A 57,671-nucleotide genomic window follows, 5' to 3' on the forward strand; every position below is an offset into this window, starting at 1 on the left:
CAACGGCGCGCCAATGCCGGGCGATGACTACTGGTTCACCGTTACCTACCGCGAAGGCGGCGTGACAAAAGAGTTCAGGGCCCACTTCGCACTGAAGCGATAAAAAAACCTGCAGATCTCAAGATCTGCAGGTTTTTTTAGAATGACCAACTTCCATTGTTGCACTTCCCAAAGACCTTTTCAATAAAAGGTGCATAAATTATGCAATGAATTACAATTTTAAAATGTTAGCTTGTGTCGCGCGACAAATTTTAACGCATGATTAACGGCGTCACAATTCTATGCCCAAACTTTAACGGCCCGATGTAAGTAGTTGGTATAATGATGTAAAATGCTTGTTCCAAGTATGCTTAATTTTATGTTTATAAATCATAAACTAAAAAAATAAGCTATGTCAATTATTCAAAACGACCACTCAGAAGGGCCTGTTGCAAAGGCTATTGAAAACCAGACTTCAAAATTACCGTCCGACCTTTTTCTATGGGCCGCTATCGGCTCAATGGCAGCATCTGCAACACTAAAGATCCTTGGCAGGGATAAGTCCGCACTATTTGTAGGGCAATGGGCAGCACCATTTTTACTGTTCGGCGTTTACAATAAAATAGTAAAGGTAGAAGGCAGCGACAAAAACAGCAGTCCAAATGAAACACGCCCTGCGCCACCGGAGCAGCATCCTATAAGTAATTATGCCGAACCCGAAGGAAATATTTAAACCAAACTTAAATATACAACCTATGGAAACCAAACATGCACTGATCACCGGAGCCACAAGCGGAATTGGCTATGAGCTGGCAAAACTATTCGCGCAGGATGGCTATAGCCTTGTACTTGTGGCACGAAGCAAAGACAACCTAGAGGTGACCGCAAAAGAAATGGAACAGCTAAACAGCAGTATCCACACACATATTATACCTGCAGACCTTTTTGAGGCCGATGCGGCGCAAAAGGTGTATGACAAAACCACTGAACTCGGCATAACGGTGAATATCCTGGTAAATGACGCCGGGCAGGGCGAGTGGGGCAGGTTCATTAAGACCGACCTGAAGCGGGAACTCGACCTTATACAACTTAATATTTCATCGCTTGTAAGCCTTACGAAATTCTACCTGAAGGAAATGACAGCGCGAAATGAAGGAAGGATCTTGCAGTTGGCATCATCGGTATCGAAAGCGCCATCGCCGTATCTCTCGGTATACGCAGCAACTAAAGCATTCGTGTTATCATTCACCGAGGCGCTTATTGAAGAACTGGAAGATACCGATGTAACGGTCACAGCCCTTCAGCCGGACGCTACCGATACGGATTTCTTCCACAAAGCTAAGGCGGAGAACAGTGTTACCTACAGGGAAAAAGATCTTTATACCGCCGAAGAGGTAGCTAAAGCAGGTTATGAAGGATTAATGCAGGGCAGCAGGACGGTAGTTCCAGGATTTGTGAACAAGGCCCAGGCAGTTTTGAACATAGTTATGCCTGACAGTGCCATTGCCGCCAACATGCACAAGCAAATGGAGTCGAGCATGAAAGAAGATGGTCGTTTGGCCAGCTCTCACCCGGCATCACAGCGGGAAAGGAGCAGCATCAATGAAAAGAAAGATGGTATAAACGGTGATTATTAAAAAAATGGATCATGAATGGCAATGACCCTATAGATGACAAGGTAACAAGCGGCAGCCACCATTCGTATTGGAATGATTCGGTAGAGCCGCTCAAATTCAGTACACTGGACTCGGATAAATTTGCCGATGTGCTTGTAATAGGTGGAGGCATATCAGGACTGACCACTGCTTACTGCCTTGCCAGATCAGGCAGGAAAGTGATGCTGCTTGAGGATGGGAATTTAGGGAGTGGAGAGACAGGTCGTACAACGGCGCACATTACATATGCCCTGGATGACCGCTATTATGATATTGAGAAATTCTTTGGAGAAGAAAAAGCGAAATTAACCGCACAAAGCCACAGGCAGGCGTTGGAATGGATAAACAGCGTAGTGACACTTGAGGATATCGATTGCGATTTCAGGAGGGTGGACGGGCATCTTTTCAGCGATCCGACCGATAAGGAAGAGAACCTTGATAAAGAGCTCGAAGCCACGCAAAAGGCTGGGCTTCCCACCGAAATGATTGACACAATACCCGGATTCCCGCCCGGTAAGGATCAACGGGCCATAAGGTATCCGTCGCAGGGGCAGTTCCATGTACTTAAATACCTGAAAGGCCTGGCAGGTGCGGTCATCCGGATGGGCGGTGAGATCTACACCGGCACCCGCGCCGAAGACATTACCAAAAAGGGTGCAAAGGCTAACGGCTTTACCGTAAGGGCTAACCATATTGTAGTAGCTACAAACACACCTGTAAATGATCTGTTTACCATGCACACCAAGCAGTGGCCCTACCGCACGTATGTTATAGCGGCTAAAGTACCTAAGGGCGTGCTGCCTTACAGCATGTGGTGGGATACCGGCAACCAGGATTCGAAATGGGTCGCCAAGCCTTACCACTATGTACGGTTGGAGCCTTTCGATGATAATTTTGACCTGCTTATCTCGGGCGGGGAAGATCATAAGACAGGGCAGGCCGACGAGGAAAATATTACTGAGGCGCAGCGTTATGGCAGGCTCACCGCATGGACCCGCGCACATTTCCCTTACCTGACAGAGATCGCTTACCGATGGTCAGGCCAGGTAATGGAACCTGTAGATTCATTGGGTTACATTGGTAAAAATCCCGGTGACGATAATATATACATCATCACTGGCGATTCCGGCAATGGTATGACACACGGTACATTGGGAGGCCTTATTATAAACGACCTCATTACAGGGCAGGAAAATCCGTATGCAGGGATCTATGACCCGTCAAGGATCACGCTCCGTACAGGTTTTGACTATCTGAAGGAGGTTGGCAATATGGCCTACAGGATGATAAAAGACTGGATATCGTCTGGTGATATAAAGGAACTCGATGAGCTTTCTCCGGGCAAAGGTGCTATACTCTCCAAAGGCCTGGACAAGATAGCGGTGTACAGGGATGATGATGGCACGCTGCACAGCTGTTCGGCCATCTGCCCGCACATGGGTGGTGTGCTGCAATGGAATGATGACGAAAGATCCTTTGACTGCCCCCTTCATGGTTCCAGGTTCACTGCCTATGGCGAAGTGGTTAACGGGCCTGCTGTGTGCGGGTTAAAAAAAGTTGAATAAACGTAAATACATACATTATGAAAAAACAAGGAATCAAACTGGCGGGCATGGCATTGCTTATGCTTGCTTCTTTATGCTGGTCCTGCAAACAGAACGATAAGCCTGATGAAGGATCATATGGCGAAAGTGAAACTGAACGGAGGGAAACACCAACAAGCGCTGACGATGCTACTAACGATCCGGACAGCGTTACGCACGAAACAGGGCCTGGTTCGGCGACAGTAGGCGATACATTGCACAAAACACCTCAGCGTCCATAATAACTAAAAAGAATTAACATGAAAGCAGCAGTAATACACGGTCCTGGGAATATTTCCTGCGACAATATCGATGACCCGAAACTCCAAAACCCGGATGACATAATCCTAAAGGTAACCTCTACAGCTATTTGTGGTTCCGATCTTCATATTTATTCGGGTGGGTTCCCGCAGCCAAGACCAATGGTTTTGGGGCATGAGTTCATGGGGATCATTGAAGAAGTAGGAAAAGGAGTGACCCACTTGAGGCCCGGCGACAGGGTGGTAGTACCGTTCCCTATAGCGTGCGGTTCATGCTTTTTTTGCAACCATGAGCTGCCCGGCCATTGCGAGCACAGTAATCCTGATAATTATGGCCCGGAGGGCGGGCTGGTCACGGAAAAAGGCGGTGCGCTTTTTGGCTATACCGATCTTTATGGCGGTTATGACGGCGGGCAGGCGCAATATGTACGTGTACCTTACGCGAACTTCGGGCCGCGCGTGGTGCCGGATAACCTGACTGATGAGCAGGTATTGTTCCTTACCGATATTTTCCCGACAGGCTACACCGGTATCGACTGGGGCGAAGTGAAGGGTGGCGAAACAGTTGCCATTTTCGGCTCAGGCCCCGTGGGGATCATGGCAGCCAAAAGCGCCTGGCTTCGCGGTGCCGGAAGGGTAGTTATCGTAGATACGCAGCAATACCGCCTGGATAAGGCGAAGCAAACCGCTAATTGCGAGACCATACTGTGGGAAGACGGCCCGAAAGATGTAGTCGCCAAAATACGTGAAATGACCCAGGGACGTGGTGCCGATGTTTGTGTGGAAGCCGTTGGCTTTGAGCCGGACAGGAGCTTTATGGACAGGGCAAAGGCTGTAGTCAACTTTGAAAAGGGTTCCGTAAAAGTGCTTGAGGCCTGTATGAGCGCCGTGCGCCGTGGTGGAATAGTATCAGTATTGGGCGTATATCCTGTAAACTATGACAACTTCCCGATAGGTCAATTCTTCGATAAGGGCATTATCATGAAAGGTGGCCAGGCACCCGCACACAAGCACATCGATAAATTATTGGGTTATGTAAAAGAGGGCAAGGTAACTTTAGACGACATCATTACCCACAGGCTGCCCCTGACTGAAATTGCGCATGGCTATGATATTTTCAAGAAAAAAGAAGATGGCTGTGTAAAGGTGGTTCTCGACCCCTGGGCCTAAATAAACGAACAGATAATGCTATGGAAAAATTGAAACATCACCTGCCGCAGAGCCTAACCGGTAAAAAGATAGTAGTGACAGGAGGGACCACCGGTATAGGAAGGGCATCGGCATTGTTGCTTTCTGAGTTGGGGGCCCACGTATTGATCGTGGGCCTCAACGAGCAACATTTAAAGGACACATTGCAGGACATGTATGCTGTGGCTGAAGGCGAAGTATATGATGTGATCGCAGACCTTAGTACGAAAGAAGGGATAGCGAAGGTATTTAGTGCCGTAGATGATAATTTTGGAACACCGGATATACTGATCAATAACGCCGCACTAGCATTCGGAAATGTAGAAGAAGGCAGCTATGACGACTGGCAACGGGTTATAAATACCAACCTTTTAGCTTATGTAGCCTGCTGTGCCGAGGCTGTCAAACGAATGAAGGACGGTGGCCACATCGTGAATGTAGGCTCCATGAGCGCTGATGTGCGCGAGGCGACCGGCTCTGTATACGTAGCTACGAAGTCGGGCATACAGGGCTTCTCTGAAGCTTTGCGAAAAGAGGTGAATGAAAAGGGCATAAAGGTAACGCTCATAGAGCCTGGCGCGGTGGATACCGATATGCAGCCGCAGTCGACAGAAGAAAAAAAGCAGGAAGTGAAAAATTTAAAAATGCTTGCGGCAGACGATATCGCGGTAAGCATACTGTATTGCCTTTCACAGCCTAAACGTTGTGATGTTGTGGACCTTAAGATCAGGCCGCACCTGCAAATAATATAATGTTTAAGTAAATACTATTCTATGAAGCCAGTTTCTGCATGGATAGCTGCCGCGCAGGTAAATTTGGATAGCGGTACACTTATTTTACAAAGGGATCTGGATAAATATTCCTTAGAAGTCATTTTTGACAGGAACAGCCTCTGGTTCGTTGCGCTTTGGGAAAATGGAGGTAGGGTGGCCTTCAGGGCGGCACATGCGGCGGGGGCGGAGCTGGCCCTGAAGAACATTCATGAAGAGCCTGACAAAGTGCTTTTCGACCTGGAAAGCTATACGATGCGTATAGCCGTAGTACTCTCATTTCCGGAAGTTGGCAAGTCTATATTCCGGTATACCACTACCATAACGCCCGCATTTGATATGGTGATGCCCTATTGGCCAAGGGATATCATGCCGCTATTCGCGGCGAACGGAAAAACCCAAAACACTTCAGGGACGATACATGCCGGGCAGGTAGGGACACGCTCAGGGCAGCTGTTCTTTAGCCTTGAAAGGCCGGAAACCGGGTCGGTCTTTTATTTCCAGAACCTTACCGCGCTGAACCCGTTTTTCGAGGCAACAAAAACATCGGGCGCAGACCTCGTTGGCGGCGTATGGCCTGAGATAGGGTTGAAGTTGCCGGCTTTGGAAGACCAGCCTTTGAAAAAGGGAGAGCCATATGTTATTTCTGATGCGTTCATAAAGTTGAGCGATGAGGTTATAAAAGATAATTACCAAATGTCGCAGGCTTTCTTAAACCACCTGGCAGACATTTACCTGCTTATTCCCAAACCGGGCACAAAATACCAGGATTGGCACGGAATGCTAAAAAAAGGGCTTACGGACCTAAAAGAGCATCATGGGTGCTGGAAATTCGCAGAGGGCCGCAGCTACCTGAATGCTTATGTGAGCGATTACAAAACGCCTCCGGAGAGCATGGTGCAGCTGGCAGTGCTTCTCCCGCTGATGGATTATGACAGCTGGAGCGGTGAGGATCATAGTGACCTTATTGATACGATACATGAAGGCCTCGAAAATTTTTATGATAAGGAACTGGGAACAGTGGTGCGCTGGCTGCCGTCACTCGAAAAGAACCTCGATTGGAGCGAAGAGCAAAAGCAGCCCGAAGTCATGGACGCCTGGTACCTGCACCACCCGCTACTCAATTTATCGCGGCTTGCGCTTAATGGCGATAAGCTGGCGACAAAGCTTGTACTGGATTCCATTGATTACGTTATTAAAGTAGCCCATCATTTCAATTACGAATGGCCTGTATTTTACAAGATGGCAACCCTGGAGGTCTTAAAGAAAGAGACTGCCGAGGGCATGGGTGGCGAAAAGGATGTGCCGGGTGCTTATGCCCACCTGATGATACAGGTATGGCAGCTTACCGGCGATAAGAAATACTTTGATGAAGCCTGCAAAGCAGCCCGTAAAATGGACGGCCTTGGTTTTGATATTTTTTACCAGGCGAACAACACTTCATTTTCGGCAGGTGCATTATTGAGGCTTTATAAGGAGACGAAAGATAAAGTATACCTTGACCTTAGTTACCTGTGCATCGCGTCTATACTTAAAAATGTACAGCTTTGGGAATGTGATTATGGCAATGGCAAGCATTTTCCGAGCTTCTTTTCGGTATTTCCGCTAAAGGATGCCCCTTATACCGCTGCCTACGAAGAGCAGGAGGTTTTTGCGGGGGTGCATACTTTTTTAAAAGAGGCCGAAGGCGTGGATGAGGTGCTTCCGTCTGTCAAGCTGCTGCTGGCGGAGTTCGTAAAATATGTCATCAATAAAGTGGCTTACTATTATCCTCCGCTGCTCCCTAAGGAGATCATCGCAGATAAAAAAGATGTACGCACAGGTGAAATTGACCCTGACCTTTGGATCGCTCTCGAAGACCTCCAGGATGGTTGGGAGAGGTGTGGGCAGGTAGGACAGGAAGTATATGGTGCGGGTATCGCTTTTGGTATTGTCCCCAGGCAATATTTTAAAGTGGAAAAAGGCGGTTTCATGGTATTCAATGAATATCCTGCCACCGATTTTAAGGTGAAGGGCAATATGCTCAGCTTTTATACCAGGGGCGACGCAAGGCTGGACTTCCGTATGGTGATCGTTCCTATGAGTGGTAAAAAAATGCCGGGGATCAGGGTGTGGTATGACAAAAAAGCTAATTCCAATGAGATACAACCCGAAGGCATGCCTGCTAAAACGATGTTAGCTTTCAGGGTTAAAGGGGACAGCAGGATAAAGATAGAATTCATTTCGAAAAACTGATCCGGCAACAATGGACAGCAAGCCTGGACCAAAGAGATACCTTGTTCCAGGCTTGTTGTTTTATAATTCACAGATATACCTCACCGCCCATCATATCTTTACAAATAAGTGTTAAAGTTGTAAGAATATTTGTTTGCGATATAACATCGTGCGCTTTCGATTTGGTTATATTTGTTAGGATTTTTATGGCTAATATACAAACACAAATATGGAGAATAATACGATCGCCGTCCTAAGAGACAACAAAAAGCAGGTTTTGGATTTATGGGTTGACATGCAAACCAGTGAAGACAGCTATTTTAATGCTGAAGACCAAAATGCAGATTCTCAGGAGCTAGTCGAAGCTTTTGTAAATGCGTTAGATGCTGATACGCTTGAAAATAAAGATGCGATAGGATTTGATAAGGCAAAAGAAGTATTGATGGGTATATCGGTCTCTAGGGCGAAACAAGGATTTTCCCCCCGGGAAACAGGAATATACCTCTTCAGTTTTAAAGAGGCTATATTAAAGACATTGTACGATAATGTAAGCGATCCTGTAGCATTGCATGCTGACAGCCTCAAAATTAGCAGAATATTGGACAATATGGCGATCCTGACCTTTGAGGGCTTTATAAAGGGACGGGAGGAACTCATTTCCAGGCAAACAGATGAGATCACTGAAATTTCCACACCTGTAATACGTGTTTGGGACGGTATCGTAGCATTGCCTATCATTGGCACGCTTGACAGTTCCAGGACACAGGTAGTTATGGAAAGCCTTTTGCAGCAAATAGTAGAAACAGGCAGTACAATTGCAATTCTTGACATTTCGGGAGTGCCTGCTGTTGATACCCTTGTGGCGCAACACCTTATAAAGACCGTTAGCGCGACACGCCTGCTAGGCGCTGAATGTATCATTAGCGGCATACGTCCGGAAATCGCACAGATCGTTGTACACCTGGGCATCGACCTTTCTAACATCATTACGAAATCGACACTTGCAAGCGCGCTTCAAACCGCATTTGCAATGCTTCAGATACAAGTCAGCAACAAAAGACAATAATCCACTTACTGATACATTATGGATAGGATACCTATTTTAAAAATGGGCGATTTTCTGCTGGTAACCATACAAGTGGATCTATACGACCAACTGGCTGAAAACCTGGAGACAGACCTGGTCAACTCAGTGAAAAAATTTGATTCGAAAGGCGTACTGATCGATATTTCATCAGTTGCGATAATCGATTCCTTTATGGGAAGGATATTAGGGAATATCGGCGTTATGTCAAAGATAATGGGTGCTGAAGCAGTTATCGTAGGCATGCAGCCAGCAGTGGCGATTACTTTGGTTGAACTGGGACTCACCCTTACCGGCATTACAACAGCATTGAATGTTGAAAAAGGGATGGAACTTTTGCGTTCTAAAATGGGATTAGGTTACGGCCAAAATAATTATCATGACAACAATACTGAATAGGGAAGATCTTGTTGTCGCCAGGGAGCAGGATGTTGTGCCTTTGCGCAATAAAGTAAGAGATGCTGCGGTAAAGGTTGGGATGAGCATATTAAACCAAACCAAACTGATAACTGCGGCAAGCGAATTGGTAAGGAACCTGCTAAAGTATGGAGGGGGTGGCAGTGTTGCCATTGAGACGGTGAACAATGGGCGCGATAACGGTATCCGGTTGGTATTTGCCGACAAGGGCCCGGGCATTGCTGATATAGAGATGGCAATGAAAGACGGTTACAGCACCGGAAAAAGCCTGGGGCTAGGGCTTCCGGGGACAAAAAGGCTGGTAAATGTTTTTGATATAAGATCGACGGTGGGCGAAGGCACTACCGTTACAATTATAAAATGGAAGAATGGATAATGCCGCCTTTACAAGCTATAAGATCGAGGACAAAAGTTATGTTTCATTTATAAAGCGGGAGATCCATAACCTTGCGACAGCTAAGGGATATAGTTCACAAAAAACGGGTGAGATCGATATTATCATATCTGAACTCACCTCGAACCTGACAAAATTCGTTGGGGAGGGGGAACTTTTATACCGCGCTGCAAGCGACAGGAATGGTGATTTTTTTGAGATGTACTGCCTTGATGACGGGCAGGGCATTACGAACCTCAACAGGATGCTGCAGGATGGTGAATCCTCAGCAAAAACGCTGGGGCAGGGACTTGGAGCGGTACATCGGCTAAGTTCGGAATCTTCTGTATATACACTTAAAGGATGGGGGACGGTAGTATATTCAAAAATTTACAAAGAAGGACCCAAAATCTCAAAAAATAAGTCTCCTGTTGAAGTTACAGGTATAAAGGTCAACATGCCGGGAGAACTGGTTTGTGGGGACGGATTTTTAGTAAAGGAAATTTACGGGGGCTATATGTTTTTTTTGTGTGACGGATTAGGCCACGGGGAATATGCCAGCGAAGCAGCAAATGAAGCCATTGATGCATTCAGGATATGCAGGGAAAAAAGCCCTGCGGAGTTATTGAAGTTCATACACCTACAGGTAAAAAAAACCAGAGGGCTCGTAGGCACGGTCGCGTTTCTTGACCTGAATGAAAAAAAGTGGAGGATATGCGGGATAGGTAATATCTCGACATCAGTCATTACAGGCCTTGAAGGGAAAAATTACACGCCTTATAACGGTATCATAGGGATGAATATCCCACGTACCTTAAATGATTCTGTAGTAGACCTTCAAAAGTACCAAACCCTGATCATGCATAGCGACGGGCTTAAGAACAGGTGGAATATTAACAGCCTGCCGGGACTTATGAAGCATCCCCCGGGTATTATCGCTTCATGCCTGTTTAAGGATAACGCCAGGCGCACAGACGATATGTCTGTTCTTGCGGCTAAAATAAATATATGAGTATGAAGGAGATCTTACGCATTCGCCTTGACAATGAGATGGACCTCATACTGGCACACAAACGGACAATGAAGTTGGCGGAACTTTGCGGATTGTTTTCTTCAGCGCAGACGCGATTTGCAACCGCGGTTTCTGAGATCACGCGATGTTCTATTGCTAATGGGCTTGAGTCAAGCCTGACACTGGGCATACGCACAGTTCCCGGCGGAAAGAAGGAGATCTCTGCAATTATTTATGACAGGATCGATCTGGCAAAGTGCAATCCTGAAGCTATCGCCTACGCCGAGCGACTTTCAAAAGGCATTTTAATGGACTTTGAGAGTGATGTCTATTCCATCACATTAAACGCAAAAGTACCCTATTCCGGCATCTTATCAGAAGGCAGGGCAGAATCATTCATCGATTTTTTTAAGAGGGAAGCGCCGCTGTCCCCCTATGATGAGATCCGCAGAAAGAACATACAGCTTATTGAACTTGCAGATAAGTTAAGTGAGAGTGAAGGCAGCTACAGGCAGCTTACCGATACGCTGCCGCTAATTGTATTCTCTGTCTCTAAATCAGATAAAATTAGTCTGGTCAACAAGAGCGCAGAAACTATTCTCGGACCAAGTTACAGGGATCTCTCGCCTGCGGTAATTTCACTCATTATATATAAAGATGATATTGAATATGTGGCAAGGGCCTGGAGTACCGCAAAGAAAAAATATTCGCTGCAATTATTGCAGGCAAGGGTAGTTATGGATGGCAAGGCTATTTGGCATCAAATATCTTTTGTCCCTAATGCGGACGACAAAAATGATATAACCGGCTGGATCGTAACGATGGTTAACATTCATGCGCAAAAACTCGTTGAAGAAACCCTTAAAGATAACAAGGAACTCAAAGAGGCGCAGGATAAGCTAAGATTATACAATGACGAACTTCAAAAAAAGAATAAAGAACTGGAGCAATTCGCTTATGTGGCAAGCCACGATCTGCAGGAACCATTAAGAAAGATCAGGAATTTTATTTCACTGGCCCAAAGGAGCAGGTCGGATAACGAGAAGCAAGACCTTTATTACAGCAAGATCAATTCTTCGGCCGAAAGGATGTCGCATCTTATCACGGATGTATTGGGGTATTCCAAACTTTCTGTCACCTCAGACGAATTTGCTATGGTTGACCTCAATAGTGTGATAGCTGATGTGATCGGTGATTTTGAGTTTTTGATCAATGAAAAAAATGCAGAGATATCAGTCGGGGAAATGCCTCAATTATCAGGCAGCCCCGTGCAGCTCAGCCAACTATTTTACAACCTTTTAGGCAATTCCCTGAAATTTGCAGATGCAGTTCCCAAGATCAGTATATACAATGAAGTCGTTAGTGCTGAAGGCGGCCAATTCAATAAGATCACGTTATCGGATAACGGTATCGGCATTTCGTCCCAATACATCGAAAAGATCTTTACAATGTTCAAGCGCCTTCATTCCCAAAATGAGTATCCCGGTACCGGAATAGGTTTGGCCATCTGTAAGAAAATAGCAGAAAACCACTCCGGCAGGATCGAGATGGAAAGTACGCCGGGCGCTGGGACAACAGTTCATGTGTACCTTCCGGTCTAACAGGTTTAAATTTCCCCTTTAAAATGGCGCTTTAAATAAAGTGCTGTCCGGCTTTCCGGACTTTTTGCTATTTGCGCAGGGATTCCTTGTGCAACGATCTTCCCACCCTTATTGCCAGCGCCGGGCCCAATATCGATAACCCAGTCACTTTGTACGATCACATCCATGTCGTGTTCTACCACGATCACAGTATTGCCGGCATCGACCAGTCCCTTTAGCTGTACCATGAGCTTTTCTACGTCAGACGGGTGCAGCCCTGTTGTGGGCTCGTCCATTATGTACAAGGCATTACCCTGTTGCGCCCGCTGAAGTTCGGTTGCCAGTTTTATGCGCTGCGCTTCGCCACCGGAGAGTTCTGTAGCGGGCTGGCCCAGCCGCAGGTATCCCAAACCTACCTGCCGAACGACATCGAGGGCATGTGCGACAGGTCTCTCGTTATGAAAGAAGTCATACGCCTCATTTACGGTCATCCCCAATACTTGGGCTATGTTCCTGCCTTCATATTCCACCTCAAGGGTCTGCGCATTGTATCGTGTACCATGGCAGGTAGGGCAGGGCGAGTAGACACTGGGCAGGAAGAGCAGCTCGACCATCACGAAGCCTTCTCCCTGGCAATGGGGGCAACGGCCTTTTGCGACATTGAATGAAAATCTCCCGGCATCGTATTTCCTTGATCGTGCCAGTTTTGTCGCTGCGAATAATTTCCGGATATTGTCAAAAAGGCCAGTATAGGTGGCAAGGTTCGATCTGGGTGTCCTGCCGATCGGTTTTTGGTCGACCACCACAAGCCGTTTTATATCTTCAAGGCCTTCTGTAATAGTCCCTCCAAGAGTTTCGATATTTGCCTGCTCTAAAGGGTTTTCATCGGTTTCGGCAGTAGTATCTATCGATGCGCCAAGGTGGTTTGCGACCAGTTCGACAAGCACCTGGCTTACCAGTGTGCTTTTCCCGGAACCCGATACCCCTGTAACGCTTGTGAACACGCCCAAAGGAAGATCTACCGACAAGTCGCTTAGATTATTTTTGGTTACGCCCGTTAATTTAAGCCATCCCTTTGGAACCCTTGTAGCCTTGCCCGCCACTTTCCTGTCACCGAAAATATAGTGGCGCGTTATCGATCCCTCCACTTTTTTAAGGCCGTCGGGCGGACCGCTATACAGCACCTGCCCTCCCGATTCCCCGGCCGCAGGGCCAACGTCGACTATCCAGTCGGCATGCCGGATCACATCGATCTCATGCTCAACGACAAACAATGAATTGCCGGATGCCTTAAGCCTGTCCAGCGACCGTAATAATGCCTCGGTATCCGCGGGGTGCAGCCCCGCGGATGGCTCGTCCAGGACATACACCACACCGAACAGGTTCGAACGTACCTGGGTAGCAAGCCGGAGCCGCTGCAATTCGCCCGGCGAAAGGGTAGGGGTGCTGCGTTCGAGGGTAAGATAGCCAAGGCCAAGGTCCAGGATCACGTTCAGCCTGGCCAGCAGGTCTTCGGCAATGCGATAGGCTACCAGTGTTTTTTCGGGGTGATCCTTATCGGCTTTTGCCAATTGTTCGGACAGGGGTTTTGCGAATGCTGCGAATATTCCTGCCATATCCTCTAAAGGCACCCGGCTCATTTCGGCAATATCTAATCCCGCAAAGGTCACCGACAACGATCCTTTACGCAGCCGCTTTCCATTGCATAGCGGACATTCGCTGCTTATCATGTATTGGGATACCCGTTTCTTCATAAGCGCGCTCTGCGTATTGGAGAACGTATGCATTACATAGCGCCTTACCCCCGTGAACGTGCCCATATAATCAGGCGGCATTTTTTTCTTTACTGCCTCCCTTGTCTGTTCCGGGCTGAGTCCCGGGTACACAGGCACTACCGGCTGCTCGTCGGTAAATAGTATCCAGTCACGGGTCTCTTTGGGCAGATCTTTCCACGGAATATCGACATCGTGGCCCAGGGTTACCAGTATATCCCGCTGGTTTTGCCCCTGCCAGGCCAGCGGCCATGCAGCAACAGCGCGTTCCCTTATTGTAAGCGAGTCATCGGGTACCATAGATCTCTCGGTCACTTCGTATACTTTGCCCAGGCCATGGCACTGCGGACAGGCACCTTCGGGCGTGTTGGAAGAGAAGGCTTCAGCATATATTATCGATTGGCCGGGGGGATAATCGCCGGCCCGGGAGTATAGCATCCTGAGCAGGTTGGACAACGTGGTAACACTGCCTACAGAAGACCGTGTACTCACAGCGCCGCGTTGCTGCTGCAGGGCTACCGCCGGGGGCAGCCCCTCGATCGAGTCGACCTCAGGTATGGCCATTTGGTTGAACAGCCTCCGGGCGTATGGCGATACCGAATCCAGGTACCTGCGTTGCGCTTCGGCATATAACGTACCAAAGGCAAGGGAGGATTTTCCGGAACCGGAAACTCCAGTAAATACCACAAGCGCGTCGCGTGGTATGTCCACATTGATATCCTTGAGGTTATGCTCGCGTGCGCCATTTACTGTTACAAACCCTGTGAATTCTTTCTTGTTCTTTTCCTTTGTCATTGGATAATTTTAGTAATGAGGGGCATTTTTAAACGTACTGTTCCTCCAATGCTTGCACTGCCACCGGCGGTACTGATATGAATTTGGGCAACCCGGTCACAAAACGATATAAGCGTAGCCGGTAAGCGATCTGGGGCTGTGGAACCTACTATGCCGGAATCATACTATCGGCAGGAACAGATTAAACGCGGCCCCTTTGCCGGGTACTCCTTCCGCGGTTATAAAGCCATTATGCTTGAAGGCGATCTTGCTGCAGATAGCCAGTCCGATCCCCGTCCCTTCGAATTTATCCTTACCGTGCAGGCGCTGGAAAGGCTCAAAAATACGTTGTGACTGATCCTGTGCGAAACCTATACCGTTATCTGTAATACTGATCTTATGATAGCGGGTTTCCGGATCTCCCTCAATATTGCCCTTTTCTGCAATGGCTGCAGTGATCTTTATAATGGGTGCCTTTTCCGGCGACCGGTATTTTAGTGCATTGCTGACAAGGTTTACAAGCAGCTGTCGCATCAGTAGTGGGTGTGCCGAGATCATGGGCAGCTTTGCAACTGTAACCGTGGCTTCTGTTGATCGTATCGATTCTGAAAGTTCCTCTGTAACCTCATTAACAAGCGACTCCAGATCAGTATTCTCAAAATCTTTTACATCAAGGTTATTCAGGTGCGAATAATTAAGCAGGTCGTCCGTAAGCTGTTGCATCCTGCGTACCGAAACCATGATCCTCTCCAGGTAGGTAGCAGCTTCTTCAGAGATCGTAGAGCTGCTGTCCTTTAGTATCATCTTCCCGAAGGTATGTATCTTGCGCAGTGGTTCCTGCAGGTCATGGCTGGCGATATAATTAAACGTGGTCAATTCCCTGTTGCTCTCGATCAGCTCGCGGTTGTTGTGCTGCAGGGTGATATTTGCAGCCCTTATCTCAGTAATATCCTCTATCGCCAAAAGCAGCAAAGGTTCGCCAAGTACATCGCTGAGTATCGGCCTTATGTTAAGCAGCATGACCCTTTCCTCTTTGTTGGAAAGGCGCATCTTAAGTTCCAGCCCCTCTATGGTTACCTTATCCTGCAGTGCCCTCGCAAGCTCTCCTTTTAGATCACCGATATGCCATTGCACATTTTTAAGGTCAAAGATCATCTTGCCATCGGTGTCCTGCTCATTGGTTTGCAGGTATTTGTAAAAAGCCGCGTTCGCGCTCTTAATGCTGAATTCCTTATTGAGTATCACCAGCGGCTCCCGTATGGTCTGTATGATCGCTTCGGCATACAGCCTTGCCGTAGTTAGCTGTTCCTGCCTGTCAATGAGCTCATCATTTATGGTAGTGAGCTCTTCATTGTTGGAGCGTAATTCTTCTGTTGAAGTCTCAAGTTCCTCATTGAGCGTCTGCAATTCTTCGCTGTTGCTAAGCAGTTCCTCATTGGCGCTTTGCAGTTCTTCGTTGGCCACTTCCTGCTCCTCGCTCACCTTGCGTATGTCGTGGCGCATCTGCTCGATCTCTGCCTCAAGTTGCTTTATCCTTTCTGACTCCGCGTTTTTGCGTTTTAAGATAGCCATACCTTCATCTGCTACTAATGGCAGCTTGTGGAATAATATCAGTATATGGCCTTCTTCATTCGCGTTTTCCAACGGAATGACTTCAAGGCTCACCAGAAAATTCTCTCCTCTTAGAGCCAGTTGCTCCTTCAGTACCGGTTCATTGTCAGTCTTTACCTTTAGCAGGGCAGCACGAAGCTCGAACACGAGGTCCGGCCGTAGCATTTTGAATATATTAAAATTAGGCTTTCCGGGAGGCTGCGACAGGAACTGGCCCGTCTCTCCATGAAAGTGGATGATCTCTCTTGTGTTATTTATAATTACGCCTGCGGGAGTATATTTAGTAAATAGCAGCTCATTAGCCTTTCTTTGGAAATCAGGTTCATAAGGTTTCTTCCGGGGCTCGCTTTGCCTTTCGGTCTGCTCATTTTCAAAACGCTTATAGGGTGCAGGCACAAAGCTTTCCGATGCATTTTTTCGGGCATATATCTTTTGCCCCTTTAATAATGGCTCGAAAAGGTTAGATGACGTGCCCGCTGTTTCCGACTTTCCTAAGAACAATACGCCATTTGGCCTTAGTGAATAATGGAATGTGCTGAAGGTCTTTTTTTGCAGGAACGGGTCAAGATAGATCAGCACGTTCCTGCAGCTGATGATATCCATTTTTGCGAATGGAGGGTCTTTGGTAAAGTTATGTACGGCAAAAATGCACATGTCCCGTATCTCCTTTTTGATATGGTAGGCGCTCTCGATCTTCGTGAAATAGTTAGTAAGCCTTTCTTCTGGGATATTAAGGATCTCCTGCCTGCTGTAAATGCCTGTCCTTGCTTTAGAAATGACATTTTCAGAAATATCGGTGGCAAATATCTGTACTTTATAATCCTGTATGCGCTCGCCCAGGAATTCATGAAGGCTTATCGCCATCGAGTAGGCTTCCTCTCCTGTAGAGCATCCTGCGATCCAGACCCTGATGGTCTCGCCGGCCCTCTTATCTTCGATCACCCGGGGAAAGGCATTTTCGCACAGCATGCTGAATATCTTGCTGTCCCGGAAAAAGTAGCTTACGGGAATAAGGATATCATTAAAAAGCGACAGCTGCTCCTGTTTGTTCGTGCGCAGGTAGTCGAGGTAGGCTTCGGTATCCTCGCGTTTTGTCATCACCATCCTGCGCGCGATCCTCCGGCGTATCGTGGCCTGCTTATAATGTGTAAAATCGTTGCCTGTTTTCAGTTTCAGCAGCCTGAGGATGCTTTTGTAAAATTCATCATCTTTAGACGAGAGTATATCATCATCTGCGTAGGCATTACTGCTTTCATAGGCGGTGTCGAGGTCATGCAGCTTTTGGGGTATCTCTTCAACTTCCAGTATAAAGTCGGCCGCACCTGCCCGTATCGCGCTAAGCGGCATGCCGTCGTGGGCGGCCGATTCAGGGTTTTGCACAAAAGTAGAGCCCCCCATTTCTTTAATGGTCTTCAGTCCGAGGGTGCCGTCATATCCGGTGCCTGAAAGTATCACGCCGCGTGCGAATCCCTGGTGTACTTCAGCAAGTGAGTTAAAGAACTGGTCGATCACAAGGTTCAGCTTTTTTCCTGTATCGCGTGGATCAAGCTTAAGCTTTCCGTCGTATACGGTAAGCATCTTATTCTCCGGGATAATGTAGATATGGTTGGGCGCGATGTTGATGTCGTCCGTGATCTCATGTACCGGAAGCTCAGTTTCACCAGCCAGTAATTCTGTCAGGATGCTTTCATGTGCCGGGGCCAGGTGCTGTACCAATACGTAGGCCATGCCGGAATTTGGCGGGATGTTGCGCAAAAATTTCCGGAAAGCGTCGAGCCCCCCTGCAGATGCACCGATACCCACCACGGGAAAATTTATAGAATGATGTTCGGGTAATGCTTTTGTTGAACCCATAAGGAATTATAGTGATGTGATATTCTGCAGCGTTAGTCAACTGCCTGCTACTGCGTATTCGGGTGTTTGGCCATGCTCCAATAGTCAAAAATGACCCTGAAGGTATTTTTAACCGTTTCGTAGTCACTGCCTTTCCTGAAAAATCCCTGAACGGTCATTTCGGTAAATGCCTCATTGACATCCTTCTGGTTGGCCATGGTGGAGTAAAATACAAAGGGTATGCTTTTTCTACGAAGCTTTGGGTCGCTGTCTATCAGTTTTTTAAATTCCAGCCCGTTGTTACCCGGCAACTTTACATCTGAAAATATAATATAAATAGACTTTGCGGTGGTGCTAAGGTATTCAAGGCCCTGTTCGGTCGTTTCAAACCATTGTACCGGATTTTTTATCCCGAGCTCATCAAAAATGGAAGTGAGCAAATGCCTGTCGTCGGCATCATCCTCAATGATAATTATTTCCCCTGTTTTAGACATAATATAAAGTATAGGATCGATGAATAACAAATATACCTAATGTATGTCGCATTTCCTTACACAATTTTGCATAAGTGTACTAAATTAAGGGCTTATCACAAATTCGCTGAGCTGTTTTGGAATATGCTGTTCCCAGTCATATGACAATACCTTTGCGATCAGTTTTTCAAGCCCCTCCAGGTCAAAAGGTTTTACCAAGTAGGAACTGGCCCCATATTTAAATGCTTTTTTGATATCCGTTGGATCCTGGCTTGTGGAGTAGACAATTACCGGTACGGTATTGAACTTAGGATCTTTTTTAATATTGTCTAATGTTTCCAGCCCATTCATGACCGGCATGTTAATATCCACAAATATAATATCGGGCTCCGGCTGTCCGTTCTTAAGTTTGGAAACGAGCTCCAGGCCATCATTGGCAACAATAAGGTTGCACTTTAATTTGAGCTTGTTCAGCGCGAACTTAAAGAAGTAGACATCGTCCATATCGTCTTCAGCAAGATAGATATTCCGGATAGCAAGTTTCATAAGTTAATTATTTAGAAACCTAAAAATAGATCTTAAAAGAATTGACTTACAAATAAGTAGTCCTGATAAAAAATAGATTTGGCATCGGTTGGATCTTGTAAAGTTAGGTAGATATAAACCCTGCAGCTATTACTTTAACGTAAAATGTTGGTTTACAGTTAAATATTAAAATTTACTTATCGGATGTCGGGCAAAGTATAGGCGTTTTGAAAATTCCCATATATTGTTCAAAGCTATATAGTAGACGGTCCTGTTATTTGATATGTTTCGTTCTAAAAAATTAGATCAACGATCATGCGTGTAAGATTTTTGTATTAAACAATATTTAATTTTTAACACATTGTGTTATTATTATCATAATTGGGAAGCATAGTAGTGAACAACTGTAATGATCTTTTATATTTACCTGATAAACACACCTATCATGAACCTGCACCTTCGATACAATCTTGACAAGATGTGTCGTGCTGTTTTAACAGAACAGCTTGACAAACTTGGCTTCCGATACTCGCTTACCGACAGTGCATGCGTATATTTTTACGACCATGTACCTGATGAAGACTATGTCAAACTGCATGAGGCTCTACAGCAATATGGCATAGAGATACTCGATAACAAAAAGGCTGTAATGGTGCAAAAGGTGAAAGCCATTATTGGAGGAATGCTGGATAATAGCAATGCGCCGCTCATGAAAGTATCAGCACACCTGTCAAATGAGCTTGGCGAGAATTACCGTACCATTGCCCAGATATTTAGCGAAACCTGCCACATGACCATTGAGAACTTCATCATCATGTGCAAGATCGAGCGCGCAAAGCAGCTGCTGATCGCCGAAGCGCTTTCCCTTACCGAGATCTCTTACAAACTCAACTACAGCAGCGTGGCCCATCTTTCCAACCAGTTCAAGAAGATCACCGGCCTTACGCCCAGTTCTTTCCAAAAGATAGCCGTAAGCAGGAGGCATTTTAAAACGACCATGTTAAACTAAATTACAGGAATATATGTATCTTGATAAACTTCATATTGTACTCGCAGAAGACGATCAGGATGACCGTCTTCTCTTTAATAACGTTTTTAATCATGTAAAGATCAACCACACCCTAAAAATTTGTGAGGATGGTATAGAACTGATGGATCACCTCAGGAATTCCGAAGAGGTTCCTGATATTATTTTCCTGGACCTTACCATGCCGGGCAAGTCCGGTATCGAATGCCTCAAAGAAATTAAAAAAGATCCAAGGCTTCGCGACATAACCATTGCGATATATTCCACAACTTCTGTAAAGGCAACGATCGAGCAGGCTTTCATACTCGGGGCCAATGTATTCATCAAAAAGCCTAACGAGTACGATGAGCTTAAAAAAGTATTGACAGAAGTTATCTACATCAACTGGCAGTACATCACCGAAGGGTTCAATAAAGAACATTTCATGATCAGCTACTAAGCAAAATGCAAAATGACCACAACATAAAAGAGAGACCTACATACGGCTCTCTTTTTTTGCTCATACTACTCAGAGGCGGCATTCCCTTGCGACTGCCTTTCCACAGGGTCGTTCGGTATCAGTTTCGCTGTCGGGACCGTATCCAGCCTTCTCTCTCCATGTCTCCCTGGGCGCCGCCACTGCCCATAGCTATTGTTGAAACAGTCGTCATAGATGGATCATGCAAACAAAAGGTAAAATGATATAAAAGATCACGGCTGTGATCTCATAATTTTATAGTAAGTTATCTATGCAAAGGATAGTAGGCTTATATGATTTGTGTTTACTCAGGTTGTTTGGTTATCCCCTGCACACGCGGGGGATATTTTTTTATCCTTCTATGAGATCACGAACTAAAGACCGCCACACTGGCCTAAATGCAGAAAGCTTCTGTAAGGAAGCTTTCTTTGTTATTGGATCTATGTAATTGTAATTATTCCATTTCCTCCTGCATGCCTTCTGCCGTTCCTTCACCTTCGACAGCATCAAGATTGATCGTATTATATGCGGCATCGGTAAGTATCACATCCGCTTCTTTTTCCTCGGCCAGGGTTTCCTCCAGCAACGAGGCAACCTCTTCTTCACCAAGGATCTTCGCAAAAGCGACAAGCGTACCGTAAGAAGCGATCTCGTAATGCTCGATCTTTTGCGAAGCTGAGATGATGCCTGCATCCCTCACAGGACCCAGCTCGGTATCTTTCATAATGTTTTCGCCTTCTTTTATCAGGCCTTCCATAGCCTCGCATTTTTTACCGCGGCCGTTTTCGCCAAGCATTTCAAATACCTGCTGCAGGCGCTCCACCTGGCGTTCGGTCACGGCTAGGTGCTCGTTGATCGCCTCTTTAAGTTTTGGGTCGGAAGCATTGTTCGCCATCTTCGGCAGTGATCTTACCAGTGCCCGCTCAGCATATACGATATCTTTAAGCTCATCGATAAAAAGTTCCCTCAGGCCTTCTGCCGCCGAGGATCTTGCAGGAACGGTCCTTTGTCCTTTGCCGTAATTGCTTTTGTTTTGTGCTGAATTTGCCATAGTTTTTTTATTTTGAATTAGTTGAATACTTGGATCACCTCTTACAATGTTCATACAGAAGGCCCGCTGCCCTGTCTGTTACCTGAAGGATCATTTCTTCCGGAGCGCCTTTATATACAGTCCTGTCATTTATGGTTCCTGTTGGCGTCACAATAGAAAGGAACATGGTACCCACGGGCTTCTCGGAAGTTTCACTGCCACCGGCTGTCGTAAGCCCTGTAACGGCAACAGTGACCTTCGAATTAAATAACCGTGCCGCCTGCTTTGCCAACGCTGCCGTTACCTCGGCAGACTCGGGTGTATGGTCTTCTATAAGCTTGTGAGGCACATTTAGTATCTGCTCTTTTACAAACACCTCATAGCACGAGATCCCGCCCCGTAAAATTTTTCCTGATTCCTCCGTTAGTGCAAATTCCGAACACATCCTGCCGGCCGTAGCGCTCTCAACGAAAGCTATGTTCCAACCCTTTGCCGCGATGGCCGCGCTGCATCGCTTTATGATCTCTGATGGCATATATACTGCTGTCTTTTTTGGTTCTACTCAAAGATACCTGTCCGTTAGGCCGTAGGTTTTACATAACCTCCCGAACATATTACACGATTTTTCTGTGAGGCATCTCTTGAATTGGAACCCCAAAAGGGTAGCAGATCTTCTGAAGTATCCAGGACTGTCCGGGATCAGCACAAGCGAAAAATATGAAATGGACTACTGGAAAGAGAAGTTCGGCGTTTCGTCCCCACAGCTTTCCGGTCCGGTGCGTGCCGTGGGCAACAATGCAAAAGATGTCGAGGTTTTACCTGAAGGAAAAGAAGGGTAAGAAGTGATAATGCAAAAAAGTGCATATGTAACGGGCTTTTTTGCATTATTCAGTTAACAGTCCCTGCGCGAGAGGAAGTGCTTTCTTCATATCAATTCCCTTACCAAGGCTGCCGATAAAAATATCGCCTTCCGACCGGATGCGTGCTACAGCGTTCTGTATCGTAAAATCCTTCATCTTTAACCCTTTTTTGACTTCTTCCCAATGCAGCGGCATCGATACCGTGGCACCGGGTTTCGGGCGAAGTGAATAGGGGCAGGCGATCGTTGCACCCGGGCGGTTCTGCAGGAAGTCGAGGTACATTTTTCCTTCCCGGTTCTTTATCTGGCGCTCGGTGCTTGTGAATTCCGGCAATCGTTTATGTACGATGGATACAATGAGCTTCCCGAACAATTGCGATTCATCATAAGAGTATTTCGCACCAAGCGGTATGTAGATATGGATGCCTGTCGACCCCGATGTCTTTACATATCCCGGCACACCAATAGCATCAAGCACCGCCTTAACTTCCTGTGCCGCAATGATGACCTGCTCAAACGTAGTATCCTTGTCAGGATCAAGGTCGATAACGCAATAATCAGGGTCATCAGGATGTTTTATGGTGCTAAACCACGGGTTCATCTCTATGCAGCCTAGCGATGCCATGTAAAGCAGTGTTGCCTCATCTTTGCCAACGAGGAATTCCTTGTCTTCACCATCGCTCGTAGTATAAGGGTATGTGTTCGCCCACTCCGGTGCTTTGCCTTTTACATCTTTCTGGTAAAAGCTTTTGCCGTAGATGCCATTGGGGAACCTGTTGAGCGACATGGGCCTGTCCTTAAGGTAAGGCAATATGTAGTCGGCGACCTGGTAGTAATAGTTGAACATATCCCGCTTGGTATATCCTTCTTCCGGCCAGTACACCTTGCTAAGGTTGCTGAATTTCAGGCTGTGCCCATTGATCTTCTTTACCTGCGATGCTTCTGTGGGGTTCAGCAACGTTTGCCTTCCGGTATCTTTGGGCGCAGTTACCAATGTTGTTTTGTTGCCTTTTTCTTTTCCTTTTGTAAGCTGCTCAGTCGCTGCCGCGGTTTCCAAAACCACATCGATCGCTTTTTTATCGGCGCGCATCCCTTCAAATGAAGGATGGCGGAAGACCCCGTCTGATGTGATCTCTGTAAAGCTCACTTCACATACCAGCTTTGGCTTTAGCCATGTTGCCACGGCTTTTGGTGGGTTAGGACGAAAACGCGAAGGCTTATTGATGTCGGGCTCATATGTAAACGGCATTGCTGAGGTGATCAGCGGAGCGAACTGCTCCATCATTTCCCTTTGCGCTTTTGCGGTAAAGCCGGTACCTACTTTACCCACATATTCTAATTTTCCATTGTTATGGACACCGAGCAGCAAGGAACTGAATAACTTATTTGTACCCTCATTTTTAGTGAATCCCCCAATAACGACTTCCTGCCTTTGGTTCACCTTGATCTTCAGCCAATCCCTGGAGCGGCTGTCGGGAGAGTAAACGCTCGTCAGTTTCTTGGCCATGATCCCTTCCAGCCCCATCTTTTGCGCGGCTTCATAAAAGTCAAGGCCTCCGGCGGTAAATACCTGGCTCATCCGTATGCGGTCATCGGTCGCAGGCAGTATTTCCTTAAGGAGCGCCTGGCGCTCCGACAGTGGCAGGGCCATAACATCTTTCCCGTCATACCACAACAGGTCGAAGGCGTAGTAAACAAGGTCGCCGTCGGCTTCGCTCCGCCAGTTCTGCAATGCCCCAAAATTGGCTTTACCATCTTTATTGACTACCAGGATCTCTCCGTCTAGTACAGCGTTGATGCCAAGTTTAGCCATTGCCGAAACTATGGGATAGTATTTTTCGGTAAAGGGCTTGTTGTTGCGTGATGTAATTTCAACTGCTCCGTCATTGACATACGCCAGCGCCCTGTAACCGTCCCATTTTACTTCATAAGACCAGTTGGAGTCATCGAAAGGCTCATTGACCAGCGTAGCAAGCATAGGCTTGACACCGGCAAGCATTTTAGAGGGTTTGTGGGCCGACTTGGGTTTTCCGGGAGATGTTTCTTTTTTGATCACGGCTTACTATTTGAATTTGAAATACAGGTACATTATTCTTGTTCATCGAAAAACTCACGGGCACGTTTAAGCCCGGTCGCTATAGCGATCCCTTCTTCAACACCTTCTTTCAAAAGGGCATTCGCGATCTCTACTGCCTTTTCCCTTAGGTATTCAGGCTGGTTCTTATAGGCTGGCGGATAGTCGCCGTTGTACCAGGGCATGGCTTAAATATCAGGGTTATTATTGCGTATTTCATCGTGGCTCAGCAGTACGACCTGATAATTGTCCGCCGAACGCAGCAACGTAATAGTTGAAGGCTCTTTCAGGTCAGATGCCAGGTTTGCCCAAACAAGTTCCCTATCTTCGTATACACTGCTTCGCTGGGAGCGGAACAATACATAGATGGAGAACTCATCATCGTTGAAGAACAGGTCCCGGTTTTCGTCCAGTATCAGCCTTGGCCCCTTGTACATGATCTCGGCTTCCTTATCATAAACCAGCTTAGCCAGCCTGTCATATAGTATGGCATTGCCCTCGGCGCCTGTAGGGTCAAATTCAAGTTCGGCCCTGGTACCGCCTATGCGTACCAAAATATCTTCCCATTCCTGTTCATTATTGTAAAGCGTATCGGAATTGATAGATGGCAATGAAGACAATTCTATTAATTGGTGATGTCCGTCCGATTCCCTGATCTCAGGAAGATCAAGCCGTGAAGCCTCTGACTCCAATATCCTCCAAAGTGATCCGTCATCATCTTCATCTGGCGTTATTTCCCTGAACAATACATAGGTTGAAAATCCGTCGTCATGCCTTGGCAGCAGGTGGTGATCATAACGGAAATAATCCCCTTTATACACGAGGTCAGCCATACGAAGTGAGATCGCTTCTTTTAGGCTCCTGTAGAAATTTGCATAATTCTCAGGTTTTCCGATCTTAAGTTGTGGTATGTCGCGGCTCATTAGCCGCAACACGATATCATTTGTTCTCATTGTGACTATACATTTTGAGTTGATATTTTTTCTTCAGTTTCCTGTAGGCGAGCTAAGCCTTCTGTATTACCCTGCTGGGCGGCGAGGTCGGCAGCGGTCATGCCACGTTTGTCCCTGATATGCCTGTCGGCGCCCCAGGCAAGCAGGAGCGCCACAATGTCATTACGCCCGAACATTGCCGCGAACATTAGCGCTGTACCGCCATTACCGTTCTGCAGATCAATGCCGGCGCCATTTTTCAAAAGCAGTTGTGCCACTTCAGGATAGCCTTTGAACGATGCACCCATGAGCGCAGTATTCCCGCTATTATCGGCAATGTCAATATTAGCGCCTGCCTCCAAAAGTGCCTCAACGGCCTCGGGATGGTTATTATAGGCAGCAAGGATCAGCGGCGTAAAGCCTTTTTCATCATGTATGTCTACAGTATCTTTTAGTGCAAAGATCTCCAATAGTACAGGGACATTCCCTTGGCGTGAGGCAGCGAATAACGCCTGTGTGATCTCGTCCATTGTATGTTATTTATGTTTATTATTATAAGTGTAACTCATTTCGGTTTAGTGAAATAAAAGCAACATCCAATTTACGATCTCTATTTTTTAAGTATGGTAAATTTTATTTAAAGTTTTTTACATCCTGCGAACACATTTGATTCTAATAATATAATAAATGTTCGCATATTTTTATGTATACTAATAAAAATCAAATAGTTATGTGTGTTATTGACAGGATGTCGAAAATCGTCAGAAGGTAAAATCATGTAATTTGTTTTAGCACAAACTTGACAGTACTTAGTGTTGAAAATGAGGAACTTCACATTTTTAAAACCGTCAAAAAAGCATCCAATGAAACAAAACAACAAATCCTATCGTATCGACCAGGAAGCAAAGCAGCGGGACCTGTCGACCAACAAGTCTGATGCTACCAACAAGGCCCTTACGACCAACCAGGGCGTAAGGATCAACGACGACAATAATTCACTGAAGGCCGGTGAGCGTGGGCCATCCCTTTTGGAAGATTTCATATTAAGGGAAAAGATCACCCATTTTGACCATGAGCGCATCCCGGAGCGTATTGTCCATGCAAGGGGTTCCGCGGCACATGGCTATTTTGAAGTGACCAACCCGATACCGCAATTCACCAAAGCCGGCTTCCTGCAGGAAGTAGGGCAGAGAACTCCTGTGTTCACGCGTTTCTCGACCGTAGCCGGATCGCGCGGCTCTACCGACCTTGCCCGTGACGTTCGCGGTTTCTCAGTAAAATTCTACACTCAGGAAGGCATATACGACCTTGTAGGCAATAATATACCTGTATTTTTTATTCAGGATGCTACCAAGTTCCCTGACCTTGTTCATGCGGTAAAGCCTGAACCGCACAACGAGATACCGCAGGCAGCATCCGCCCACGATACCTTTTGGGACTTCATTTCCCTGATGCCGGAGTCTGCCCATATGATCATGTGGCTGATGTCCGACAGGGCCATACCACGCAGCTACCGAATGATGGAAGGCTTTGGGGTACATACATTCCGGCTTATCAACGAACAGGGAGAGTCGCACTTTGTAAAGTTCCACTGGAAGCCAAAGCTCGGCACGCACGCTGTTGTGTGGGACGAGGCACAGAAAATATCAGGAAAAGACCCTGATTTCCACAGAAGGGACCTTTGGGAAGCCATTGAGACGGGTAATTTTCCCGAATGGGAACTTGGCGTACAGGTAATACCGGATGCCGATGAGCACAACTTTGAGTTCGACCTTCTGGACCCTACAAAGATCGTCCCCGAAGAAGTGGTGCCTGTCACCATAATAGGTAAGATGGTGCTTAACAGGAATCCCGATAACTTTTTTGCTGAGACCGAGCAGGTGGCATTCCATCCGGGGCATGTGGTGCCGGGGATCGATTTTACGAATGACCCGCTGCTGCAGGGCAGGCTGTTCTCGTATACTGACACGCAGCTGTTGCGGCTTGGCGGGCCCAACTTCCATGAGATACCTATCAACAGGAGCTTAGCGGCAGTGAACAACAACCAGCGTGACGGCTTTATGCGCCAGGAGATCAATATTGGCAGGGTGAGCTATTCACCAAATTCACTGGGCGGGGATTGTCCTTACCAGGCCAGGATCGACCAGGGAGGTTTTACAAGTTTCAATGAGCGTTTGGAAGCCCATAAGGTACGCCAGAGGAGCGAGAGCTTTTCCGACCATTTCGGGCAGGCAAAGCTATTCTTCAATAGCCAGACACAGGTGGAGAAAGACCATATCGTCAGGGCATTCCGTTTTGAGCTTGGCAAGGTAGATACAACGGCTATCCGTGTGCGTATGGTGGGTATATTGGCCCAGATAGATACTGTACTTGCTGAGAAAGTGGCAGCAGGACTGAGGATCGAAGTTCCTGCTACGCCGGAGCAGCCGATGAACCATGGCGTGTCTCCCGAACGGAGAGGGCAGGAGCAGGAGCCAAGAACAGTGCCATCTTCAGTATCCGCCTCGCAGGCGTTAAGCATGATCGATGATCCGACCGTACAGCCGACGATCGCTTCCCGTAAGGTGGCCATCATTTGCGCCGACGGTGTGGATGAAAAGGCGGTGCTTTCCATGAAGACAGCACTGATAAAACAAAGTGCCAAAGGCTGTGTCGTAGCGCCCTACCTTGGTAAGGTGCAAACGGGGCAGGGAGGTGAGATCCCCGTGGACTTCAGTTTCCTGACCAGCTCATCGGTATTGTTCGATGCGGTGTATATTCCCGGAGGCCTCGACCTGAACGAACTGTCACAGAACCCCGATGTTATGGATTTCCTTAGCGATGCTTACAGGCACTGTAAGGTCATTGGCGCGCAGGGGGATGGAATAGAATTGCTCTCGGGCACTTCATTTGCCGCGAAGCTCGATAATGCGGATAAGGGCATCATAATGGACGAAGGTATGCAGGACAGTGAATTTGCGGCAGCGTTCATTGCCGCCATGGCCAACCACCGCGTTTGGGAACGCGAAGCGCAACTATAATATTTAAAAAAATAAAAAATGAAAGATACAAAACAAAATCCGGGAACATCACCGTCAAAAGCCGGCAATATGGTGGTACAACCTGCAGCCGATGCTGCCAACGATATGAGGGCACTGTTCATAGACTCCCTTAAGGATATTTACTGGGCAGAGAACGCACTGGTAAGGGCATTGCCAAAGATGATAGCCAACGCTACAGCACCGCTGTTGGCTTCTGCCATAACAGAGCACCTTGAGATCACCAAGATCCAGGTGGAACGCCTGGATGCCGTTTTCAGCCTGTTGGGTGAGACTGCTGAAGGCAAAAAGTGCGAGGCTATGGCAGGGCTGATCAAAGAAGGTGACAGTATACTGGAGGAGACCATGCCCGGCCCTGTGCGTGACGCGGGCATCATTGCCGCTTCGCAAAAGATAGAGCACTATGAGATCGCTACTTACGGAACGCTTTGTGCCTTTGCGAAAGCCCTGGGCGAGAATGATGCGGTACAGCTGCTTACCCAAACCCTGGCTGAAGAAAAAGAAGCGGATATGATACTCAGCGATGCCGCATGCGGGATGATCAACCTTAAAGCAGCAGACAATACGTTAAGAGAAGCATTATAATAAAAAGAATGCTATGAAAAAGATACAAAGCCTTGTTTTACGATATTCCTGTTGTGTGCTGCTGCTCGCAACAGTATCGTGCCGTGAGCCCTCAGGGCAAAAGAGCGGCAGTGATGACGGAAGGGAAGCCAACGGCGACACCAGGGGAAGCAGTTCACCCGCAGACAATGAGGGCTCGGGCAGCGGACCGGGCGCAACACCATCAAAAGAGAACAATGAGCGGTAATATTGCGAAGCACCAGGGGACGATGTCCCTGCTTCAGGAAGAAAAGGTATTTGGTTTAAAACCTTCATACGATACGGATATGGAACCTTTCAGTACGTGTGTGATCAGGATAGATAGCAAAGGAACTTATGCAGGGAAAGTCAATTATTGTGAGGTACTGTCAGAATTGGACAGGGCTATTGACACGCGAAGCTATGAGATATTATGCCTTGGCGAAGACAGCTCCTTTATGATAGCGGATCCGGATAATGGTTTTTTCACCTATATCCAGTTCAATTTCCCTTCACCTATTTCTGCATTTGAGGATATCGGGGATATGATAAGGTTACTGGCCGGAGGAAATTGCTGCATGGATACCTTGCGTCAAACCGAACACTACAGGCTGCTTTTGGTCGATGAGTGCCAGATCAGCTTTAAATAGATCCTGTTCCTGTTTACTTTATTTCGTACTTATATGCTAAAAGGCTGCCGATCAAGGCAGCCTTTTAGCTTTTTGCCTTGTGTGGCAAGTAGAATAAGTGCTTTCATAGTATCGGTATTTTAACGCTCTAAAGTAGGATCCGCTTTATCTGCCATCTTATAGACAAGAATGGCGGTGATCGTAAAAATGATATGTGCTGTAAAAAGCTGCCTGTAGTAGCCATGGCGATAATTATGGGGAGGATTATCGTGTGCTGCAAAAAATATTTTCCATGCGGCTATTCCAGCCATGCCGCTAAGCGCGCCGATAACGAGCAACCTTGCCACACCCGGATCTTTGAGCGCTTTACGCCACAGCAGCCAGTATGCCGCAACAAATGCTATCCCCGTGAGGTAATGGAGGCCCCATCCGGCAGGATGCAGCTCTTTGTTACGTATTTCGGGCAGGCTGTCGGAATTGTTGATGAGCTTATTTATCATTATGGGCTCAACATACTCTTCGCCTTCCTTTTTTGACTTCCAATAGCTGTACAGGGTCATCAGCGTAGTGCCTGCGATGCCTGCTATGATGATCTTTTCCAGTGGTTTCATACAATGTATATTTATAGTTACAGTTAACAGGAATTAAATTACGTAAAGTACAGCTCCCATCTTTACACCATTTATCATATCCCTTGCAAGATTGTCCCTGTCCGTTGGCGATACAATTATGTAAGGCACACAAAAAATCATGTAACGTTAGCCCTTTATGAGATACATAACTTTATCCTGCTTGATAAGTTAGCCGGTCATAAGGCATTAAAGTCAAATAATATGAAGTTTTTCAGAAACAATTCCTTGTCCATATCCTTCTTTTTGCTTTTCCTCCTATCCCTTGGTGGGCAGGTGTTTTTCGGGTTGAAAGAATATAACAAAGAGCTTGTGCAAGAGGGAGGAGAACATGTAGGTCTCACCGGTTATCTAACCTCCGGCCATTTCCTGCAGTCAACATTTGAGAACTGGGAAAGTGAATTTTTGCAGATGGCGCTTTTGGTGGTATTCACCATTTTCCTGATGCAGAAAGGCTCATCGGAAAGCAAAGACCCCGACTCGGAGGAAGAAGTGGACCGTGAACCCGATCCTCGCCGAAAGAATGCGCCGTGGCCGGTACGTACCGGCGGATGGGTTTTGGCAATATACAAGCATTCGCTTACCCTTGTGCTGCTGGTATTATTCGCTATCAGCTTTATACTCCACTTTCATGGCAGCCTAAAAGACGAGAATGTACACCTGGCCCTGCAAGGACATCCACCCGAAACAGCGTCTGAGTACTTCTTCGATTCGCGGTTCTGGTTCGAATCCCTGCAAAATTGGCAGAGCGAATTCCTCTCGGTCTTCGCGATAGTCGTCCTGTCTGTTTACCTGAGACAAAAGGGTTCCCCACAATCCAAACCGGTAGATGCCCCTAATGCCGAAACGGGGGAATAATACAGATTTGGAAATTGTGATCATCCGGTATTTTTAAGGGGTTGTGTCAAAATACTTCAGAGTGGGTCATTCAGAGGGAGTTATAATATTGACGAGAACATCGGTATGCTGATCGATACCGATAAATACATTATCGTATGCTTGAAGGAAAGTGAGAATTGCTCCTTTAAACAATAGTTCCCATACACTAACTGTACAACTTTTACACAAAATCATGTAAGTAACACCAGCCATTGTATTCGCACATTTGTTATTGTCCATAACGGGCATATGATAACGATTAACTAATTAATTTATGCAAAGCACTTCAACAGAAAAAGAGAAGGTTTACGGTCGGTCGGTGGTGGAACGGAATTCGTACGATATGGTCGTATTTTGTCATTTGAGATGGGATTTTGTATACCAACGTCCGCAACATGTCATTAAAAGGATGGCCCAACAATACAGGGTACTATTTGTTGAAGAGCCCTGGTTCCGCCCGGAGGAACAGGGAAGCAGGCTTACAGAGGTCTCGGCGACGCTTCACGTACTTCAGCCCAATACGCAGGATATATCCGATATAGGTGCTATACTTAATGACTATATAGATAGCGACGCAGCGTTGATCGGATGGTTTTATTCACCATCGTTCGTACCATTGATGGAGCAATTTAATTTCCAGACCGTCATTTATGACTGTATGGACGAGCTATCCCTGTTTAAAGGGGCGCCCGCTAAATTGATAGATCAGGAACGCCAACTTATCGCCAATGCCGACATTGTATTCACAGGCGGTAAATCGCTCTATGAATCCAAAGCCCTGCTGCATGATAATGTTCATTGCTTTCCCAGCTCGGTCGACCGTGCCCATTTTGCAAAAGCGCTTAATGGTATCGCCATACCGCCGGATATTGCCGCGATACAGTCTCCGATAGCAGGCTATTTTGGAGTTATTGATGAACGCATAGACCTAACCCTGCTGGATGAGACAGCCGCCCAAATGCCGGATATCTCCTTTGTAATGATAGGTCCATTGGCTAAGATAGGGCAGGAGGATCTGCCAAAAAGAGAGAACATCCACTATCTGGGCATGAAAGAATATTCTGAACTTCCGGGTTACATAAAGGCTTTCGACATTGCAATGATGCCTTTTGCGCTCAACGATGCTACCCGCTACATAAGCCCAACTAAAACACTGGAATACATGGCGGCACAAAAGCCTATTGCCTCTACGGCCATTACCGATGTTGTTCGCGACTATGCACATTGTGTAAGTATAATAGAAAATGCCGGAGACCTGAGGGAGGCCATCGTTAAAACGCTTAACGAAGCCCCAGATCCCCGTTTAACCGTGGACTACGATGCTATTCTGGAAACAACTTCCTGGGATAATACGGTTTCAGCCATGAAGTCCCACATTAAAGCCATAGCAGAATGAGAAATGCTGACATTGTGATCATCGGGGCCGGAATTTCCGGCGCAGTGCTTGCAGAGCGCTATGCCAATGCAGGAAAGAAAGTGCTCGTTATCGAAAAACGCAGCCATATAGCAGGCAATTGCTATGACCACATTGACGATAACGGGATATTGGTATCAAAATACGGTGCGCACCTGTTCCATACCAACTACGAAGATGTATGGGAATATGTGAACCGGTTTTCGGACTGGTATCCCTGGGAGCATAAGGTGCTTGCAAAAGTAGACGGACAGCTGGTGCCTATACCTGTAAATATCACAACGGTAAATACCCTTTTCGGTAGCGATATAAATACAGAAGACGAGATGGACGAATGGCTGGCAGAAAATACCCTCCCTATCGAAAACCCTTCAAATGGCGAAGAAGCTGCCCTGTCAAAAGTTGGCCCGGTTTTGTATGAGAAGATGTTTAAACACTATACAAAAAAGCAATGGGACAAATACCCGGAAGAACTGGATGCCTCGGTACTGAACCGGATCCCCGTCCGGACTAACCACGATGACAGGTATTTTTCAGATATTCATCAGGCGTTGCCAAAGAAGGGGTATACCGAACTCTTCAGGAATATACTTGATCACCCTAATATCGAGATCGTGCTCAATATCGATTACTTTGATATTTGCGACCAGATAGAAGGTTACGAAAAATTATTCTACACCGGCCCGGTCGACAGGTTCTTTGATTTTAAGCACAGCCTTAAGGACAAGCTGGAATACCGATCGATAAATTTTGTCTCCGAGACGATAGAGCAGCCCTTTTTTCAGGAAAATTCGGTCGTGAATTATCCGGGAGAGGATGTCGCGTTCACCCGCATCATCGAATACAAGCATTTCGGTAACCAGCAGTCAGAAAATACCACTGTAGTGCGGGAGTATACCACTGATGAGGGGGAGCCTTATTATCCGGTGCCCAATCCAAAGAACCAGCAGATCTACGAACGGTACAAAACGGAGGCCGACAAGCTTGTGGATGTCCATTTTGTAGGTCGCCTGGCTAATTATAAATATTTTAATATGGATCAGGCGTTTAAGAACGCCCTGGACCTTTTTGCTACCCTTGAAGGCCAACAGGCCTCCGTAGATACCGCCGCCTATGAAAATATTTAATTCATTTTTTATGGGTGGTTTTGAATGTGCGGACCACATAAACAGGTCAGGGACACGCGTGAACCTGCTCCGTGTGACCGAGCATGATATTCGTGCGCTGGAGGATTACCGCGACCTTGCCAAATTAGGCATTTATACCGTAAGGGAGGGTATCTGCTGGAGCGCGGTAGAAAAGGCTCCTTATGTTTTTGATTTCTCTGAGGTAGAAAACCGGATCAGGGCGGCGGAGAGAACAGGTATACAGGTCCTTTGGGACCTGTGCCATTTTGGTTATCCGGACGGCATTTATCCGACCCATCCCCATTTTTGTGATCGTTTTGAAGCGCTTTGTACCGCCTTTGCCAAATTTTATAAAAACGTTTCGAAACAGCCTCTTCTAGTGGTGCCAATAAATGAGATCAGCTTTCTGTCCTGGCACTCCGGTGATGTTCGCGGAACAGTACCGTTCGCGGTCAACTGCGGTTTTGATATAAAATACCACTTGTGCAAGGCCGCGATCTTAGGTATAAGGCGGCTCCGTGAAGTCGACCCCGGCTGCAGGATCATCCTTGTGGAACCCTTGATCAGTATCCATGGTAATGAAGAGTCGGACTGGAACCATATCAACACAATAAACGACCACCAGTTCCAGGCTATGGACATCATAGCAGGAAGGATGTGCCCGGAACTTGGGGGTAGTGAGAACAACCTTGACATCCTGGGATTTAATTATTATTGGAACAGCCAGTGGGAGGACGGCGCGGGGCCTTTGCCATGGCCTGAGACCATACCGAGGCGTACGCGGGTATCTGCCATGCTAAGGGATGCCTACCGGCGTTACGGGCGGCCATTATTCCTCTCAGAAACAGGCCATTTCGGAGAAGGCCGTGCGGCATGGATAGCAGAGATAGCACTGGAATCCTGTGCCGCGATCGAAGCGGGGGTACCTTTAGAGGGTGTCTGTATCTATCCCGTTACGGACCGGCCCGACTGGGACGACCTATGGTCCTATAGCGACTGCGGGATCTTCGACCTGGACGAGCATAATGACAGGCTGCCGCATTATGAGAGCATTAATGCGATCAGGGCGGCTCAAATGGTTATCAGCCAGAGCATTTCAGAGGCGCTGGCCCGCTTTACAACGGTGATGCCATCGCCGGAAGCCCACCCATCCGCCCCGCCGGTCAATAACATAGGATCCTTATGAACCGGTATACCGCCTAAGTGGAAAACTGGTACCGGCTTACAAAAAAAGCAGTGCCTGACATGCAGGCACTGCTTAACAACCAAATAGAATAACCTAACTATTATCTATTTCAGTGACCGGGCTTTTTCCTGTAGCTGTAGTAAAATACCTGCGGAAGTACAGTAAGCGACAGTATCATACAGAATAGCAGTCCGCCAACGATCATGATAGCCAATGGCTTTTGTATCTCTGACCCCATTCCTGTAGATATGGCAGCCGGCAAAAGTCCTAATGATCCCATGAGCGCTATCATGACGATCGGCCTTATGCGGGTATACACACCCTCGGACACAGCGTCGTTTATGTGCATCTTACTCTGCAGATTTTCTTTCATCACGGCAATTAATATGATACTATTGATGGTATTGACACCGAACAGGATGATGAAGCCTATCCCTGCTGATATGCCGAACACCGTACCCGTGAGCCAAAGTGAAAGGAACCCGCCTACAAAGGCATAAGGTATAGTACTTACCGCGATCAGCGTATCTTTCATATTCCCGAAATTAAAGTACAGCAGGAATAAGATGAAAACCAGTACTACAGGTACTATTATCGCTAATTGCTTCGATGCCCTTTCCTTACTTTCGAACTCACCTGCCCACTTCATGGTATTTTCCTTTGGCAGCTTTATTTCCGCGGCAACTTTTTTCTGTGCTTCGGCAATGGTGCTGCCAAGGTCCCTGCCTTCAATGCTAAAGCCCACGGCTATGTACCTGCTGTTGCCTTCACGGTATATAAATGTGGGGCCTGTCTGGTAGGTTACGGTCGCGATCTCTTTTAGCGGCACTTTCTTTCCGTCCATCGTTGGTATCAGGATATCTTCGATCTTTTCTTTACTGTCACGGTACTGCTTATCAAAACGTATGCGGATGTCGAACATGCGCTCATCTTCATAAAAGGTCGATGCAGCCTGCCCGCCAATGGCCATTGCTATTACTGCCTGGGCATCGACGGTGGTAACGGCATAGCGCGCCATTTTAGCATCATGCAGCTGTATGCGCAGTTCGGGCAGCCCTATGTTCTTATAGATGTTGATGTCTTCAATGCCTTCGACATCTTTGATAGAGCCCGCGACCTGTGCCGCCATGTCTTCGAGCTGGAAAAGGTCATTACCGAAGATCTTTATGACCAACGGGCTTTTTACCCCAGCCACATATTCTTCAACATTATCCTGTATGGGCTGGCTAAATCCGAACCCTATACCGGGATATATCTCAAGTTCTTTTTTAATGTCGGCTATAAGCCCGTCCTTTCCAATATCGCGCTTCCATTCCGATCCCGGCTTTAGCTCGATATGGAACTCAATGTTGAAGAAACCTGTGGGATCGGTACCGTCATTTGGCCTGCCGGTCTGGGAAAGCACGAATTTCACTTCGTCAAATTTGCGTATACGGGCTTTCATTTCCTGGGTAAGCCTTACAGATTCGTCCAGGTTCACACTGTTCGGCAATGTAGCCCTGATGTATATGGCACCCTCATTCAGCTTAGGTATGAACTCAGAGCCGTAGAACATAAACCTTACAAAGCATATTGCCATGAGCGCAACAAAACCATATATGGTGATCTTTTTATACTTGCTGCTCCATTTGTAAAGCTTATACAGGTTCTCCCTGAAAAACCGGGAGATCATGTTCTCTTTTTCAACAATGTCTTTTTTAAGGAGGACCTTACACATTGCGGGTACATAGGTAAGGCTTAATATGAGTGAACCTACAAGCGCGTAACCCAGCGTAAAGGCCAGCGGCGAGAACATTTTGCCTTCAACCTTTTGGAAGGAGAATATCGGCAGCAATGCCACAATGAGTATGATCAGCGCAAAGAATATGTAAGTAGCCACGCTGCCAACGCTCTTTTTGATAATACCCATTTTAGACATGTTGTTGAAGCGTTCCATGCCCACTTTATGCGCCTTTTTTTCGAGGGAGACGAACACCTGCTCCACAATGACGAGCGTTCCCTCAAGGAGCAGCCCAAAATCCAGCGCTCCCATAGATATAAGGTTCGCGGGCACCCCCTGTATGCGCAACATTATTATGGCAAATAGGAAGGATAGCGGTATTACTGAGGCAACAATAAACGTTGTACGCCAGTTGTACATAAAAATGAAAACTATGAGCGATACCAGGACTACGCCCTCAAGTAGGTTTTTCGTAACCGTCTTTACCGTATTGTCAACAAGTTCGGTGCGGTCTATGAAAGGTACGATCTTTACGTTCGGGGGCAGTATCCTTTCATTAAGCTCCTCGATGCGTTCGCGCAGGCGGTCGATCACATCGCTTGGGTTCTCACCACGCAGCATGATCACGATACCTTCAACAAGATCATCATCGCCGTCCAGGCCTACCTGTCCCAACCTTGGCTTGGCCGATATCGATATTTCGGCAACGTGTTTTACCAATATAGGAGTTGAGCCTTTTGTCTCTATAAGTATGTTGCCAATATCCTCCACTTTATCTATGAGGCCCACACCACGCACAACATACGCCTGGTCGCCACGCTGTATGACGTCGCCGCCCACATTAATGTTGCTTTTTGATACTGCCTCATACACATCAAGAGGGGAGAGGCCATAGTTTAAAAGCTGTGTAGGGTTTATCTTTATTTCAAATATCTTTTCCTCCCCGCCAAAGCTGGCTACGTTCGCCACGCCGGGAACCGATACCAGCTCCCGCTCAATGACCCAGTCGTGCAGGGCCGTGATCTCTTTTATAGGCAGGTCGCTTTTTATCACATACCTGAAAATCTCGCCCGTGGCGCCATAGGGCGGGTCAATGGTCACATCGCTGCCCTCGGGCAGTTCAAGGCCGTTCAGGCGGTTCGAAGCATACTGCTGCGCGTAAAAGTCATCCACATCCTCGTTGAAAAGCACAGTAACTACCGAGAGCCCGAAGAGCGATATTGAGCGCACTTCGGATTTTTTCGGTATGGTGTTCATCTGCTTTGATATGGGCAGGGTTATGAATTTTTCAACTTCTTCGGCACTCCTTCCCGGCCATTGGGTTATTATCCTTGCCCGTGTGTTGGTAACGTCAGGAAAAGCTTCAATGGGCGTGTGTATGTAGGCTATTATCCCCCCAATAAGCAGCAGGATGGTCATGAAAAAGACGATCAGCGAGTTTTTTAGGGAAAAGGCGACAATGTTCTTTACTAATTTTTGCATAATGGCAGATTCAAATTTATTCTTAGCCTTTCAGCTTTTCAAGTATAAGCAGCTGGTTTTTGGTGATTATTTTTTCACCTTCTTTCACTTCATTTTCAAAATACGCCCAACGGCTGTTTTTTATGGAGGGATCTATTTCACGCACTTCAATATCACAATTGTCCTTATAAACAAGGATGTAATTCTTGTTATCGTCAAATAGTACCGCAGATGCCGGTACAGCAGGCAGTTCCCTGTCGTTCTCGCCTTTGTTTATAATGATATCCGCAGGCATTCCGGGCTTTAGCTTCAGGTCTTTATTTTCCATTACCACCCTGGCCTTAAGCACGTGCTCATCGGCATCGAACACCTGCGATAATGTAGTTATCCTGCCCTTAAAAACTTCGTCAGGGTAGGCAGGGAGCACAATGTCGGCAGGCATACCTTCTTTGATATGCGTCATGTTGGTCGTGTAAATATTCGCCAGGACCCATACCTCTTTAAGGTTGGATATGGTGAAGAGCGGCTCGCTGTTTTGCGATATCTGTGTGCCGGGGCTTATGTTCTTGTCAACTACATATCCTTCTGTAGGCGCCTTGATCAGGAAGACTGATCTGTCATTGCTGGCACTGAATAATGAAAGGTTCGCGCTCACATTGGCGATCGAAGCTTTTAGAACATCTACTTCGCTCTGCGCCTGCAAAAGGTCTTTTTGCGAGGCAATGCCATCGTCAGACAATCCTTTTACCGACTGTAGCTGTCGTTGTGCGACCTGTAATTGCGACTGTAGTGTTTTGGCCTGCGCTTCAAGGTTGTTCAGCTCGGTACTTCGTATTTCTGCAAGTACCTGCCCTTTTGTTACATGGTCACCCAGCGAAAAAAAGGTTTTGGTCACAATACCTTCTACCAGGCTGCTGAATTTCACCACATTATCAGCATTGTAGGTAATGTTACCGGTAAGGCTGATATTCTCCTGTACGCCTTGTTTCTTTACATCTTCGATCTGCATTTTTTGTTTCAGTTTTTCGCTAAGGCAGAAACCTTCCTTTTCCGCAGGGGCAGCCTGCTCTTTTTTATCACAGCTAATGATCAGTGAGCCTATAATGGCCATACAAATGGTTCTTTTCATCTTAATATATTTTACAGATATCTGCAGGCTATAGTTCCTGCCCGGTTATGTATTTCAGCTCTTCATACTGAGCGCTGATGTTTTTTCTTGTATTTAGTATAATGGCCTTGTTCTCAATGTATGCGTTCACATAATCGAGATACAGTATCAGGCTGGTATCTCTTTGACGGAAGCTTCTGAAATAGCTGTCAAGCAGCTTATCCAGTTCGCCTTCAAGGCCGTTCGAAAATTCACTGTAGAGTTGCAGTGAAGCCTGCAGGTTGCTGTAAGCCTCGATGACCTCGGCCTGGACCGTTATGGTCTTTTGCTCGACCAGCAGCTCACTTTGTTTTATTGAGGCCCTGGCTGCTTTGATGTTACCCTGGTTGCGATTAAAGAAGGGCAGATCGATCGCAAAACCAAAGCCCACAAAGTTGTTCATGATATTACCGCCCCGGTCATAGCTTGCCTGCAGTGTAATATCGGGGGTACGCAAAGCCCTTTCATACTTGTATTTTTCATTGCTGTAAAGGCTGGCAAGCTTTGCGCTTTTCACATCCGGCCTGTTCTCAAGGGCCTGTTCTATTAGCAGACTAAGCTGTAGGCGCGCGATATCCGCCAGATCAGGTGCAAAGCCGTCATCTGAAAGTTTTATATAGGATGACGACGGGAGGCTCATGAGGACCTTAAGCTCTTTTTGCAGCCTGTTGTTCTCTCTGTCAAGCTCACTTAAGTCCCTCAGGAATTGTATCTCTGCCGCTTTTAGGCGGGTATATTCGGCGCTGGCGGTATTGCCCTGCTGCACCTGTTTCGCATAAGCGGCCGTGAGCACCTGTATTGAAGATACCTGTTTTTTGTAAATTTTTTGCTGAAGTTGCGTGAGCTGCAGGTCTGTCATTGTATTCCTGAACTCCAGTTTCAGGTTGCGCAGCATTTCAGAAAAATATTCTTTGGCCATATCTGCCGATACCTTTTCCATGGAGATCATCTTGCGGCGCTTACCCGCAGTAATAATGATTTGTTCAAGGCTTACTGCTACTTCAGACGTTGTGCCAAAATTGCGCCACAGCGGAGGAAGCTTTTCAGCTGTAGCATTAGACCACAGGTTTATTTCACTAACGGTAAGGGTTGGGTTGGGCCACAACTTTGCCTGTACTACCTGTGCCTCGGCAATGTCCATATCCAGCCGGCCTGCAAGCAGGGCTATATTTTTTTCCAGGAAAAGCGCTTCGGCCTGCTGCCGGTCCAGGGTTATGGTGTCTTTGGCAACGGTGACCTGTGCTGCACAGGTCCCTGCAGTAAAAAAGAGGATAAAAAGTATATGTTTCAAAGTGACAATATTTAGTGTATGCAAAGCTATTGTGCACACATTAACTGCCTCTTTAAGCCATGTTAGATAACGCTTAAGGTAAGATTAGAAAACGGTTAGAGCCTAAAATGTAAGCGTAACGGTAGTTCCGACATCCTGCTTTGATGCGATATCGAACCCAATGTTATTTTGCCGGAAGATGATGATCGCCAATGATAACCCAATACCGCTCCCTTTTACATCGCTTACGTTACTGCCACGATAAAAGGTTTGTTTAATGAATTTAATATCATCTTCATGAATGCCCCGGCCATTATCTTGTATAGTGATAACCGGCCTGCCTTCCTGCTCTGAAATGCGGATATCAACAGGATCGTTGTTTGAATACTTTACCGCATTTTCAATGATGTTGTAAAGAGCTATCTTGATCTCGGCATTATTTCCCTTAAGGATAAATATGCTCTCGTCTTCAACAGTGATGGTAATTTTTATTTTTGGGAGGTCGCCAGTGTGGGTTTCCGCGATCTGGTCGTTAATATCCCATATCAGCTCATCGACCCTGTAGTTCTGGAAAGTGTCAGCACTTGTCCTCAGGCCTGAGAGCATCATGAGAGTATTCATTATACCTTCTATCTCGTACACATTTTCCAGCACCTTTTCGGACATTACTTTGTATTCAGCAGCAGAGCGTTCTCTTTGCGCGAATACTTCAAGATTGCCTGAAATGGCAGCCAATGGTGTTTTGAATTCGTGCGATACGTAGTTTATAAAGTTCTTCTGGATGATAAACGTGTCTGATAGGCGCTTGAGCAGGTTGTTGAAGGTCTCAATCAGTTCGTACAGCTCATCTTTTGCCGGGGGCAGCGATACAGGTGTGTCAAGCGAATGTGCTTCGATATGACTCACCTGCCTTATAACTTCATTCACCGGCCTGTACGCGAAGTTTGAAAGCAAACGGCTAAGAATGTAAATTAAGACCAGCCCCGCCAGAAGTACCATTGCCATAATAAGCAATAGCTGGTGTGTCTGCTCTTTAAAATCACGATCGTTAGTTTTTACAAAAACTACAAAATCGCCTTGGTTATCGTGGTAAAACAACCCAAAATAAAAATGGTTCTCCGACTTAAAGCTCAATGTGTTTTTCTTCCGGATAATGTCGAGGCGCTTCGGGTTAATGTTCCTGTCCGCGTCCTTATCACCGAACGCTACAGCATTGTCAGCATCATAGATCCGTATAACTGCTTCCTGGAATTCAGCAAACTGCTGCTTTACTTCAAAATGCTGCTTTTGGGGCAGTTCATCTTTTTCGAGATAATATATTCCGGCAAGCAGGCAGGTTTTATGCAGCTCCCTGAATATCATCCGTTGTGAATAATTGTAGAATGACAGGTAAATGATAACCGAGGCAATGATGAATACAATGCCGAAAGTAAGGGATGATATTGCGGTAAACCTGTTGCGTAATTTCATGGTTTATTCCTTTAGCATGTAACCGGTGCCTTTGACCGTATGGATGTATTTATTAGTATCCGTTTCGAGCTTGTTGCGCAGGTAGGAGATGTATACATCGACCACATTTGTATTATTATCATAGTTAATGCCCCATACCGCGGCCAGTATCTGCGTCCGGGTAAGGACCGTCCCCTTATTCTCCATTAAGTACAGAAATAGCTTGTATTCACGGGGAGAGAGGTCTGCAGCTTCGCCGGAACGTGTTACTCTGTGTTCAGCGATATTGATCGCAAGGCTGCCACATGTATATATTGCCTCTGTTCCAGAAAAATTGAATTTGGTACGCCGCGTAAGGGCATTTATGCGTGATATGAGCTCTTTAAAATGAAATGGCTTCACAAGGTAATCATCAGCACCGGAATCGAGCGCGTTTATCTTGTCTTCGGGGTCGCTCAGGGCGCTAAGCATCAGTATGGGCGTATGGTTTTTTTTGTAGCGTATCATTTGGGTAAGCTGGATGCCATCCAGGCCCGGCAGCATTACATCTATGAGGATCACGTCCCAAGAGTGATCTTTTACAAGCTCCCGGGCGATCTCGCCGGTCTGGGCAAGGTGTACTGTAAAGTTATTTTCTTCCAGTCCTTTGATCACGAAATCACTTATGCGCTTGTCATCTTCTATAAGGAGAACATTCATAGTAGGTAGTTGAGATACAAAAATAAGTTTTTCACTCTAACTTGGTCCATGTATTTTTAAAGGACTGATCGTTATTAGAAAAATGCACGTGCAAGTAGCGTTACATTAGCGCGCATGTCGGCAGCTGCGCGTTCAAATTGCATAGGAAGTACGATTAATAAAAAAACCGGAATCATGAGACTCCGGTTTCTTTCCCGTAATACTAAAATGTAAAAACTAAAAAACTATCTTCCTGCTTGCCTTTACTCCACCAACAGTTGTAACCTGCACGATGAGCATCTGCTCCTGTGTATGCAAGGTAGTGACAGATGTTTGAGCAGCATTGATGTTGTCTGAAATATACAGCAACCTGCCCCTTGTATCATAAATAGCCACCGACTTCATATCTGTATTTCCGGTGCTGATGTTGATGGCAGTATCCTGCTTGTACACAATGATACTGTTGGCATCAAACACCGGGTCATCTGTGCTTAATGGCTCAGCATAGATCACATCGAACCTTCCGGAAATGGTGCCTGCATCTGTAATAAATCCATAAGGGCTTTCAAGGTTGTGTACCACATTCAATAGATTATCCCTCAGATAGATCTGCTGGCCCTGTAGGAACACACCATCAAAATGGTCAAGAGAGATGCTGTAGCTGCCTGCTATACTTACCTTGTATTCCATCGGCACCTCATCGACCGGGTCAAATGCCGGCCTGGCCTGGATACCGAGCTTCGATCCTCCCCCAAGTGAGTAGATCGCCACGTTGCCATCGGTCAGCGCCTGTCCATCCCACCCGTAATCAAGTCCAAGGTTGGTAGTTGGGGTATAGGCTATCATCATTTGCCCGAAAGCGCCATCGGCATTGGTAAGGTTCAGCCATAGCCTCGATCTGTCCGGTGTATCCTGTGCCTGGCATTCCTGTAAAAGTAAGATAGCGCAAGCAATAAAAGAACGCTACACGGAAGGATAACATACATCCTGTTTGACCTCACCGCAACGTCTGCGTTTTTTTGTAACGCTGCGTTTACCTTTTTTAGCGAATTACCCTTTTTATCCTGGTACTTTTTTTGGAATCCTCCCTGCATTTCTATGACAGCGGCTTTATCGTCTGCCTTTTCGAGTGTGTCCATCAATTTTATGGCGGCTTCCATACTCTTGATGGCCAGGGCGCTCTTTCCGGTCATTTTGTAAATAGCTGCTTTGTTCTTTTCATATCGCGTAAGGTCAATCAGGTTCGCGCTTTTCATAGCAGGATGTTTATCCATCATGGCAATAACTGCCAAAGCTTCGCCTCTTTTTTCAGGACCTTCCAATTCAGATATATACCATGCCACTATGGGAAGCAGCCTCGGTGAGTTTATGGAGTAGGCCATTTCAAAAGCCTTTTTATAATATGCTATAGCCTGCGCATCATTAGAAATTCCTGATTCGAGCTTGGCTAAGGAAGCATAAGCATTGGCAATTAGTTCAGTATCGTTAGTTGGCTGTAGTCCCGCTATGGCATCAAGAAATGCCTTCCTTGCCTCTTTATACTTTTTCAGGTTGATGAGGCATTCGCCATAATTAATAAGGGTGAGGTAGTAATTACGCATCCTGCCTATATCTTTAAATCCCTGTAGTACCTCTACGTAGAGATCGACAGCAAACGGGTAATTCCCAATATTCATATATGTATTGGCAAGGCTTTGCTTAATGGAGACCAGCGCGCAGGGTTCTTTTGCTTTTCAAGTATAGCTATCGCTTTTATCAGGTAAGGTATTGCCTCACTGCCTTTCAGCATCATATTGTAATTAGACGCCATCTCACCATATACCGTAGCAAGCCCTATATTATCGTTGATCGCTATATATTTTTCTTCTGCAACTGAAAGTATGCGCAATGATTCTTCATAATATGCTTTTTTGCGATACGGGGTAGCCATATTACGTAATGCACGTGCCTCATGCGACGGCCAGCCGTTAGCGTATCTGAGAGCCTTTTTATAATAGTAAACGAAGAATCAAGATCGTTTTGTAAGAGGTGGCAATAGCCATAAAATGTATGTGCCATGGCATATACTGTATCATGGTGGGTGCTCTTGCTGTTTATGATCTGGCGTATAAGTACTTTAGCGCTGTCGGGCTGTTTGTACAGTACCTTGTCTATAGCCATAATTCGGTCGCGCATATTAGATGGCGGAGTCTGGGCATGCAGCTGCTGAATGAACAGGCATATCAGTATTGCCCATGCTGCTCTTGATAGGAAAGTTTTTTGGCAAGAGTTGCTCCTAAACATTTTCAATGATTTTGTAGCTTTCTTAATTAAATGTTAAAGATAATAAATACCATATATGAATATGTAAAAAATAGAATTCTGATCATTTTATCTGGTTAAGATAAAAAATGCCGCTGGTAAAAACATTTAGTAGATATTTGAATTCTATAAAAACAACTAAAATTCTTTTGCTTTCCGACTTCGCACGGGTTTGTTTTTTGCTAATGAGCAATGTTAACAGTGACCGAACACCTGTATTATCAGTATTGCATCTTTAGTGAACTATAAAATTTAGAATTTTGTATTGTTGGTCATGTAGCAAAAAAAAATGCCTTTTGCAACCTGCAAAAGGCATTCGTGGAATCGCCGGGAATCGAACCCGGGTCCAAACAGGGAAGCAAAGAGCTTTCTACACGCTTAGTTTCCGCTTGGGTTTTCGTTAGTGTGCAAGGCCGGAAACTGCCACACGCTACTTAGCTTCTTTAGTCTCGATGTCCACACGAAGCGGAAAGGCATCCAGGTATACATTTACGGTCCTCCTAATCGAAACGCCGCATACCGGGGCTTTTCAGGAGAATCCCGCCTCCCTGCCTTGCAGGGATGTGGCTTTATCTTACTTTATTCAGATTAAGCAGCAAGAGCGTAGTTATTTTCGCCGTTTAAATGTTTAAGGCAATGATATACGGGAACAGCCTCATTTCCCGACGTGCTTACTGTCTGTTTCGGCCTGCTGTCAAAACCAGTCGACCCCAGTAATCTATAGACTTGGTATACAAAAGCCGCACCAAGTAATCTAGGGCAAAGATAGGGATTTATTTTTTAATTATTAGTTGCCCACAAGTTCAATTTCTGTTATATTTGGACAAAATTTTACCATGTAAGTTATATTTTTATGCTATGCAGGCATAAAATTTGATAACCTAACATAAAATTGCTTAAAATACATAATGATGAAATTCGGAATAATAAAGGAAGGGAAAGTGCCGCCGGATAAGCGGGCTGTGTTTTCGCCGAAAATGCTGAGGGCCTTCGCGGACATGTATCCGCAGGCAGAAATTAAAGTTCAACCTTCAGATATCCGCATCTTTAAAGATGAAGAATACAGGGAAATGGGGTTTGAATTAAGCAATGATATGAGCGATCGCGATGTGCTCATCGGGGTAAAAGAGGTGCCGATCGATGCATTGATACCTGAAAAAAAATATTTCTTTTTTTCGCATACCATCAAGCAGCAGCCACATAATAAAAAACTCCTTCAGGCTATCATTGACCTCGATATAGAATTGTACGACCATGAAACTATCGTAGATGAGAACAATAAAAGGCTTATCGGCTTTGGTAGGTATGCCGGGAATGTTGGTGCTTACAACGGATTTAGGGCATTTGGCGATAAATTTGAACTTTTCACCCTGCCAAAGGCTGAATCGCTGGCAGATAAAGATGCTCTGGTGGCCAGGCTTAAAAGGCTTACCCTGCCACCTGTAAAGATAGTGCTTACCGGAAAGGGTAAGGTAGGAATGGGGGCAAAGGAGATACTTGATGATATAAAGATCAAGCAGGTAGGTGTAGACGATTTCCTTACTAAGACTTATGATGTGCCGGTGTATGTACAAATAGATGTATTGGACTACAACAAGCGCAAGGACGGTAAAAAGCTGGATAACAGCGATTTTTACAGTAACCCGGCGGAGTATGTGTCAGATTTTGAAAGGTTTGCAAATGTTTCCGATATTTTCATGGCCGGGCATTTTTACGGTAATAACGCTCCTGTGATACTTACACAGGAAATGCTGAGATCCAAAAATAATAAGATAAAAGTTGTTGCCGATATATCCTGCGATGTTGACGGACCTATAGCCTGCACAGTGAGGTCTTCTACTATAGCGGAGCCTTTTTACGGCTATAATCCTGCAGAAGGAAAAGAGGTTGACATGCACCACCCTGCCGCCATTGTAATAATGGCTGTAGATAACCTGCCGTGTGAACTGCCTAAAGATGCTACCGAAGGATTTGGCGAAATGTTCCTGAAGCACGTGATACCGGCTTTCTATAACAATGATAAAGATGGTATACTGAAGAGGGCAAAGATAACCGAAAAGGGCCATCTTGCCGACAGGTTCAGCTATCTCGAAGGATATATAGAACAAAAAGAATCAGTGCCCCATTAATGGGGCATTTTTTATTTTAGGCATTTGTAGAATTGTTTGCTACTTTTGAGAAGTAAATATTATGGAATGCCTCATAAAAAGCTGTTTTATCTCATTCTGCTATTGTTTCCGGCACTGCTTAGTGCTCAGGGACTGCTGCCTTTTGTAGAAAATTTCACAAAATCGGAATACGCCGGCGACAATCAGGTCTGGAACGTAGCACAGGGTAATGACAATGCCATGTATTTTGCCAATAACCACTTCTTTCTTCGGTACAATGGCGTAAAATGGGAAAAGTATTCATTGCCTAACAAGACCATTATCCGCTCGGTATTTGTGGACGGCGACAGGATATACTGTGGCTCCTACAAAGAATTTGGTTATTGGGAACGCGTAAAGGGTAAAATGGTATATGTATCGCTATCTAAAGAAAAAGACCTCTTTTTGGGCAATGCAGACAATGAAGAGATCTGGAAGGTATTTAAGCACAATGGCAAAATATATTTCCAGTCGTTCAATGAGATCTACATCCATGATGGAAGATCTGTCGACAAGGTAAAATTCCCCTACCAGATATCATATTGTTATATTATCGACGACACCATTTACGTAGCCTCTGTACGCAATGGTATGTATATCATGGAAGGAAAAAAGTTCCGCACCGTTGATGAGTGGCAGCAACTTAGGGGCAATGTTATTCATGGCATGGAAAAAAACCGTGGCGATATCTATATCTTCTCAAAAAGCAATGGGGTTTACATTGCATCAAGGGACAAGCTGATCCCCTGGAAAAGCAATGTCAATGATGTGCTTAAGGGCGATGTAATACTTTCTGCTAAATTTATTGACGAGAATACCCTCGCTATAGGTACCGGGCTTAGGGGATTGTACATTATTAATATGAATACCGGCGAATACCGGAACATCAACAGGAAGAATGCCCTGAAGAACAATGCCGTGCTATCGATAGCCCTGGACAGGGAAAAGGATATATGGCTCGGACTCGACAATGGCATATCCCATGTTGAGGTAAACTCGCCTGTATCGGTATTTTCAGACGGGGCAGGGATATTAGGGTCGGTTTATTCACTTGCCACCACAGATAAAGGTTACCTTTTTGTGACCAATCACGGGATTTTTACTTATGATAACGTCAATCTTGATGCAGTGCCAAATTCACAAGGGCAGGTGTGGGATATTTATAAAAATGGCAGTGAATTCGTGATCGGGCATAATGACGGGACTTTTGTGTATAATGGCTCCGCACTTAAATGGGCGAATCCGGTAAATGGTGGGTGGAAATTCTTAAAAAGCGATTATGATAATGTCTGGTTCCAGGCGAATTACTCAGGAATAGCTATTTACGATGATATTAATGACCTGACCAAATGGAAGATACTCGACAGTATCACCAAACCCATCAGGAACATTGCGCAAAACAAACCCGGTGAGTTGTGGGCTGCAGATAATTACCGTAGTCTTTACCGCATAACATACGGTCCCGACTTCAAGGTAAAGAAGGTGGAAAATATATCTGCGAAAAATAATATCAAGAGTGATTTTGGTGTAAGGATATTTAATTTCAGGAATGAAATATTGTTCCTGATCAACAATACCTGGTATACCTATAATGCCATTGATGCAAAACTGGTAAAGCATGATGCCTTCAACAGGACTTTCAGGAATATAACAGATATTATCCCTATCGACGACGATAATTTTATGGTTATAAAGGATGGACGGCTTTACACGATATCCAGTTCCGGTAATGAATTTGTGTGGAAGCTTTTACCCGAAAAATATTATGAGGGACGGCTTATCCTGGAAAATACTTTAGCGAACAGGGACGGCAACAGATTACTGGTCAACCTTGATGATGGTTTTTTATCGTTTGAACCCAATAGGGAGAAGCCCAAGAAGCACAATATTACAATTGAAGCTTTTTATCACGGTTTGCCTATAGATGAGGATACAAGGATAAAGTACAACCAACCCGTACAGGTAAATGTTATTTCGGGTTATTTTGGCTTTAATCATCCTGATCTTTTTTACAGACTGAACGGTGAGGACTTCATTCCTGTAGAGAACGGCAATATCACACTAAATAACCTTAGCAGTGGGATCCAGGAATTGGAGGTGTTTTATAACAATGGCGTAAATTATGTAAAGCTGGCCGATTATGACTTCAGGGTAAACCGGCCATGGTATTTTTCAATTTTCATGATCTTAGTGTATGTACTGGCGATATCGTGTATATTCTTCCTTTACTACAGGTGGAACAAGGTAAGATATAATCAAAAGATAAGGCTTAATGAAGAAGAGCTCAAGCACAGCCGTGAAATACTTGAGCTGGAAATGCAGGCAGAGAATAATTTAAGGATTCAGGAATATGAAAAGCACATCCTGGAAATGGAGGTTCAAACCAAAGCATCTGAAGTGGCAGGGAAATCATTATCTATAGCCAAGCATAGCGAAATGATAGACAGCATCCAGGAGGTGTTAGATTCAGAATCTGACGGTGCCCAGATTAAGTCAAAGGTCAAAAAGATCCTAAAGACAAATGCCATCAATAAAAATGAATGGCTCAATTTTGAAAAGAACCTGCTTAAAAGTAATGAGGAATTCGTAGAAAAGCTATCGAGAAAATATCCTGATCTGACGCCTAAAGATATTAAGCTGTCGATATACCTTAAGATGAATTTATCATCAAAAGAGATAGCCCCACTTATGAATATTTCATTCCGTGGAGTGGAACTACACCGATACCGACTCCGAAAAAAGCTGGGCATTAGTACAGAAGAGAGTCTTTACAAGTTTATGATTACAATATAAAAACGTATACATAATTACCATTTTATCATCATTTTAAGTATATGATCGCATCTCATTAGTACATCATCACTACATCATATGTGTTAATTTTGATGTGTGTTTTTTTAACATAATATATTTAAAATCATTGGTTTGCATTTTAATATTTGTTATTTGATGTAGTATATTTGAAATACAAAATGTACAGCTATAACGTTTTAGTGCTAAATTTGGGTTAAATAAAAATTTTTAATTACCCATGAGGAAAGCATTACTCAATATTAGTTTATTATTGACGGGTGTTGCAGCATTTTCGCAAGTACCTCCTACTACTGTGAACGATTCCGTATTCAATGATTCCATCTTTTTTGATGACCAGATGGAAGAAGTTGTACTTATCGGTTATGGTACAAGAAAGGCGGGCGCGATCACTGGGTCTGTTACTCAGATCAAGGCCGCGGATATAGTGCGGACACCTGCACAATCGGCCATACAATCTATCCAGGGAAAGGCGGCAGGTGTGAACATTGTGACAAATGATGAACCAGGAGGCACACCATCGATAAGGATCAGGGGACTTGGTACTGTTACAGGTGCCCGCGACCCATTATATGTTATTGATGGTATCGAGACATCTAACCTAAATGGGATTAACCCGAATGATATTGCTACTATTGACATACTTAAAGATGCATCTTCACTTGCAATATACGGACAGAAAGGTTCGAACGGTGTGATCCTTATCACGACTAAAAAAGGTAAAGTGGGTGACATTAAGGTTTCTTATGATGCCTATTATGGGCAAAAATTCATACAGCGTGAGGTTGACATGGCCAACTCGTACCGTTTTGCCTACTTTAATAACGCTGCATTGGGCGATCCTGCATACTTTAATTCGGCTCAGCCTTACAATACCAACTGGCTTGATGAGATAACAGATACAGGCCAGGTAATGAGCAATTCGATATCCCTCTCCGGTGCGTCTGAGCAGGCTACTTACTATTTTGGTGCTTCAAACTATAAAGAGGAAGGTATACTTAGCGGCACAAAATTCGAAAGGACAAATGTTATCAGCAACAACACTTACAAATTATTTGATGACAAACTAAAGGTTACATCATTCATCAACCTCTCTACAAATAAGGGAACGCCAAAACCTGTCAGCGCATTTACCAATGCTTATAGGCAATCGCCTGCTGTTCCTGTGCGTTTTGAGAACGGCCGTTGGGGGGTACCATTGAGGGATCCGGCGACAGGACTTGTGAGCATTAATGGTAGCGACAGGTTCAATAACGTGGCCAATCCGGTAGCACAGCTTGCGAATTTTCATGAAGAGAACAGGAATACCACCCTTATAGGGTCTGTAAATGCAGAGCTGAAATTGTTGGAATATGTGAAATTTAATTCAAATTTTGGTGCAACTGCCAACTGGAGCAAAGGATACACGTATACTCCTACAAGGGAAATTTTCCTTACAGGCAATCCCACCCTCACGGTTGACGATTACATAGCCCAAAATCCAAACAATCCTATTATCAATACCCTGCAGCAGCGCAGGAGCACAAGCTATAGGTGGAACTGGGATAACTACGCTACCTTCAGCAAGACATTTAACGATGACCACAACGTTACGGTTGTAGCAGGCTTGTCGAGGACTACGACAAATATATCTGAATTCCTTAATGCTACGAGGCAGGATGTTCCTACGCAGTCAAACTATTGGAACCTTGATCTTGCATCTTACAATGGCGAAGTTGCCCCAGGCTCTGTGGCACAAAATAACAGTACTACACCGATCGTTTCTGTTGCTTACTTTGGCAGGGCAGAGTATGATTATAAGGGCAAATACCTGTTTTCTGCATCTGTAAGAAGAGAGGGTATCAGTGCTTTTACTGAGGATAAGCGTTTTGAGATATTCCCATCGGTATCTGCCGGATGGGTGCTTACCAGCGAAGATTTCATCAAGGATGTGAAATTCCTTGACAGCTTTAAGATACGCGGCGGCTATGGCGAGGTAGGCAATGCCAATGCCAGTACCATAAACACGATCCTTTTCAACACCGGTGCTAACTATGCTTTTGGCCCGGGCCAGGAGATCCAGCCGGGTAATAATGTTCCGTTCCAGGTAGACCCGAACCTTACTTGGGAAACCATGAAGGAGATCGACTTAGGTTTTGATTTTTCGGCACTTGATTCAAGGTTGACCGGTACTTTTGATTACTATGACCGCAAGACAGATAATGTAATACTTCCGGTAGCGGTACCTACGGTGCTTTCGCCTGAGCCGGTATTGCTTAACAGCGGACTTGTGAGCAATAAGGGTGTAGAGCTATCTTTAAAATGGCAGGATAATATTGGCGACAACTTCAACTATTGGGTAGGAGGTAACGTTTCGCACAATAAAAATAAGCTCGAAGAAGTATACAGCCCATTCTTTGGTGACTACATTGGCGGAAGCCTTGGCAATGGCCAGTACACTAAGCAGGTACTTGAGGGACAGCCACTGGGTACATTCTATGTATATGAAACCACAGGATATGATTCAGATGGTGCCTTTACCTACAGCGATCAGAGGGTTGCGGCAGGATCATACATCCCTACAGTTACATATGGCTTCAATTTCGGAGCCAGCTACAAAGGTGTAGACCTTTCGGTAGATGCGTACGGTGTGGGCGGCAACAAGCTTTACAACGGTAAGAAAGCACAGCGCTTTGGCGGGGAAAATGTTGAGAATGCCGTGCTTGAGAACTTCTGGCTGCCGGGTAACCCGAACGCTGCCAATCCGCGCCCGTCGAACAACGTTCCGCGTGCTTCTACCTACTACATAGAGAATGGCGATTTCTTAAGGATAAATAACATAACCCTTGGCTATACGCTGCCGCAGTTGTATGAAGGCATTGATAAAGTAAGATTGTACGTAACGGCATTAAACCCTTTTCTGTTTACAAATTACAGCGGATTCTCTCCTGAGATCGTAGGTAATGAAAATGCCAGCCCTTTGGGCAACGCAGGCATTGAGCTCGATGCCTACCCAACGAACAAGACATTCTTATTCGGCATCAACGTTAATTTCTAAACAGCATCAACAAATATAAACAGAATTGAAATGAACAAGAATTTTCCATATAGGGCCATAGCCGGGATAATGATCGTTACAGCAGCGTTCACTTCCTGTGACGACGACCTAAACGTAGACCCACAGAATGCCCTTACAGAACAGGATTTTCTAAATAATCCTGATAATGCTGTACAGTTGGTGAATGGCGTATATAATAAGATGCTGGACTTTAACATGTATTCCTTTCCATGGATAGGCATGACCAGCATTACATCAGACGATGCCGATAAAGGATCCACACCAAGCGATACAGGCTCCGATAAGCATAAACTCGACGCGTTGACCTTTGACCCTTCAGATATTTCGTTCAACGATGTATGGCAGGGCAGGTATGCAGGGATCTACAGGGCCAATAACGCTCTATTTTATCTTGAACAGCTAACGATCAACCAGTCCTTAAAAGACAGGCTGATAGGCGAAGTAAAATTCCTGAGGGCATTTTGGTATTTTGACCTGGTGCGCTGCTACGGCGATGTCCCGCTTGTTGTACAGAAGATCGACCTGAACGATACCGAAACGATAAACCAAACCGTATTCGTAAGAAGGCCAAAAGCAGATGTTTATGCCCAGATCGAAGCCGACCTTACTGATGCGATAGGTAAACTGCCGCTGAAAAGCCAATATCCTTCTGCCGACCTGGGCAGAGCTACCAAGGGCGCTGCACAGGCTTTGCTTGCAAAAGCCCACCTGTACCAGCAGGAATGGGAAGCTGCATTTACCATGGCAGGAGAGGTGATCGGTTCGGGACAATATGATCTGATGGATGACTATGCACAGGTATGGCGTGAAACAGGTGAGAATGGTAGCGAATCGATATTCGAAGTGCAGGCAACGCTTACCAAAGGCATGATACAATATACCGATGTTCAGGGCCCTCGCGGAACACCGGATCTTGGCTGGGGCTTTAATACGCCTTCGGTGAACCTTTCTAACTCTTATGCGGCTAACGATCCACGCAGGCAGGCTACCATTATGTATGTTCCCGGCACATTGTGGGATGGTTTCATTGCTCCAACGACCTGGAACAACCCAAGGTATAATTATAAGTCGTACCAAAGCAGCATAGCCGAGTCGTGGAACGGCAACAAAGGTGAAACAGCAAAGAACCTCAGGCTGCTTAAATATAGCGATATCCTGCTGATAAGGGCGGAAGCAGCTTTCCATATGGGCAATACTACCGAGGCGAGCGACAGGGTAAATGAAATACGCGGCAGGGTAGGGCTTGGCGAACTTTCAGGCATCACACTACAGCAGATATACAACGAAAGGCGCTGGGAAATGGCCATGGAACACGACAGGTGGTTCGACCTGGTGCGCACCGGACAGGCGCAGGCAGCCATGGCGGCTGATGGCAAAACCTTTATTGTGGGCAAGCACGAGGTATTCCCTATACCTGAAGCTCAGATCGCAGTGAGTGGCGGACTTTTGACACAGAACAATTATTAACAATGCTAATACTAACTTAATTTTTTTAATTTTTTTACTATGAAAACAATCAAAATTTTTGCTTACGCCCTGGCAATTACTTCAGGGTTCGTATTTACATCTTGCGGCAGCGATGATTCGGATAACAGCCTTCCTCCGATCGGTGGGTACGATAGCGCGGATGAGGTTGCTATGGCAGACCTTTTGGCTTACTGGCCGCTTGATGGTGACGGAAAAGAAGAGAAATCAGGATCTACTCCTACAAATACTGTGGGCGCTTCATGGGTTGCCGGAAAAAAGGGGCAGGCAGTTAGCCTTTCTTCAGGTTTCCTAAAGTATGGTTCGATACCAGCACTTAACATACAAAATGGAAGTATTACTGTGAGCTGTTGGGCAAAGATCTCTAACACAAAAACTGCACCAAATGCTGAAAGTCACATTTCACCGCTAATTTCTTTCGCGGGTGGGCCTAATGCAAACGTTGGTAACCTTGCTATCTTCGGAAATACTCACGGACTTGTGACTAGCGACTCTATCCAGATGAAGGCAGAATTCCACTTCTCTAAGCCTGATGGTACTGAGTTTGGCGGCGATGCGATAAATCTTACAAAAATGGAGCAATGGATGATAGATGGCAATGCAGCCGGACAAAATCCTGCACATGCTGCTTTTGCTAATAAAATTGGCGGACAGTGGGCACATGTATTGTTTACTTATGACAGCGCTACAGCAATGGTAGGCCTTTATGTGAATGGTGTCAAGATATCTAACCCGGCTTGGGAAAGCAGGAACAATGGCAACCCAATGCCAATGTCATTCTTTACTCCAAACCACCCGATCATCGGTGCTCTTAATAGCGTAGCTGAAGGCACGAATGTTGATGCATGGAATAAAGCACTTACAGGCCAGGTGGATGAGATCCGCGTATACAAAAAAGCGCTTATCCAGGCTGATATTACAGCTCTTTACCAGCTTGAGGCTGCAGGAAGGTAGTTCTTAATTCCTATTATAAGTTAGCCCGGCGGGTGCGCCTGCCGGGTATTTTTTTTCCGCTTTATGCGAGAACAGTATTGCCCCCAATAATACTGTAATTCCAAAAATATTTCCAAAATCATCATCAAAATTCAACAATGAAAATTATCCAGTTATTCATCATCCTTACTTTATGCATCTCCTGCTCATCCTGCGATTCCAAAAATGATGAGAATGATGAAGACAACCCTCCGGTAACGGAGCCAATGACTGACGAGCAGATACTTGATCTTGCTCAAAAAGATGCCCTAAAATACTTTTGGGAATACGCACACCCCAATTCAAAACTGGCACGTGAGCGATACCATACCGATGATCCCGGGAATGATGCCAATATAGTTACCACAGGTGGGTCGGGCTTTGGGCTCATGACCATAATAGTGGGTATTGAGCGCGGCTTCATTCCGCGCGAAGAAGCAGTTACGAGATTGCAGACGGCACTTAACTTTTTAGAGAATGCCGACAGGTTCCATGGTGCATGGCCGCATTGGATGAATGGTACCAATGGCGATGTGATCCCGTTTGGCACAGTAGACAATGGCGGTGACCTGGTGGAAACCTCATTTTTATGCCAGGGGCTGATATGCCTTCGCGAATATTTTAAAGATGGTAACGATGCCGAGCAGGCGATCGCCCAGCAAGCCGACGAACTTTGGAAAGGCGTGGACTGGAACTGGTACACAAGGGGCGGCCAGAACGCGCTATACTGGCACTGGTCTCCGGAATATGAATGGCAGCTCAACTTTAAGCTGGAAGGCTATAACGAATGCCTTATAACATACATCATGGCAGCAGCATCGCCTACACACCCCGTAGGAGCAGCGGCTTATCACGAAGCATGGGCCAGGAACGGGAACATCGTTCACGGCGGGCAGCGTTACAATATACCTGTGGTCTTTAACTACAATGGGGCCACGGGCAATGTAGGGCCTTTGTTCTGGGCGCATTACTCTTACTTGGGAATGGATCCCCGCGGCCTTACCGACCAGTATGCAAATTACTGGACACTGGTGCAAAACCATGCAAAGATACATCATGCTTACAGTGTGGCTAACCCTTACGGTTTCCAGGGTTACAGCGATAAGGTTTGGGGATTGACAGCAAGCTATACGCGCAACCAGGATGGCTCAACAGGCTACAGCGCACACTCACCTGTAAATGACAGGGGCGTGATATCACCAACTGCCGCCTTATCATCATTCCCCTATACTCCGGCAGAATCGATGAAGCTGCTAAGGTTCGTATATGAAGATGCCGACTGGAAAGGCAGGCTTGTAGGGGTTGCAGGGCCGTATGATGCCTTTAGCATACACCATAACTGGGTTACGCCAAGATACCTGGCGATCGATCAGGGCACGATTGCCCCGATGATCGAGAACCATCGTACCGGTTTATTGTGGAACCTTTTCATGCAGGCGCCTGAGGTACAGCAGGGGATGACTACCCTTGGCTTCCACTCTACGCAGCATGGATTTTAAAGAATAGAATGATCAGGATTTTTTCATAGCAATTCTTTTTCAGTACCGTCTTTTGCTTTGGCGGAAGACGGTATTTTTTACAATTCAAATTCGAAATATATAATAATGAGATATACCATTACCTTACTCCTTCTTGTGGCTTGTTCTTTATCACTGCATGCGCAGAAAAAGAAAGCTGATAAAAAAATAAAGCCCCGCGATGAGTTTATTGCCGACCTGATGGCGCAAATGACCATTGACGAAAAAATTGCGCAAACCGTGCAATTTACTGCCGATGGTACCATAACCGGGCCCAAGGGAGGAGATAACTTTATTGAAGAGATCAAGAAAGGTAATGTAGGTTCGATACTGAATGCGACGGGCGTAAAATATACCCGCGAACTGCAGGAGCTCAACCTCAGGCATTCAAGGCTTAAGATCCCATTGCTTTTTGGCTACGACGTTATCCATGGTTACAGGACGATATTCCCAATAACACTGGGCGAAACCGCAAGTTGGGACCTTGAGGCTGCTGAGCTTTCATCGAAAATAGCTGCTGACGAAGCCACGGCATCGGGCGTGCACTGGACTTTTGCCCCGATGGTCGACATTGCCCGCGATCCGCGTTGGGGCCGTGTATCCGAGGGTTCGGGAGAAGATACATACCTTGGTTCTAAGATGGCCTATGCCCGTGTGAAGGGGTTTCAGGGTAATGACCTTAAAGCATT

At 45.9% G+C, this 57,671-nt stretch carries 49 protein-coding genes and 1 other RNA gene (1 of these 50 running past the window's edge); 30 read left to right on the forward strand and 20 right to left on the reverse strand.

All coding sequences use genetic code 11. The features are described 5' to 3' along the window. Positions 1-391: 391 nt before the first annotated feature. The 12 genes from ACT6R0_RS17820 to ACT6R0_RS17875 all read left to right on the forward strand — a co-directional run bounded on the left by ACT6R0_RS17820 (position 392) and on the right by ACT6R0_RS17875 (position 12,136). Positions 392-712: a hypothetical protein gene (locus tag ACT6R0_RS17820; RefSeq protein ID WP_444655335.1), complete on the forward strand. Its 321-nt coding sequence runs from the start codon at positions 392-394 to the stop codon at positions 710-712. A gap of 22 nt (positions 713-734) precedes the next feature. Then, positions 735-1,616, forward strand: coding sequence for an SDR family NAD(P)-dependent oxidoreductase (locus ACT6R0_RS17825; protein ID WP_444655334.1), 882 nt, complete (start codon positions 735-737; stop codon positions 1,614-1,616). Positions 1,617-1,627: 11 nt separating this feature from the next. Continuing rightward, on the forward strand, positions 1,628-3,199 hold the full coding sequence (locus tag ACT6R0_RS17830; RefSeq protein ID WP_444655333.1) for an FAD-dependent oxidoreductase: 1,572 nt from the start codon (positions 1,628-1,630) through the stop codon (positions 3,197-3,199). 17 nt (positions 3,200-3,216) lie between these two features. Continuing rightward, positions 3,217-3,459, forward strand: coding sequence for a hypothetical protein (locus ACT6R0_RS17835; RefSeq protein ID WP_444655332.1), 243 nt, complete (start codon positions 3,217-3,219; stop codon positions 3,457-3,459). An 18-nt stretch (positions 3,460-3,477) separates the two neighbouring features. Continuing rightward, on the forward strand, positions 3,478-4,647 hold the full coding sequence (locus ACT6R0_RS17840; protein WP_444655331.1) for a zinc-dependent alcohol dehydrogenase: 1,170 nt from the start codon (positions 3,478-3,480) through the stop codon (positions 4,645-4,647). A gap of 20 nt (positions 4,648-4,667) precedes the next feature. Next, a complete protein-coding gene (locus tag ACT6R0_RS17845) occupies positions 4,668-5,417 on the forward strand; it encodes an SDR family oxidoreductase (RefSeq protein ID WP_444655330.1) in 750 nt (249 codons plus the stop codon). 21 nt (positions 5,418-5,438) lie between these two features. After that, the gene (locus ACT6R0_RS17850; RefSeq protein WP_444655329.1) at positions 5,439-7,670 is read left to right on the forward strand and encodes a hypothetical protein; all 2,232 of its coding nucleotides are present in this window, start codon (positions 5,439-5,441) and stop codon (positions 7,668-7,670) included. A gap of 208 nt (positions 7,671-7,878) precedes the next feature. After that, entirely contained in the window at positions 7,879-8,715 is an 837-nt protein-coding gene (locus tag ACT6R0_RS17855) for an STAS domain-containing protein (RefSeq protein WP_444655328.1), read from the forward strand. A gap of 18 nt (positions 8,716-8,733) precedes the next feature. Beyond that, positions 8,734-9,132, forward strand: coding sequence for an STAS domain-containing protein (locus ACT6R0_RS17860; protein ID WP_444655327.1), 399 nt, complete (start codon positions 8,734-8,736; stop codon positions 9,130-9,132). Continuing rightward, positions 9,113-9,526, forward strand: a complete 414-nt coding sequence (locus ACT6R0_RS17865; RefSeq protein WP_444655326.1) for an anti-sigma regulatory factor — start codon at positions 9,113-9,115, stop codon at positions 9,524-9,526. Before ACT6R0_RS17860 ends, ACT6R0_RS17865 begins: the two co-directional genes overlap by 20 nt. Beyond that, a complete protein-coding gene (locus ACT6R0_RS17870; RefSeq protein ID WP_444655325.1) occupies positions 9,519-10,535 on the forward strand; it encodes a SpoIIE family protein phosphatase in 1,017 nt (338 codons plus the stop codon). Before ACT6R0_RS17865 ends, ACT6R0_RS17870 begins: the two co-directional genes overlap by 8 nt. Before the next feature lie 2 nt (positions 10,536-10,537). Further along, complete coding sequence (locus ACT6R0_RS17875) at positions 10,538-12,136, forward strand: sensor histidine kinase (RefSeq protein ID WP_444655324.1); 1,599 nt, start codon at positions 10,538-10,540, stop codon at positions 12,134-12,136. A gap of 5 nt (positions 12,137-12,141) precedes the next feature. Here the strand turns inward: ACT6R0_RS17875 and uvrA are convergent, their stop codons facing one another. The 4 genes from uvrA to ACT6R0_RS17895 all read right to left on the reverse strand — a co-directional run bounded on the left by uvrA (position 12,142) and on the right by ACT6R0_RS17895 (position 19,124). Continuing rightward, positions 12,142-14,682 carry an excinuclease ABC subunit UvrA gene (uvrA, locus tag ACT6R0_RS17880; protein WP_444655323.1) on the reverse strand — a complete coding sequence of 847 codons (2,541 nt, stop codon included), beginning with the start codon at positions 14,680-14,682 and terminating at the stop codon, positions 12,142-12,144. A gap of 159 nt (positions 14,683-14,841) precedes the next feature. Further along, positions 14,842-18,126 carry a CheR family methyltransferase gene (locus ACT6R0_RS17885; protein ID WP_444655322.1) on the reverse strand — a complete coding sequence of 1,095 codons (3,285 nt, stop codon included), beginning with the start codon at positions 18,124-18,126 and terminating at the stop codon, positions 14,842-14,844. A 47-nt stretch (positions 18,127-18,173) separates the two neighbouring features. Then, positions 18,174-18,599: a response regulator gene (locus ACT6R0_RS17890; protein ID WP_444655321.1), complete on the reverse strand. Its 426-nt coding sequence runs from the start codon at positions 18,597-18,599 to the stop codon at positions 18,174-18,176. An 84-nt stretch (positions 18,600-18,683) separates the two neighbouring features. Beyond that, positions 18,684-19,124: a response regulator gene (locus ACT6R0_RS17895; protein WP_444655320.1), complete on the reverse strand. Its 441-nt coding sequence runs from the start codon at positions 19,122-19,124 to the stop codon at positions 18,684-18,686. A gap of 424 nt (positions 19,125-19,548) precedes the next feature. Here ACT6R0_RS17895 and ACT6R0_RS17900 point away from each other — a divergent pair, with 424 nt between their 5' ends. Both ACT6R0_RS17900 and ACT6R0_RS17905 read left to right on the forward strand, forming a co-directional pair. Further along, positions 19,549-20,112: a helix-turn-helix domain-containing protein gene (locus ACT6R0_RS17900; protein WP_444655319.1), complete on the forward strand. Its 564-nt coding sequence runs from the start codon at positions 19,549-19,551 to the stop codon at positions 20,110-20,112. A 13-nt stretch (positions 20,113-20,125) separates the two neighbouring features. Next, the gene (locus ACT6R0_RS17905; protein WP_444655318.1) at positions 20,126-20,569 is read left to right on the forward strand and encodes a response regulator; all 444 of its coding nucleotides are present in this window, start codon (positions 20,126-20,128) and stop codon (positions 20,567-20,569) included. A gap of 472 nt (positions 20,570-21,041) precedes the next feature. Here the strand turns inward: ACT6R0_RS17905 and ACT6R0_RS17910 are convergent, their stop codons facing one another. Beyond that, positions 21,042-21,638, reverse strand: coding sequence for a YciE/YciF ferroxidase family protein (locus tag ACT6R0_RS17910; RefSeq protein WP_444655317.1), 597 nt, complete (start codon positions 21,636-21,638; stop codon positions 21,042-21,044). A 34-nt stretch (positions 21,639-21,672) separates the two neighbouring features. Then, the gene (locus ACT6R0_RS17915) at positions 21,673-22,152 is read right to left on the reverse strand and encodes a CinA family protein (protein WP_444655316.1); all 480 of its coding nucleotides are present in this window, start codon (positions 22,150-22,152) and stop codon (positions 21,673-21,675) included. A 94-nt stretch (positions 22,153-22,246) separates the two neighbouring features. Between ACT6R0_RS17915 and ACT6R0_RS17920 the strand changes: the two genes are divergently transcribed. After that, positions 22,247-22,456: a DUF3606 domain-containing protein gene (locus tag ACT6R0_RS17920; RefSeq protein ID WP_444655315.1), complete on the forward strand. Its 210-nt coding sequence runs from the start codon at positions 22,247-22,249 to the stop codon at positions 22,454-22,456. 45 nt (positions 22,457-22,501) lie between these two features. On the opposite strand, the gene ligD is transcribed toward ACT6R0_RS17920, so the two are convergent. From ligD to ACT6R0_RS17940, 4 genes are read right to left on the reverse strand one after another with little or no spacing between them, the layout of a single operon-like run. After that, complete coding sequence (gene ligD, locus ACT6R0_RS17925; protein WP_444655314.1) at positions 22,502-24,532, reverse strand: DNA ligase D; 2,031 nt, start codon at positions 24,530-24,532, stop codon at positions 22,502-22,504. Positions 24,533-24,564: 32 nt separating this feature from the next. Further along, positions 24,565-24,735 (reverse strand): hypothetical protein, encoded by a 171-nt coding sequence (locus tag ACT6R0_RS17930; protein ID WP_444655313.1) that lies wholly within the window; start codon positions 24,733-24,735, stop codon positions 24,565-24,567. A 3-nt stretch (positions 24,736-24,738) separates the two neighbouring features. After that, complete coding sequence (locus ACT6R0_RS17935; RefSeq protein ID WP_444655312.1) at positions 24,739-25,503, reverse strand: hypothetical protein; 765 nt, start codon at positions 25,501-25,503, stop codon at positions 24,739-24,741. A 5-nt stretch (positions 25,504-25,508) separates the two neighbouring features. After that, entirely contained in the window at positions 25,509-26,012 is a 504-nt protein-coding gene (locus ACT6R0_RS17940) for an ankyrin repeat domain-containing protein (protein ID WP_444655311.1), read from the reverse strand. 333 nt (positions 26,013-26,345) lie between these two features. Between ACT6R0_RS17940 and ACT6R0_RS17945 the strand changes: the two genes are divergently transcribed. The 4 genes from ACT6R0_RS17945 to ACT6R0_RS17960 are packed head-to-tail and all read left to right on the forward strand — an operon-like array spanning position 26,346 to position 29,752. After that, on the forward strand, positions 26,346-28,502 hold the full coding sequence (locus ACT6R0_RS17945) for a catalase (protein WP_444655310.1): 2,157 nt from the start codon (positions 26,346-26,348) through the stop codon (positions 28,500-28,502). A gap of 18 nt (positions 28,503-28,520) precedes the next feature. Beyond that, the gene (locus tag ACT6R0_RS17950) at positions 28,521-29,105 is read left to right on the forward strand and encodes a YciE/YciF ferroxidase family protein (RefSeq protein ID WP_444655309.1); all 585 of its coding nucleotides are present in this window, start codon (positions 28,521-28,523) and stop codon (positions 29,103-29,105) included. Between the two features lie 13 nt (positions 29,106-29,118). Then, positions 29,119-29,331 carry a hypothetical protein gene (locus ACT6R0_RS17955; RefSeq protein WP_444655308.1) on the forward strand — a complete coding sequence of 71 codons (213 nt, stop codon included), beginning with the start codon at positions 29,119-29,121 and terminating at the stop codon, positions 29,329-29,331. Beyond that, positions 29,321-29,752: a hypothetical protein gene (locus tag ACT6R0_RS17960; protein WP_444655306.1), complete on the forward strand. Its 432-nt coding sequence runs from the start codon at positions 29,321-29,323 to the stop codon at positions 29,750-29,752. The genes ACT6R0_RS17955 and ACT6R0_RS17960 overlap by 11 nt, the downstream gene beginning before the upstream one ends. Positions 29,753-29,871: 119 nt before the next feature. On the opposite strand, the gene ACT6R0_RS17965 is transcribed toward ACT6R0_RS17960, so the two are convergent. After that, positions 29,872-30,342, reverse strand: a complete 471-nt coding sequence (locus tag ACT6R0_RS17965; RefSeq protein ID WP_444655305.1) for a hypothetical protein — start codon at positions 30,340-30,342, stop codon at positions 29,872-29,874. Between the two features lie 222 nt (positions 30,343-30,564). On the opposite strand from ACT6R0_RS17965, the gene ACT6R0_RS17970 reads away from it, so the two are divergent. From ACT6R0_RS17970 to ACT6R0_RS17985, 4 genes are all read left to right on the forward strand, one after another. Then, positions 30,565-31,218, forward strand: coding sequence for a DUF6766 family protein (locus ACT6R0_RS17970; protein ID WP_444655304.1), 654 nt, complete (start codon positions 30,565-30,567; stop codon positions 31,216-31,218). A gap of 295 nt (positions 31,219-31,513) precedes the next feature. Then, complete coding sequence (locus ACT6R0_RS17975) at positions 31,514-32,635, forward strand: glycosyltransferase (RefSeq protein WP_444655302.1); 1,122 nt, start codon at positions 31,514-31,516, stop codon at positions 32,633-32,635. Beyond that, complete coding sequence (gene glf / locus ACT6R0_RS17980; RefSeq protein ID WP_444655300.1) at positions 32,632-33,780, forward strand: UDP-galactopyranose mutase; 1,149 nt, start codon at positions 32,632-32,634, stop codon at positions 33,778-33,780. Before ACT6R0_RS17975 ends, glf begins: the two co-directional genes overlap by 4 nt. After that, on the forward strand, positions 33,767-34,966 hold the full coding sequence (locus tag ACT6R0_RS17985) for a hypothetical protein (RefSeq protein WP_444655299.1): 1,200 nt from the start codon (positions 33,767-33,769) through the stop codon (positions 34,964-34,966). Before glf ends, ACT6R0_RS17985 begins: the two co-directional genes overlap by 14 nt. 109 nt (positions 34,967-35,075) lie before the next feature. Here the strand turns inward: ACT6R0_RS17985 and ACT6R0_RS17990 are convergent, their stop codons facing one another. The 9 genes from ACT6R0_RS17990 to ssrA all read right to left on the reverse strand — a co-directional run bounded on the left by ACT6R0_RS17990 (position 35,076) and on the right by ssrA (position 45,704). Then, positions 35,076-38,168, reverse strand: a complete 3,093-nt coding sequence (locus ACT6R0_RS17990) for an efflux RND transporter permease subunit (RefSeq protein WP_444655297.1) — start codon at positions 38,166-38,168, stop codon at positions 35,076-35,078. Positions 38,169-38,190: 22 nt separating this feature from the next. Beyond that, positions 38,191-39,276: an efflux RND transporter periplasmic adaptor subunit gene (locus tag ACT6R0_RS17995; protein ID WP_444655296.1), complete on the reverse strand. Its 1,086-nt coding sequence runs from the start codon at positions 39,274-39,276 to the stop codon at positions 38,191-38,193. 28 nt (positions 39,277-39,304) lie between these two features. Further along, the gene (locus tag ACT6R0_RS18000) at positions 39,305-40,585 is read right to left on the reverse strand and encodes a TolC family protein (RefSeq protein WP_444655295.1); all 1,281 of its coding nucleotides are present in this window, start codon (positions 40,583-40,585) and stop codon (positions 39,305-39,307) included. Between the two features lie 102 nt (positions 40,586-40,687). Continuing rightward, a complete protein-coding gene (locus ACT6R0_RS18005; RefSeq protein ID WP_444655294.1) occupies positions 40,688-42,034 on the reverse strand; it encodes a sensor histidine kinase in 1,347 nt (448 codons plus the stop codon). A gap of 3 nt (positions 42,035-42,037) precedes the next feature. Continuing rightward, positions 42,038-42,712 carry a response regulator transcription factor gene (locus ACT6R0_RS18010; RefSeq protein WP_444655293.1) on the reverse strand — a complete coding sequence of 225 codons (675 nt, stop codon included), beginning with the start codon at positions 42,710-42,712 and terminating at the stop codon, positions 42,038-42,040. A 216-nt stretch (positions 42,713-42,928) separates the two neighbouring features. After that, entirely contained in the window at positions 42,929-43,540 is a 612-nt protein-coding gene (locus tag ACT6R0_RS18015) for a T9SS sorting signal type C domain-containing protein (protein ID WP_444655292.1), read from the reverse strand. 32 nt (positions 43,541-43,572) lie between these two features. Continuing rightward, on the reverse strand, positions 43,573-44,367 hold the full coding sequence (locus ACT6R0_RS18020) for a tetratricopeptide repeat protein (protein ID WP_444655291.1): 795 nt from the start codon (positions 44,365-44,367) through the stop codon (positions 43,573-43,575). Beyond that, the gene (locus ACT6R0_RS18025) at positions 44,364-44,621 is read right to left on the reverse strand and encodes a hypothetical protein (RefSeq protein WP_444655290.1); all 258 of its coding nucleotides are present in this window, start codon (positions 44,619-44,621) and stop codon (positions 44,364-44,366) included. Before ACT6R0_RS18025 ends, ACT6R0_RS18020 begins: the two co-directional genes overlap by 4 nt. 687 nt (positions 44,622-45,308) lie before the next feature. Continuing rightward, positions 45,309-45,704, reverse strand: a transfer-messenger RNA (tmRNA) gene (gene ssrA, locus ACT6R0_RS18030). Positions 45,705-45,903: 199 nt separating this feature from the next. Here ssrA and ACT6R0_RS18035 point away from each other — a divergent pair. The 7 genes from ACT6R0_RS18035 to bglX form a co-directional block, all read left to right on the forward strand. Then, entirely contained in the window at positions 45,904-47,121 is a 1,218-nt protein-coding gene (locus tag ACT6R0_RS18035) for an NAD(P)-dependent oxidoreductase (RefSeq protein ID WP_444655289.1), read from the forward strand. A gap of 66 nt (positions 47,122-47,187) precedes the next feature. Then, a complete protein-coding gene (locus tag ACT6R0_RS18040) occupies positions 47,188-49,932 on the forward strand; it encodes a histidine kinase (protein ID WP_444655288.1) in 2,745 nt (914 codons plus the stop codon). Between the two features lie 238 nt (positions 49,933-50,170). After that, positions 50,171-52,987, forward strand: a complete 2,817-nt coding sequence (locus tag ACT6R0_RS18045) for a SusC/RagA family TonB-linked outer membrane protein (RefSeq protein ID WP_444655286.1) — start codon at positions 50,171-50,173, stop codon at positions 52,985-52,987. Between the two features lie 30 nt (positions 52,988-53,017). Further along, positions 53,018-54,475: a RagB/SusD family nutrient uptake outer membrane protein gene (locus ACT6R0_RS18050; protein WP_444655285.1), complete on the forward strand. Its 1,458-nt coding sequence runs from the start codon at positions 53,018-53,020 to the stop codon at positions 54,473-54,475. 39 nt (positions 54,476-54,514) lie between these two features. Beyond that, entirely contained in the window at positions 54,515-55,447 is a 933-nt protein-coding gene (locus tag ACT6R0_RS18055) for a LamG-like jellyroll fold domain-containing protein (protein ID WP_444655283.1), read from the forward strand. 137 nt (positions 55,448-55,584) lie between these two features. Next, positions 55,585-56,964, forward strand: coding sequence for a glucoamylase family protein (locus ACT6R0_RS18060; RefSeq protein ID WP_444655282.1), 1,380 nt, complete (start codon positions 55,585-55,587; stop codon positions 56,962-56,964). 105 nt (positions 56,965-57,069) lie between these two features. Next, positions 57,070-57,671, forward strand: the beginning of a protein-coding gene (bglX, locus tag ACT6R0_RS18065; RefSeq protein WP_444655280.1) for a beta-glucosidase BglX. The gene runs 1,642 nt beyond the window's last position; only the first 602 of its 2,244 coding nucleotides appear in the window; its start codon is at positions 57,070-57,072; its stop codon lies beyond the right edge, outside the window.

Source organism: Flavobacterium sp. (assembly GCF_052437795.1).
Classification (GTDB): Bacteria; Bacteroidota; Bacteroidia; order Flavobacteriales; family Flavobacteriaceae; genus Flavobacterium.

What these genes read in the sequence shown, in the direction of transcription:
- ACT6R0_RS17820 (WP_444655335.1), top strand. Translation starts at nt 392, where the DNA reads ATGTCAATTATTCAAAACGACCACTCAGAAGGGCCTGTTGCAAAGGCT.
- ACT6R0_RS17825 (WP_444655334.1), top strand. Translation starts at nt 735, where the DNA reads ATGGAAACCAAACATGCACTGATCACCGGAGCCACAAGCGGAATTGGC.
- ACT6R0_RS17830 (WP_444655333.1), top strand. Translation starts at nt 1,628, where the DNA reads ATGAATGGCAATGACCCTATAGATGACAAGGTAACAAGCGGCAGCCAC.
- ACT6R0_RS17835 (WP_444655332.1), top strand. Translation starts at nt 3,217, where the DNA reads ATGAAAAAACAAGGAATCAAACTGGCGGGCATGGCATTGCTTATGCTT.
- ACT6R0_RS17840 (WP_444655331.1), top strand. Translation starts at nt 3,478, where the DNA reads ATGAAAGCAGCAGTAATACACGGTCCTGGGAATATTTCCTGCGACAAT.
- ACT6R0_RS17845 (WP_444655330.1), top strand. Translation starts at nt 4,668, where the DNA reads ATGGAAAAATTGAAACATCACCTGCCGCAGAGCCTAACCGGTAAAAAG.
- ACT6R0_RS17850 (WP_444655329.1), top strand. Translation starts at nt 5,439, where the DNA reads ATGAAGCCAGTTTCTGCATGGATAGCTGCCGCGCAGGTAAATTTGGAT.
- ACT6R0_RS17855 (WP_444655328.1), top strand. Translation starts at nt 7,879, where the DNA reads ATGGAGAATAATACGATCGCCGTCCTAAGAGACAACAAAAAGCAGGTT.
- ACT6R0_RS17860 (WP_444655327.1), top strand. Translation starts at nt 8,734, where the DNA reads ATGGATAGGATACCTATTTTAAAAATGGGCGATTTTCTGCTGGTAACC.
- ACT6R0_RS17865 (WP_444655326.1), top strand. Translation starts at nt 9,113, where the DNA reads ATGACAACAATACTGAATAGGGAAGATCTTGTTGTCGCCAGGGAGCAG.
- ACT6R0_RS17870 (WP_444655325.1), top strand. Translation starts at nt 9,519, where the DNA reads ATGGATAATGCCGCCTTTACAAGCTATAAGATCGAGGACAAAAGTTAT.
- ACT6R0_RS17875 (WP_444655324.1), top strand. Translation starts at nt 10,538, where the DNA reads ATGAAGGAGATCTTACGCATTCGCCTTGACAATGAGATGGACCTCATA.
- uvrA (WP_444655323.1), bottom strand. Translation starts at nt 14,682, where the DNA reads ATGACAAAGGAAAAGAACAAGAAAGAATTCACAGGGTTTGTAACAGTA.
- ACT6R0_RS17885 (WP_444655322.1), bottom strand. Translation starts at nt 18,126, where the DNA reads ATGGGTTCAACAAAAGCATTACCCGAACATCATTCTATAAATTTTCCC.
- ACT6R0_RS17890 (WP_444655321.1), bottom strand. Translation starts at nt 18,599, where the DNA reads ATGTCTAAAACAGGGGAAATAATTATCATTGAGGATGATGCCGACGAC.
- ACT6R0_RS17895 (WP_444655320.1), bottom strand. Translation starts at nt 19,124, where the DNA reads ATGAAACTTGCTATCCGGAATATCTATCTTGCTGAAGACGATATGGAC.
- ACT6R0_RS17900 (WP_444655319.1), top strand. Translation starts at nt 19,549, where the DNA reads ATGAACCTGCACCTTCGATACAATCTTGACAAGATGTGTCGTGCTGTT.
- ACT6R0_RS17905 (WP_444655318.1), top strand. Translation starts at nt 20,126, where the DNA reads ATGTATCTTGATAAACTTCATATTGTACTCGCAGAAGACGATCAGGAT.
- ACT6R0_RS17910 (WP_444655317.1), bottom strand. Translation starts at nt 21,638, where the DNA reads ATGGCAAATTCAGCACAAAACAAAAGCAATTACGGCAAAGGACAAAGG.
- ACT6R0_RS17915 (WP_444655316.1), bottom strand. Translation starts at nt 22,152, where the DNA reads ATGCCATCAGAGATCATAAAGCGATGCAGCGCGGCCATCGCGGCAAAG.
- ACT6R0_RS17930 (WP_444655313.1), bottom strand. Translation starts at nt 24,735, where the DNA reads ATGCCCTGGTACAACGGCGACTATCCGCCAGCCTATAAGAACCAGCCT.
- ACT6R0_RS17935 (WP_444655312.1), bottom strand. Translation starts at nt 25,503, where the DNA reads ATGAGAACAAATGATATCGTGTTGCGGCTAATGAGCCGCGACATACCA.
- ACT6R0_RS17940 (WP_444655311.1), bottom strand. Translation starts at nt 26,012, where the DNA reads ATGGACGAGATCACACAGGCGTTATTCGCTGCCTCACGCCAAGGGAAT.
- ACT6R0_RS17945 (WP_444655310.1), top strand. Translation starts at nt 26,346, where the DNA reads ATGAAACAAAACAACAAATCCTATCGTATCGACCAGGAAGCAAAGCAG.
- ACT6R0_RS17950 (WP_444655309.1), top strand. Translation starts at nt 28,521, where the DNA reads ATGAAAGATACAAAACAAAATCCGGGAACATCACCGTCAAAAGCCGGC.
- ACT6R0_RS17955 (WP_444655308.1), top strand. Translation starts at nt 29,119, where the DNA reads ATGAAAAAGATACAAAGCCTTGTTTTACGATATTCCTGTTGTGTGCTG.
- ACT6R0_RS17960 (WP_444655306.1), top strand. Translation starts at nt 29,321, where the DNA reads ATGAGCGGTAATATTGCGAAGCACCAGGGGACGATGTCCCTGCTTCAG.
- ACT6R0_RS17965 (WP_444655305.1), bottom strand. Translation starts at nt 30,342, where the DNA reads ATGAAACCACTGGAAAAGATCATCATAGCAGGCATCGCAGGCACTACG.
- ACT6R0_RS17970 (WP_444655304.1), top strand. Translation starts at nt 30,565, where the DNA reads ATGAAGTTTTTCAGAAACAATTCCTTGTCCATATCCTTCTTTTTGCTT.
- ACT6R0_RS17975 (WP_444655302.1), top strand. Translation starts at nt 31,514, where the DNA reads ATGCAAAGCACTTCAACAGAAAAAGAGAAGGTTTACGGTCGGTCGGTG.
- glf (WP_444655300.1), top strand. Translation starts at nt 32,632, where the DNA reads ATGAGAAATGCTGACATTGTGATCATCGGGGCCGGAATTTCCGGCGCA.
- ACT6R0_RS17985 (WP_444655299.1), top strand. Translation starts at nt 33,767, where the DNA reads ATGAAAATATTTAATTCATTTTTTATGGGTGGTTTTGAATGTGCGGAC.
- ACT6R0_RS17990 (WP_444655297.1), bottom strand. Translation starts at nt 38,168, where the DNA reads ATGCAAAAATTAGTAAAGAACATTGTCGCCTTTTCCCTAAAAAACTCG.
- ACT6R0_RS17995 (WP_444655296.1), bottom strand. Translation starts at nt 39,276, where the DNA reads ATGAAAAGAACCATTTGTATGGCCATTATAGGCTCACTGATCATTAGC.
- ACT6R0_RS18005 (WP_444655294.1), bottom strand. Translation starts at nt 42,034, where the DNA reads ATGAAATTACGCAACAGGTTTACCGCAATATCATCCCTTACTTTCGGC.
- ACT6R0_RS18010 (WP_444655293.1), bottom strand. Translation starts at nt 42,712, where the DNA reads ATGAATGTTCTCCTTATAGAAGATGACAAGCGCATAAGTGATTTCGTG.
- ACT6R0_RS18015 (WP_444655292.1), bottom strand. Translation starts at nt 43,540, where the DNA reads ATGATGATAGCCTATACCCCAACTACCAACCTTGGACTTGATTACGGG.
- ACT6R0_RS18020 (WP_444655291.1), bottom strand. Translation starts at nt 44,367, where the DNA reads ATGAATATTGGGAATTACCCGTTTGCTGTCGATCTCTACGTAGAGGTA.
- ACT6R0_RS18025 (WP_444655290.1), bottom strand. Translation starts at nt 44,621, where the DNA reads ATGGCTACCCCGTATCGCAAAAAAGCATATTATGAAGAATCATTGCGC.
- ACT6R0_RS18035 (WP_444655289.1), top strand. Translation starts at nt 45,904, where the DNA reads ATGAAATTCGGAATAATAAAGGAAGGGAAAGTGCCGCCGGATAAGCGG.
- ACT6R0_RS18040 (WP_444655288.1), top strand. Translation starts at nt 47,188, where the DNA reads ATGCCTCATAAAAAGCTGTTTTATCTCATTCTGCTATTGTTTCCGGCA.
- ACT6R0_RS18045 (WP_444655286.1), top strand. Translation starts at nt 50,171, where the DNA reads ATGAGGAAAGCATTACTCAATATTAGTTTATTATTGACGGGTGTTGCA.
- ACT6R0_RS18050 (WP_444655285.1), top strand. Translation starts at nt 53,018, where the DNA reads ATGAACAAGAATTTTCCATATAGGGCCATAGCCGGGATAATGATCGTT.
- ACT6R0_RS18055 (WP_444655283.1), top strand. Translation starts at nt 54,515, where the DNA reads ATGAAAACAATCAAAATTTTTGCTTACGCCCTGGCAATTACTTCAGGG.
- ACT6R0_RS18060 (WP_444655282.1), top strand. Translation starts at nt 55,585, where the DNA reads ATGAAAATTATCCAGTTATTCATCATCCTTACTTTATGCATCTCCTGC.